The following is a 56623-nucleotide window of genomic DNA, read 5'->3' as shown; positions in this document are numbered from 1 at the left end:
GTCAACGCAACATCCAGTGCCTCGACCACACGGATCGGAGCACCGCCAGCGCGTGTAATCAGGTTGCTGGCCAGCCCCTGATCGTCATCCATCAATGCTTTCAGAATATGTGTGGGCTCCAGCCTCTGGTGCCCCTCGCGCATCGCAATTGTCTGCGCAGCCTGCACGAATCCCCGTGCCCGCTCGGTGAACTTGTTCAAGTCCATGTTGTTCTCCTTTTCCAAGCGCCCTGAATGTGATGCGCCCGCTAGGCGGCACGCTTCGGTCTGGGCCTCGCATTCAATTTGGGAAATATCTTCGCCGCTTCAAGAGGCTAGACCGCAATATCCGGCACTATCCGCGAGGTATCGAATAAACGGTGTAGCCCCCGGTCTCGGCCATTTGTTGCGCTTCGTACATGTCCACCAACGATTGCGCCGCATCGCTGCCGGTGGGACAGGAAACAAGATCGGCAGTGTGGTCCAGAAATTCGACAGTAAATGCAGTTTCGCCTGTCAGCTGGCACCAGTCATCTTCTGATCTGTATCCACCCACGAGGCGCAGATCGTCATTTGTAGGGGCGGGGGCCGCGGCAGGTTGCACAGCCTCACTTTGCGGCACGTCATCACATGCAGCCAAATTCAGGATCACACCAAGCACAATCAGTTTTTTCATTTTCTGTCCCTGATAATTTAAATTTTCATTCTGAATTGGCGGCACCATAACACAGAGTGGAATCCGCTGCGCGAACCATCGCGCATGGACAGAAGCACCTGAACCCGCTAGGACGCAGACGTTTGCCAAAAAGGAGCTTGCCCCATGTCCGATGATCGCCTGATCGTAGCCCTCGATGTCCCCAATGCCCTGCAGGGGCTGGCCATGGCCGAGCGGCTGGGCGACAGCGTCTCCTTCTACAAGATCGGACTCGGCATGCTGACCGGCGGTGGGCTGGCGCTGGCCAATGAGCTTAAGCAGGATCACGGCAAGCGCATTTTTCTGGACATGAAGCTGTTCGACATCGGCAACACGGTCGAGAACGCCGTGCGCGGGCTGGCGCAGTTCGACCTGGATTTCCTGACCGTGCATGGCGACCCGCATGTCGTTCGCGCCGCCAAGGAAGGGGCTTCGGGCAAAGACCTAAAGATTCTTGCCGTGACCATCCTGACCTCGCTGAATCGCGAGGATTTGGATGCCAGCCTGCTGAAAGAGGGCGACGTGCAGGACCTGGTCGTTGAACGCGCGGCCAAGGCGCTGGAAGCCGGAGCAGACGGCGTCATCGCCAGCCCGCAAGAGGCCGCGCTGATCCGTTCCCTGCCTCAGGCCGAGGGGCGCTTGATCGTAACCCCCGGCGTACGCCCCGCTGGCGCCGATCTGGGTGATCAGAAACGTGTTGCGACACCGGCAAATGCTATCGCGGACGGTGTCGACCATATCGTTGTTGGCCGCCCGGTTTATCAGGCAGCGGACCCACGATTGGCCGCTGAAGCAATCCTGGCTGAGATGGCATCGCCCCAGGCATTAGCACCAAATCGAAGTTAAACCCCTAATTCATACGAGGTAGATTTTTCGATGCACGTTTCGAACTGTATCGAATGTAGTGGCAAAAATCGGGTACAGTTCGCCCCTCAACCAGTTAACTTGCCATCACTTTCCGACCCTGCCGCGCCAAATTGCCTCTGTGCCCGAAAATACACATGAAAAAAGCGAGTTTCGCCGCTGGCCTCTTCGACCTATCGCGACGGCGATTTTTGAGAGATTCTAAAAACGAGACACTCCCCGACGGACCATTTCTTCCTGAGGTTCGTCACCTCCCCCCGCCCAATTGCGGGGGGTCTTCTTGAAAACCCTCTAAATCATCTGATCCACTGTCGGGCTTTGAAAGGCCGCCGGAGTGCTGTAAATTCGCCCGGACCCGAAACCGCGCGTGAAAGAATTGGATGCCCGGTCTTTGCCGTGATTGCCTGCATCGCTTTGAAAATCAAAACCGATGCCCGAAATGCAACAGCCCACGGGTCAGGTTGCATCCGGAATTGTTCGATCTGACCATCGCACATATGGATTGCGATGCGTTTTATGCATCTGTTGAAAAGCGCGACAATCCGGAACTGGCCGATAAACCGGTCATCATTGGCGGCGGCAAACGAGGGGTCGTCTCCACGGCTTGTTATGTCGCACGCATTCGTGGCGTGCGGTCTGCCATGCCCATGTTCAAGGCACTGCAGCTATGCCCTGACGCGGTGGTCATCAAACCCCGCATGTCCGTCTATGCTGATGTTTCCAGACAAATACGGACAATGATGGACGAGTTGACACCGTCGGTTGAACCTTTGTCACTGGACGAAGCCTTCATGGATCTGTCGGGCACCGAACGCCTGCACGATGCGCCACCTGCGGTCATGCTGGCGCGGCTGACCAAACGGATGAAAGATGAATTGGGACTGACCGGATCGATCGGCCTGTCCCACAACAAGTTTCTGGCCAAGGTCGCTTCGGATCTGGACAAACCGCGCGGTTTCTCCGTGATCGGCAAGGCTGAAACGGCGGAATTTCTGCATGACAAACCCGTGCGTCTGATCTGGGGCATAGGCCCGGCAGCGCAAGAGTCGCTGGACCGGGTGGGCATCCGGACATTCACGGATCTGCTGCGCTGGGATCAGGAGGCGCTGACCGCGCGCTTTGGCTCGATGGGGTACCGTCTGTGGCATCTGGCCCGCGGGCAGGACAAGCGCCGTGTCTCGGCGGATGAGCCGATGAAATCCATCAGCAACGAAACGACATTCTTCGAAGACACTGCCAGTTCAGACATATTGGACGGCCATTTGTGGCGCATGTCAGAGAAAGTCGCGGACCGGGCCAAGGCCAGAGATCTGGCCGGGAGGGTCGTGACGCTCAAAGTCAAGAAATCCAATCACAAGGTCCTGACACGGCGTGTATCGCTGCGTGATCCAACCCAGATAGCGGATCGGATTTATCGCACGGCAAGTGGATTGTTCGAACAGGTCAGGGATGAAGGGCCCTTCCGATTGCTGGGATGCGGGATATCGGACCTCTGCAGCGCAGATCAGGCGGATATTTCAGGCGACCTGTTGGATCCGGGTGCAGAGCGGCGCTCCAAGGCAGAACGGGCCACGGATGAAATCCGAAAACGCTTTGGCACGGACGCGATCGTAAAAGGCCGGGCACTCAGATAGCCCACCTTTGTTGGTGCCCGAGGTATTTGGATTGATCAGTTCTACTCGGCGGCCAGCCGGGTTTCGTCACGACCGATATCGACGATTTCGGCTATCACGTCCCGAACAAGCTTTTGGAAGGCTCTGAAATTGGCGTTCGGAACAATTTTCTGTTCATCAATGTAAAGCGATCGGTCGATTTCAATCTGCACCGCATGCTGATTGCGCCCCGGACGGCCATAGGTCTGTGTGACATAGGCCCCCGCAAATGGCGCGTTTCGCACAACATTCAAACCCGCAGACGCAAAGGCCGCCTCGATCCGGTCAACGATCTCTCCGGACGCCGCAGCGCCGAATCGATCACCCAGCACGATTTCCGGTCTGCCGGATTGCCCGCGCCCCAACCCCGCGACGGCCTCGTGTGGCATCGAATGGCAATCAATCAGAATCGCCCTGCCAAATAGTTGGCGCGATTCGTCCAACAGGGTCTTCAACCGCGTATGGTAGGGATGCCAGAATGTATCCAGCCTGTAACGCGCCTCGGCCATCGACAATTTGCCACGATAGATCGCACGCCCATTCGCAACAACACGGGGAATCACCCCCAAACCTGACGCGACCCGAGGATTATGCCCCTGGCGGCGCGCGCCTTCGATCAGGGCGGGGTCCAGTTCGTCAGAATTGCGATTCAGATCCAGATAGGCCCGTGGCATCGACGCCTTCAGCAGGGGCGAACCAAATTCTGACGCAACGTCGAACAGCTGATCCACATATGCATCTTCCGAAGACCGAATCGTATGACGGCTCAGAACCGAGCGTTCCAGCAGCTCTGCGGGGTAGGCCCGGCTACTGTGAGGCGACGAAAAAACCACGCAGGACGTGCGATTTGCGGGTATATCCAGATGATACGCTGCGTTCTGCATGATCTCTCCTTGTTCGAAAGAATCATAGACTGGAAATTTGTTCTTCCAAACCCCTTGATCCCCCCAACGACTCCTTTTATAGAGCCCGCTACCGGCGCGGGGTTCCGCGCCCCATTTCATTATGGGGCTGGGCACGCAAAGGTTTCATGGGCGGTTAGCTCAGCGGTAGAGCACTTCGTTGACATCGAAGGGGTCACAAGTTCGATCCTTGTACCGCCCACCATGAATTCACGCCTCTGGACATCCGGGGGACCCGCTTAACCCAGGCGCTGGCCCGCGCCGCAGGAATTGGAGACAGGCCATGAAGGTCAAGAACTCGCTCCGCTCGCTGAAGAACCGGCACCGCGACTGCCGGGTCGTGCGTCGCAAAGGCCGCGTTTATGTGATCAACAAGACGCAGCGCAAGTTCAAAGCTCGCCAGGGCTAAGAACTGCACATACCGATTTGAAAGAACCGCGCCCAGGGCGCGGTTTTTTTGTTTGGGTCGTTGAACGAGTTGAAACAGCGCGGCTAGCGACAGAGAGATCCATTGCGCCGGCGTGCCGTATCAAAATGGAAATGCCCTTTGTGATATCGATCCGCATCGGGGCCAAGAACCGTGCCAAATAGACCGCAGGCACCGCTGTGCAACTCACGCATGAGTTTTCCCGAGCTTTCGGCATTCCACCCTTCGCCAACGGTAATCAATGTGCCATCCTTCAGCACGAAGGTAGAGATATCGATCGCCCGCCCTCTTGCATGCTCGGACAAACGCGCGCGGGGCTGATTGTTCTTTGTCTTGCAAGAATAGTGACCAACCAGACGCATCCCTTTCAAACCGCCGCCCAGATCGGCAAAAGCCGGTTTGGCCGTAGTTTCAATCCAGGTTTTGAGTGTAATCGCAGTCTCGCAATCCATCAGCGCCAGTTGGCTTAGCGCGATATCGGAAATTCTATAGACGCGAACCGGGTTTGCGATCCCGCAACCGCGATATTTACCCGTCATAGGCTTGAGCTTTTCGCCCAATATCGTCCAGTCGTGGCATACCGCACCACGCTTGCGCATTCGCTCGCGCCCTTGGGCGATTTTTCGAAATTTGCAGGGCCGCAATTCCGGTCTGGGTGAAATGACCACTCCGTTTTCGCGTGATGCAACTGCCTCCTGCGGGCCGGTGAGGCCCCCGACGATCGGCTCATAGGCAATAAGTTCGGATGGTTGAGCGCGTGGTCTGTCCGAACAATCCTGCGCGGCGTTCGCCATACTGGCGCATAGCAAAAATATGGCGATCAGTACCCGCATCAGATCAACTTATTACCCTCAAAGTCTGGCACACCTATATCCCGGCTGACCTCGAAACCTGCACCAAGTGTGCTTCGGGTATGAGTTAAATATCAATGCGCAAGAAGGATTTTTCTAAGCGCTGCACATGAAAAACTTTGCTTCAAGCCCAAGAATCGCTGAGCATTTAATGGTGTCTGATAACCGGATAAGGGCAGCACGACCATGAAACCGAATGTCATTCTTATTCTTGCCGATGACATGGGATTCGCCGATCTCGGTTGCACGGGTTCGGAGATTCGCACCCCAAACATTGACGCTTTGGCGCGGGGCGGCGTTCTTATGACGGCGATGTACAATTGCGCGCGTTGTTGTCCGACACGCGCGTCACTGCTCACCGGGCTCTACCCTCACAACGCCGGGATCGGACATATGGGAGCGGACTTGGGAACCCCTGCCTATCAGGGTTTTTTGCGCAACGACGCAGCAACAATCGCCGAACATCTGCGCGCTGAAGGGTATCGCACCTGCATGTCCGGCAAGTGGCACGTAGGCGGGGATTTCATGGCGCGCGAAGTGGACAGCTGGCGGGTCGGCGATGTCGATCATCCGACCCCACGGCAACGCGGTTTTGACCGGTTCTACGGTATCGTCGACGGCGTCACCCACTTCTTCTCACCGCATTTCATGTTGGAGGACGACAGCCGCGTCGAAACTTTCCCGGACGACTTTTACTTTACCGATGCCATCACGGCAAAAGCGATCGACATGATTGAGGAATCGGTCACGTTGGATCAGCCCTTTTTCCTGTACCTCGCCCACACCGCCCCACATTGGCCGCTGCACGCCCATCCCGAGGATATAGCCAGATACGAAGGCATCTATGACAAGGGATGGGACAAAACCCGGGCGGCCCGACATGAAGAAATGAACGCAATGGGGCTGTTTCAGACGAATTGGGAAATCAGCCCGCGTGATCCCGACGTTAAGCCTTGGGAAGATGAGGCAAACCGGGATTGGGAATCCCGCAAGATGGCAACCTATGCCGCGATGGTCGATCGCATGGATCAGTCGATCGGAACCCTGATCTCGGCCCTGAAACGTCTGGATCAGTTCGAAGACACTCTGATTCTGTTTCTTAGCGACAATGGTGGCTGCGCCGAGTTCATGGCCGAGGATGGATGGGCAAAGTTCTTTCCGAATGTCACCAACGATGGCCGTCCGATCACAATGGGAAACCGGTCTGATGTCATGCCCGGCGATGCACTGACCTATCAAAGCTACGACAAACCGTGGGCCAATGTCTCGAACGCACCGTTTCGGTTGTTCAAACATTATGTGCATGAGGGCGGAATATCGACACCCCTGGTTGCGCACTGGCCCAACGGATTTGGTGCGCAGCCCCCGCGGCACACCCCCTGCCATGTGGTCGATATCCTGCCGACCATTCTTGAGGTCACCGGCACCACGTACCTCAACGAATTGGGCGGGCAGGAAATACAACCCTGTCAGGGCGAGAGCTTGCTGGAACTCCTCTGCGGCAAGGACTGGTGTCGCGAACAGCCCATCTATTTCGAACACGAAGGAAATTCTGCCATTCGCCTTGGTCAGTTCAAACTGGTGCGCCTGCATGGGCAAGATTGGGAGCTTTACGACATCGAAGCGGACCGTACCGAGTTGCGGGATTTGATAGGTGGGGATCAGGTTCGCGCCGACAGTCTGATCCGACAGTATCAGGACTGGGCCGACAAAACCGGCGTTCTGGATTGGGACATCGCCCTTCCCCGCCTTTTGGCCGCGTGGGAAATGGACAATGCGGAAGGCTAACCTGCGACCGCATGACCTAGTATTTCAGTCGGAATCTCTTGCATCCAGCGCTGAAACATATAATTGAGAAAATCAGTAGGGTAATTGCCGGCCCTGAATCCAAAAGCTGGGACATGCTATGCTGAAATCCACCACCTGCATCGCCGCTGCGCTGACCGCAGTCATCGCCACCTCTGCGCTCGCCGAAGGCGAACTGAATCTGTATTCGTCGCGCCACTACGACACAGACGAGCGTCTGTATGCCGACTTCGAAGAAGCTACCGGGATCAAGATCAATCGCATCGAAGGCAAGGCCGACGAACTGATCGCCCGGATGGAAGCGGAAGGGGCCAACTCACCTGCGGACATTCTGCTAACGGTTGACACATCACGTTTGGCCCGCGCCAAAAACGCCGATATCCTGCAGCCGGTTGATAGCCCGGTACTCGAAGAGCGTATCCCCTCAAACCTGCAGGATAGCGACAACAACTGGTTCGGTTTCTCGCAGCGCGGCCGCATCATCTTCTTCGACAAGGAAAACGTCCCGAACCCGCCAGCGACCTATCTGGATCTGGCCAAACCCGAATATAAGGGTCTGATCTGTATCCGGTCGTCGACTAACACCTACAACCAGACCCTGCTTGCGTCGATTGTCACGCATGAAGGCGCAGAGGCGGCCAAAACCTGGGCTGAAGGCGTGGTTGCAAACATGGCGCGTGACCCACAAGGCGGTGATACGGACCAGTTGCGCGGTATCGTTTCAGGCGAATGTGATATCGCCGTTTCGAATACGTACTACTTCGCCCGTTCGATCCGGAAGGACGTCAAAGGCCTGTCGGCTGATCGAGAAATGATCGGATGGGTCTTTCCCAACCAGGACGGCACAGGTGCACATATGAACCTGTCTGGCGCCGGTGTAGCGGCGCACGCGCCCAACAAAGACAACGCTGTGAAGTTCCTTGAATATCTGGCAAGCGATCAGGCGCAGGTGTACTTCTCGGCCGGTAATGACGAATACCCGGCTGTCGATGGTGTCGCACTGGCAGAGTCTGTTGCCACGCTGGGTGAGTTCAAGTCTGACGAAGTGAACCTCTCTGAAGTCGCGAAAAACATTCCCGAAGCTCAGAAGATCTTTAACGAGGTCGGCTGGAAATAAACCGCACAAAAATTGGGCAGTCGGGGTGCAAGGGTCTCTCTTGCGCCCCTTTTTTCTTTTCAAATCTCATTTATTTCATCATACATTCCCGTATCAGAGAAATTGTTCCGGAAATGATCGATGCTGGATGAGCTATCACTTCGCCTTGCAGACCGCCTGAAAGAGCTGCGACAGTCACGCGGCTGGTCTCTGGACCAGCTGGCCGCGCAAAGCGGCCTCAGCCGCGCCACGCTCTCGCGTCTGGAAAAGGCCGAGGTCAGCCCAAGCGCCGAAAGCCTTGGGCGGTTATGTGCGGCTCACGACCTTCCGGTATCGCGCCTTCTGATGATGGTCGAAGAATCCTTCACGCCAAAAATCCCCTTTGAGCGTCAGCCGGAATGGCAGGACCCCGAATCCGGCTACACCCGGCGATCCGTGTCTCCGCCTGCCCCTGGCCTCAGCGGCGAGGTACTTGAATGCCATTTGCCGCCAGGAGCCGTCATTTCCTACGACATGCCCCCAAAACAGGGGCAGGAGCATCATCTGGTTCTGCTGGACGGGGCGTTGACGCTGACAGTAGATGAGACACCGCATCACCTCAACGCGGGGGACTGCCTGCGTTATCATCTGTCCGGACCTACCCGTTTTGAAACGGGACAGGCGCGAGGCGCGCGTTACATTTTGGTGCTGATTTGATTACCCGGCTGTCAGCGTCCCAATTCCCTGATGCGGCAGGCGATTTGACCGACATACTGCACGCCTGCGTCCACGACGGGGCCAGCATCGGCTTTGTGTTGCCGTTCTCGGGGATGCAAGCCTGCGCATACTGGCAGGAACGCGTCTTTCCTGTGCTGCAATCCGGCGGGCTTGAGGTGTTCATCGCGCGGCAGGACGGCCAGATTCTTGGCACCGTACAACTGGTCAGCGCACAGATGCCGAACCAGCAACATCGCGCGGATGTTGCCAAGCTGTTGGTGCACCCAAAGGCCCGGCGTCGCGGGCTGGGTGTTGCGCTGATGCGGGCATTGGAGGCACGTGCCCGGTCGCTCGGCAAGACACTGCTGGTTCTGGATACACGCAGCTCCGACCCGTCGCGAATGCTCTATCAGAACATCGGCTTTGAAACTGCGGGTGAAATCCCGGACTATTGCCGTAGCCCTGCTGAAGAACGGTTTGAACCCACAACTTACATGTTCAAGGCGCTGACATGACGGCCGCGCTTGTCCTCGCGGTAGTTGTGGGCGGGGCGCTCATCGCCGCGCAAGGGCCGATCTATGCCCGGATGGCAACGCAGCTTGGTGGCCCGGTTCAGGCGGCCGCGCTTGCATTCACCGTGGGGGCGCTGGCGCTGTTCGGGCTTCTTTGGACGATGGGTGGTACCCTGCCCCGCAGATCGGATGTGATCGCCCTTCCCATCTGGATGTGGTCAGCGGCGTTGATCGGGGTTTTTGTCGTTCTGACTTCAGTCCTTGCGGTGCCCCGGTTGGGGGTCGCGTCCTACATGGTCTGCGTGATCGTCGGGCAATTGGCGGCCAGCTATGCCTACGACCGTTTCGGTGCTTTTGGCCTGACCCAGCGCGAGTTTTCGGCAGGAAACCTGATCGGACTTAGCCTTGTCGCGGTGGGCGCTGTTCTGACCGTTTGGCGTTAACGGGTTTTCCCGACCTGGCGGCAGATCAGAATGACAGGCAGCAAACCAACGGCAAGGATGACCAAAGATGGCACAGCCGCACCTTCCAACCTCTCGTCCGATGCCAGTCGATAGGCCTGAACTGCAAGTGTGTCAAAGTTGAAAGGCCGCATGATCAGGGTCGCGGGCAGCTCTTTCATGACATCGACAAAAACGATCAGCAGCGCCGTCAGCAGCGAAGGTGTCAGGATCGGCAGATGCACGCGCCGCAATGTACCCAGCGGTGACTGCCCCAGTGATCGGGCCGCTGCGTCCATGTTCGCGTGAACCGTGCTCTGACCGCCCTCATATGCGCTGAGCGCGGCGGCCAGAAAGCGCACCATATAAGCGGCGACCAGCAACCAGATCGAGCCCGTGACCAGCAGCCCTGTCGAGACATCGAACGTTTCGCGCATCCACGCGTCCAAGGCATTGTCAAAGCTGGCAAATGGCACGATCAAACCAACCGCTATCACGCCACCGGGCACGGCATAACCCAACCGGGCGATATAGGCCGCTGTAGCCGAACCCCTGCCCGGCTTGAGACGTTGAAAAAACCCAACGCAGATTGCCGCGCATACGGTGACGACAGCAGCGGTTCCCGCCAGCATCAACGAGTTCCTGACAAAGCCGACATACCGGCTGGACAACAGGTTCTGTTCCGAGTCGAGACCCATCTGAACAAGGATCACCACAGGCAGAATGAACCCGAAAAACACAGGGATGATACATAAGGTAAAGGCCGCGACCGCCCGCCAGCCGCTGAGCTGTTCGGCGGGTAATGTCGTATGGCGTTTGCCCGACTGATAGTACTTTGCCTTGCCCCTTTGAATCCGCTCCATCACCGCCATGACAAGCGCGAAACCCAACAGGCAAAGGGCCAACTGCGCCGCCGCCGCCCGGTCTGCCATCGAAAACCAGCTGGTATAGATGCCGGTCGCAAAGGTCTGGACGCCGAAATAGGCGACGGTCCCGAAATCGGCGATGGTCTCCATGACTGCCAGCAGGACACCTCCGGCGATTGCCGGGCGCGCCATGGGCAGCGAAACACGCCAGAACGCCGCCCAGGGGTTGCTGCCCAGCGCGCGCGCCGCCAGAAATGCGGTTGCGCTTTGCTGCAAAAACGCGGCGCGGGCTAGCAGATAGACATAGGGATAAAGAACGAGGATCAGCATCACAGCCGCCCCCTCGGTCGATCGGATCTCGGGGAACCAATAGTCGCGCGGTCCCCAGCCCGTCACCTGCCGCAATGTAGTCTGGACGATACCCGGATGATCCAGAATGAACGTGTAGGCATAGGCAAGGACATAGGCCGGAAAGGCCAGCGGCAACACCAATGCAACCTCCAGCAACCGCACGCCGGGAAAGCGCGTCATGGTTACCAGCCACGCGGCGCCTACGCCAATTGCAAACGTTCCTGACGACACCAGCACAACAAGAATGGCCGTCGTCACCGCATAGCCGGGCAGGACGGTTTCCATGAGGTGCGATATCGTTTCCGTACCACCCGTCACCGCAGCCAATACGACGGCAACCATCGGCAACAGACAGGCACAGGCCACAAGAGTGGCCACTGCGCCCAGCACCCGGGTTCCCAACGCGCTGTGTCGGCGCGAGCCGTGTTGTGCGTATTCGATCTGAGCCATTGTTCCGGTCAAGGGCAGGTTACGGTTTCACAACCTTTAATCGACCAAATGACTCGGAAACGCCAGAGCACAATTGTAAGATTTGTACAGGCCTACCAGTGCCAATCTTCCGGTTTGCACGTCACTGTTCAGTCGTAGACCCGCTGATCCTCGATCACCAGACCGTCCTTGGGCAGCGATCCCGGGGCAACGACTTCGATCGCACCTTTCAGTTTCAACACCTCGGCCACCGATTTCGCATAGGCTGCATCATCACCGCCGGAGCTTTCGATCTGAACAGTCATGGTGTCCATTTCACCCTGCCGGGCCGCGATGACCCGGGCCTTTACGATCTCGACATGTTTGTCCACCAGCGCCGCGACCTGTTCGGGACGCACGAACATACCCTTGATCTTGGTGGTCTGGTCGGCTCGTCCCATCCAGCCCTTGATCCGCAAATTGGTGCGGCCGCAAGGGGACTGGCCGGGCATGACAGCAGACAGATCACCGGTGGCAAAGCGGATAAGCGGGTAATCGGGATTAAGGGAGGTCACCACGACTTCGCCCACCTCGCCCGGCGCCACCGGTGTGCCGGTGCCGGGGGTGACGATTTCGACGATCACATGCTCGTCGACGATCATCCCCTCCATGGCAGAACTTTCATAGGCAATATTGCCCAGATCGGCAGTGGCATAAGATTGCAGACAGCTGATGCCGCGATCCGCATATTCCTGACGCAGACTGGGGAACAGCGCCCCACCGCCAACCGCAGCTTTGGAGAATTTCAGGGCCACGCCCATTTCGTCAGCCTTGTCGAGGATCACCTTCAGATAATCCGGCGTTCCGGCATAGGCGGTGCAGCCAACGTCATGCGCGGCGCTGACCTGCAATTCCGTCTGGCCTGTCCCTGCTGGCAGAACCGCCGCACCGACGGCCCGCGCACCGTTTTCAAAAATCATGCCCGCAGGCGTCAGGTGATAGCCAAAACAGTTCTGCACGATATCGCCCTGACCGATCCCGGCTGCATGCAGAAACCGGCCCATGCGCCACCAGTCATGATCCACTCCGCCGGGTTCGTAGATCGGCCCAGGCGACTGAAAGATATGAGCAAACCCATGTGCAGGTTTGACCGTGAAACCGCCAAACGGCGGATGTTCGGCCTGTGCCCGGCTGAGTTCCGATTTGCGCAACACCGGCAACGCGGCCAGATCCTGTGCAGAGGTGACCGACCCGGCATCCACGTCGGCCAGCAGCTTTTCAAAGGCCGGTGCGGTTTTGGCTCGCGCAATCTGTTCCGGCAGAGCCCGCGCCTGATCAGCGGCACGTTCATCCCCTGAGCGCGTTTCCAGAGTGTCAAAATAGGTCATACTCAGATCCTCCATCCGCTTACAGCCACCTCTTGCGGCGACGGTAGGAACGCACGTCGCGGAAGCTCTTGCGACCTTCATCGGACATTCCGAGATAGAATTCCTTTACATCCGGGTTCTCGCGCAGTTCCGCAGCAGGGCCGTCCATCACCACGCGGCCCGATTCCAGAATGTAGCCATAATGGGCAAAGCGCAGCGCGACGTTGGTGTTCTGCTCGGCCAGCAGGAAGGATACGCCTTCCTTTTCGTTCAGGTCCTTTACGATCCCGAAGATCTCTTCCACCAGCTGCGGTGCAAGGCCCATCGAGGGTTCGTCCAGCAGGATGGTTTCCGGGCGCGACATCAATGCGCGGCCCATCGCGACCATTTGCTGTTCCCCACCCGAGGTATAGCCAGCCTGACTGCGGCGGCGTTCCTTGAGGCGGGGGAAATAACTGTAAACAAGATCGAGATCCTGCTGGATATTCGACTTGCCGTCCTTACGGGTATAGGCCCCGGTCAGCAGGTTTTCCTCAACCGTCAGGTGCTCGAAGCAGTGGCGGCCTTCCATCACCTGGATGACGCCCTTTTGCACCAGATCGGCGGGGTCGCTTTCGTGAACGCCCTGGCCGCGGTACTTGATCGAGCCCTTGGTAACCTCGCCCCGTTCCGAATGCAGCAGGTTCGACACCGCCTTGAGCGTCGTCGTCTTGCCCGCGCCGTTGCCACCCAACAGAGCGGTGATGCCGCCCTTGGGCACGGTGAGGCTGACGCCCTTGAGAACGAGGATCACGTGATTGTAGATCACCTCGATATTGTTGACCTCAAGCAGGGTTTCGGCCTGCACTTCGGTATTTGTCGCCGCATCCAGCATCAGCGCGTGTCCTCATGCCTGTCCCGTTTTTCGGGACTTGTCCGGTTCGGAACGGCGGCAGGCCGCCGCTCCGGGTTTGATCAGTGCCCCGGTGGTAAACCGGGGCGGCTGCGTTTTAGCTGCAACCCTGATCGATGTTGTTTTCAGACGCGTAGGCGCCCGAATCTTCGTCGATCAGCGCGCCGATCACTTCGCCATCGGTCGGCTTGAACTCGGAAATCAGCGACCAGGTCTTGTTCGCCGCATCCCACTGGGTCACGCCAACCAGAGCGTCACCGCCGTGGTTTTCGCAGCTGACCGAGAAGGTCGGGCCGAAATTGGGAAGACCCAGTTCCGTCATTTTCGCTTCGGTCATTTCCAGTGCTTCCATACCGTCGCGCATCATCGCAGGCGTGATGTCAGCAGTACCGTGGATTTCCTGTGCTTTCTTGGCGGCTTCCGCTGCCAGCATCGCTGCATAGAGGCCACGGTTGTACAGCACCGTGCCGACCTGATCGCCCGCGCCTGCCGCCTTGCCGGCGTCTAGAACGTGTGTTTTCAGATCGTCAAAGACGGGAAAGTCCGTGCCCACGTTGTGGAAGGTCAGAGCCTTATAGCCATTGGCCGCTTCGCCCGCTGGCAGCACGTCGTTTTCAGAACCGGACCACCAGATGCCGATGAAATTTTCCATCGGGAAGCGGATGTTGGCAGCTTCCTGAACCGCTACCTGGTTCATGACGCCCCATCCCCACATCAGGACATAATCCGGACGGTCGCGGCGGATCTGCAGCCATTGCGACTTCTGCTCCTGACCCGGGTGATCGACCGGCAGCGCAACCAGCTCGAAACCGTGCTTTTTGGACAGCTCCTCAAGCGTGCGGATCGGTTCCTTGCCATAGGCCGAGTTGTGATAGACCAGAGCGATCTTCTTGCCGTTCAGGTCACCGCCGTTTTCGTCCAGCAGATAGTTGATCGCGCCCGAGGCACCATCCCAGTAGTTGGCGGGATAGTTGAACGTGTGGCTGAAGATCTTGCCGTTCTTGGCCGATGTCCGGCCATATCCCATCGTGTGCATCGGGATGTTGTCGGCGGTGGTCTTTGGGATCAGCTGATAGGTGATACCGGTCGACAGCGGCTGATAGACCAGCGCGCCTTCGCCCTTGGTCGATTCATAGCATTCCACACCTTTTTCGGTGTTATAGCCGGTTTCACATTCGATGACCTTGGCCGGAACGCCGCCGATGCCGCCATCCCGCTCGTTCAGCAGGGTGAAATAGTCGGCGTATCCATCCGCGAATGGAATACCACCGGCAGCATAAGGTCCGGTCCGGTAGCTGAGCGATGGGAACACGAGGTCGGCCATTGCCGGGCCTGCGGCCATCAGGGCGCTCAGCGCCACGGTTGCCAGTTTAATTTTCATCGGGTTTCTCCTCCCTTGATTAGTCCGATGCAGTGGTGGGCTTTTCGCCCGTCTTGATTTCAGTCCGCCCCCGATCAGTGGGGGAAGGGCCACAGACGCAGTTTCTCCTTGGCCAGACGCCACAGCTGCGCCAGCCCGTGCGGTTCTAGGATCAGGAACATGATGATCAGCGCGCCCACGATTACCAGCTGGAGATGCGCCACGATATCGGTGGGCCATCCCAGCATGTCGGCGCCCACGACCTTCAGCACCACCGGCAGCAGCACCAGGAATGCTGCCCCCGCGAACGACCCGAAGATCGACCCCAGACCGCCGATGATCACCATGAACAGCACTAGGAACGATTTCTGGATACCAAAGACCTCTCCGACTTCGACCGCACCCAGATAGATGGCAAAGAACAGAGCGCCCGAGATGCCAACAAAGAAGGAACTGACGGCAAAGGCGGTAAGCTTGGCCTTGAGCGGGTTCACCCCGATGATCTCGGCCGCGATGTCCATGTCGCGGATTGCCATCCATGTCCGGCCCGTCGTGCCGCGCGTCAGGTTGCGCGCGATGATAGCGCTGATGGTCAGGAATATCAGGCAGAACAGATAGGTCGCCCAAGCCGGAGCATTCGGGCCGGTGATGATGATACCGAACACGTCGCGTTCCGGCGCGTTGATCTGACCCGAGGCGGAATAGTTGTAGAACCACGGCACCCGGTTGAACAGCCAAACAAGGAAGAACTGCGCGGCCAGCGTTGCCACCGCTAGATAGAACCCCTTGATCCGAAGGGACGGCAACCCGAACAGCACCCCGACAAGGGCGGTAATGCCACCTGCCAGAATGACGTGAATGAACATGCTGACGTCAGGAAAGGCGGTCATCAGCTTGTAGCAGGCATAGGCGCCCACGGCCATGAACCCGCCGGTGCCCAGCGATACCTGCCCGCAATAGCCCACAAGGATGTTCAGACCGATTGCCGCGATGGCATAGATCAGAAATGGCAACAGCAGCGCATTTGCCCAGTAGTCGTTGATGATGAAGGGGATGATGCCGAACGCCACCGCCAGCACGACATAATACCGATACCGGTCGAACTTGATCGGAAAGGTCTGGCTGTCATCCCTGTAGGAGACTTTGAAGTCCCCGGCTTCACGATAGAACATGACTTACTTTCCCCATTCTTCCTGCGCCCGGTTCCGGGCTGCGGCGTCCAGTTGTCTGGACGATTTTGCATAACCGCTGTCTTCGGTTGCGCGTACCAGTTTCATGTAGGCCACGATGCCGGTCACAAGCCCGGCAAAAGCCAGTATTGCGGCAACCACCAGCTGACGGTCGGTCAGCCCCTCGGCGGTCACGGCGATGTAGCCGAAGGCCCAGAACCCTGCCCATGCAATCACGTTTATGATGGCAATCAGCTTGGGCACGCCCTACACCCTCTCGATGATTTTTTCGCCGAACAGACCCTGTGGCCGGAACACCAGAAAGATCAGCGCCAGCACATAGGCGAACCAGTTCTCGGTCGCGCCGCCCACCAGCGGGCCGATGGCGAATTCAAACAGCTTCTCACCTACACCGATGATCAGACCGCCGACGATAGCACCCGGGATCGAGGTGAACCCGCCCAGCATCAGCACCGGCAACGCCTTGAGCGCGATCAGGGACAGCGAAAACTGCACGCCCGACTTGGTGCCCCACATGATGCCCGCAACCAGCGCCACGAAACCTGCGACCGACCAGACCATGATCCAGATGAAGTTCAGCGAAATACCCACCGACAGTGCCGCCTGATGGTCATCGGCAACCGCGCGCATGGCCCGGCCCTGCTTGGTGTACTGGCTGAATGCGACCAATGCCGCCACCAACAGTGCCGCAATGACGGTTGCCACTAGATCCAGATTATCGATGAAGAAGCCGTAGCCGAAGATATTGAAGGTCGCCTCGTCAATCCACAGGTTGATACCCTGCGGCAGACCCACATCCAGCGTCTTGATTTCAGACCCCCACATCAGGTCGGCCACGCCCTCAAGGAAATAGGCCAGACCAATGGTGGCCATGAACAGGATGATCGGCTCTTGCCCGACAAGGTGGCGCATGACAAAGCGCTGCACCGCCCAGGCCAGCAAAACCATCACGCCCATCGTCAGAAGGATCGCCACCAGCGCCGGGATATGCCAGCCGAAGTGGGTGACGTGCCCGCCAAAGATCGCGTTGATCAGATGAGAAAACGGCACCTGACCGTTCATGATCCCCACCAGCGTCATCGCCGCGAACAGGGCCATGACCCCCTGGGCATAGTTGAAAATACCGGACGCCTTGTAGATCAGCACAAAGCCAAGGGCCACCAGCGCATAGAGCACCCCGGCCATCAGGCCGTTCAGGATGACCTCCATCCCAAAAATCAACTGATCAGGCATGTTTGCCTCTCCTCATGTCTGTCAGGTGGTCAGTCATGCGACACACCCAGATAGGCGTCGATGACTTCCTGATTGTTGCGCACCTCGTCCGGGGTGCCGTCGCCGATCTTGCGCCCGTAATCCATCACGACCACGCGGTCGGACAGGTCCATCACCACGCCCATGTCGTGTTCGATCAGCGCGATGGTCGTGCCGAATTCGTCGTTCACATCGAGGACAAAGCGGGACATGTCCTCTTTCTCTTCCACGTTCATGCCGGCCATCGGCTCGTCCAGCAGCAGCAGTTTGGGTTCCGCCGCCAGCGCCCGCGCCAGCTCAACGCGCTTTTTCAAACCGTAAGGCAAGCGCGACACCGGCGTCTTGCGGATGTGCTGGATTTCCAGAAAGTCGATGATCTTTTCGACGGCTTCGCGGTTTTCGGTCTCTTCCGCCTCGGCCTTGCCCATCCACAACGCCTGTTGCAGGACGTTGGTCTTCATATAGTTCAGGCGGCCGGTCATCACGTTGTCCAGCACGCTCATGCCTTCGAACAGGGCGATGTTCTGGAACGTCCGGGCGATGCCCTGCCGCGCCACCTCGTAGGGGCGCATCGGCGGGCGTTTGGCGCCGTGGAACCAGACCTCGCCCTCCTGCGGGACATAGAACCCCGAGATCACATTCAGCATCGAGGACTTGCCCGCGCCGTTCGGGCCGATGATGGCGCGAATTTCGCCTTCGCGAATGTCGAACGAGATATCCTTGATCGCCACCACGCCACCAAAGCGCAGGGTGATGTTTTTCATTTCCATCACCACGCCGCCGATCTTGCGGCCGTCTTCGGTGACATATCCTTCGGATGCATCCAGCATCGGTTACTCCCTAAACTGCGCGAAACGGGACGGCGGGCGGGGCGACGACCAAGGGTCGAGCGCCGTATCGCCGCCCCTCATTCCGCTGCCACCTTGTGCTGTTCAACAGGCACCACCGGCGCATCGACGATATCCAGCGTGGCGCTGATCGAGCCTTTGCGGCCATCCTCATAAGTGACCTCGGTCGTGGTCGAGATGGTGTCCGATCCGTCGTAAAGCGCCGCAATGATGTCCGCGTATTTGTCCTCGACAAAACCCCGGCGCACCTTGCGGGTGCGGGTGATTTCGCCGTCGTCGGCATCCAGTTCCTTGTGGAGCACCACGAAACGATGGACCTGACAGCCAGACAGCATCGTGTCTGCCGCAACCGAGCGGTTCACCTCTTCGACATGGCTTTTGATGGTTTCGAGCACACGCGGATGCCCGGCCAGTTCCTGATACGAGGCATAGGCGATGTTGTTGCGCTCGGCCCAGTTGCCGACCGCCGTCAGGTCGATGTTGATGAAGGCGACGCAACGATCCTTGCCATTGCCGAACAGCACAACTTCGAGGACGTCGGGATAGAACTTCAGCTTGTTCTCGACATATTTCGGCGCGAACATCGACCCGTCGGCCATTTTGCCCACGTCCTTGGCGCGGTCGATAATCCGCAGATGTCCGCTGCTTTCCTCGATAAAGCCCGCATCACCGGTCGCGACCCAACCTTCGGGGTCTTTGGTCGATGCTGTCGAGTCAGGGTTGTTATAATATTCGACGAACACGCCGGGCGAGCGATAGTGGATTTCGCCCTTGTCATCGATCTTGATTTCCACATCCGGCGACGGAACGCCCACCGTGTCGGCGCGTACCTCGCCATCGGGCTGAGCGGTGATAAAGACCGTCGCTTCGGTCTGGCCGTAGAGTTGCTTTAGGTTGATCCCCAGCGACCGGTAGAAATCGAAAATCTCCGGCCCGATCGCCTCACCTGCGGTGTAGCCCACGCGAAATCGGCTGTAGCCCAGAGTGTCCTTCAGCGGTCCATAGACCAGCAGGTTGCCCAGCGCGTATTTCAGGCGGTCGCCAAAGCCCACATTCTTGCCGTCCAGAATCTGGCCGCCGACCTTCTTGGCATGGGCCATGAAGTGATGGAACATGTTGCGCTTCAGCTTGCCCGCATCTTCCATGCGGATCATCACGTTTGTCAGCTGCGTTTCGAATACGCGCGGCGGGGCGAAGAAATAGGTCGGCCCGATCTCGCGCAGGTCGGTCATCATCGTGTCGGCGCTTTCGGGGCAGTTCACGCAGAACCCGCACCAATAGGCCTGACCGATGGAAAAGATGAAATCGCCCACCCATGCCATCGGCAGGTAGGACAGGATATCCTCGTTCCGGGTCAGATGATCGAATTTGGCCGAATTCTTTGCGCTTTCGATGACGTTGCGGTTCGACAGAACCACGCCCTTGGGCTTGCCCGTGGTTCCCGAGGTGTAGAGCATCACGCAGGTGTCGTCATAGGTGATTTCGGCGATGCGCTTGTCCAGCTCCGCATCGAACCGCTGGTGACCGGCGTTGCCTTCGGCCATGATGTCGTCAAGCGCGTTCATCTGGCTGTGGTCGTATTTCCGCATCCCCCGCTTGTCGGTATAGAGGATGTGCTTGACCTGATGCGCGTTCTCCTGAATCTCGATGACCTTGTCGACCTGTTCCTGATCGCCGCAGACGACGTATTTCGCCCCGCAGTGTTCCAGCACATAGGCCATCTCTTCGGCGACCGAGTCCTGATAGAGCGGCACGGGAACCGCGCCCACCATTTGCGCCGCGACCATCGACCAGTAATGCGCCGGGCGGTTGCGCCCGATAACTGCTACATGGTCGCCCTTTTCAACGCCCAGTTCCAGAAACCCCAGTGCAAGCGCGCGGACTTCGCTGGCGGTTTCAGCCCAGCTCCAGCATTGCCAGATGCCGAATTCCTTTTCCCGATAGGCCGGGGCATCCCCGAACTGAGCCGCGTTGCGATGAAGCAGCGCCGGAAGGGACTGCATCCCTTCGGCGCCCGACTGCGTCTGAGCCAATGTCTTTCTCCTCCCCATCCCGGCCGGTTACTGGCCGGAAACGATCGCGAATGCGATTCCGTCCCGATTAGGGACAGGCCAAACGTTGAGCGTCAACTTTTTCCTGATGTTTTCCCAAATGTTACGAATTGTAACAGCATCGATGAATCAACGGATTTAATGGTGAAAGCCACACGAACCGGACCCAACCGTCATAGTTGGGATAGGATCAACGTAAACGTTCGGCATCAGACGGTGTCCCAAGCCGAACATTCCTTCTGCGATGAAAATTGAACCCGAGCTGACGACGGTACGACGACATTGACCGCTTTCAAAACGCCCCAAAGCGGTCACTCGACCGGGTCAACATATACTTCACTTGCAGCCCCCATCGCTGACACTCGCTGCTCTTCCATTATCCTGTCGCCTCGAACTCACACATTGCGCAACAAAGCCGCAGTAGCCCAGAACAGAGGGAACGTCTGTATTGCACTGCGTGCAATCGTGAGGCTATGGGCTCCTTTGACTAAGAACAAAACTCAGCGTGGATCACTACGCAGCGCTTAATCGCCCTCGGCAACGCCCTCCGCCCGGGCCTTCGCGCGCCTTGCGCGATAGCTTGGCAGCACGACCAGAATTGCAGCGATCACCAGAAGCGCCAGCGTCATCGGCCGTTCCCAAATGAACGCAACGCCATCATAGAGCTGCATGGAACGCGCGAAGTTGTCCTCCATCATGCCGCCCAGGATGAAGCCGATCAACAGCGGTGCAAGGGGGTAGTCTGCGAACTTCAACGCAGTGGCACAGATTCCGAAGCCGACCAACAACAACAGTTCGGTCGCGTTGTTCTGCCCGATATACGCCCCCATCAGCGTGAAAAACAGAATGAACGGGATCAGGTAATTGCGCGGTACCGCAAGAACCTTGGCGATGTAGGGGATCAACGGAAGATTAAGGATCAGAAGTATGAGGTTGCCAATAAACATCGACATGATCACAGCCCAGAAAATCTGCGGCTCGTCGATCATCAAGCGCGGCCCCGGCGTAACGTTCAGGGCGATGAGCGCACCCAGCAGGATGGCCGTGGTACCCGAACCGGGAATGCCGAGAGTCAAAAGCGGGACGAAGGATCCGGTACAGGCAGCGTTGTTGGCGGTTTCGGGTGCCGCAAGACCCTTGATCGAGCCTTTGCCGAATTCATCTTGTTCGTGTTTCGGCGCGATATTGCGTTCCACAGCATAGCCAAGGAAGCTGGCGATCGTAGCGCCGGCACCCGGCAGTACCCCAATAAAGAACCCCTGCAGAGATTGCCGTCCAATCACAGGCGCGATGGCCTTCGCTTCCGGGCCTGTAATGCGGAGGTCTTTGATCTCACCATCGTCACCTTGAAGGTCTTTCGGTTTCAGAACAAGGAAGAGGGCCTCCGGTAAAGCAAACATTGCCATGGCGAGCGTGATAAAACCAAATCCGGACTGCAAATCCATGATGCCCATGGTGAATCGGGGAAGGTTGAACAGCGCACCTTCACCGACGGTCGCCATGATCAGTCCAAGGATGGTCATGATCATCGCCTTGGCGACCTGACCGGTTCCCGCAAAGGCTGCAATGGCGGAAAGTCCCACCACCATCAGGGCAAAGTACTCGGCTGAGTGAAACAGAAGCGCAACAGAAGAAAGCGCGGGTGCGAATATCATGAGGAGCAATGCGCCAATCGTGCCACCTGCAAAGCTTGCTATGGCGGCGATCGTCAGCGCCTTACCTGCCTTGCCTTGTCGCGCCATCGGGTAGCCGTCAAAACTGGAGGCGACGGTGCCAGCGACGCCCGGCGCGTTCAGCAGGATCGACGACGTCGATCCACCAAAAATCGCGCCATAGTAGACACCTGCCAACAGAATGAGAGCCGCTGAGGGATCGCCCATAGAAATGGCGACGGGGATCATGATGGCGATGATCGACATTGGCCCCAAGCCCGGAAGCATTCCGATAAAGGTGCCGATGAGGCAGCCTGCGATGACCATCAGCAGATTTTGCAGGGACATGGCCGTTGTGAGGCCGATCCACAATCCTTCAAGCATGTCAGCCTCCGAAAAAGCCCGGCAGGGGGCGCATGTAGATTCCAAGGACTTCCTGAACCAGGTACCAAACACAAAGCGCAGCGATCAGGGCGACAGGCAGCATGATATGCCATTTACGCTCGCCCAGAATGAATGAGCCAAGGATCAGAAACGCCGACGTCGCGGTGAGGAACCCCAATGGGCGCAGGCACAGCGCATAGACAACCATCAAACCCAGAAGCAAAAGTGCCTGCCCGAGATGGTATTCCGTCAGGCGGCGATAATCGATGTCCGCCTCTTTCGGTTCGCCTTTCTCAAATCCCAGAAGGATAACAAGGGTGGCGAGTATTCCGAGAACCGACAGCACTTTTGGAAATGTGCTGGGCCAGATGGGATTGCGTTTCATGAAAGGGGCAAGGCTACCATCCATCGTGAACCAAGCCGTATAGCCATAGGTGAGGCAAACGCCGAGCAATACCAAAGCAATCCAACGGTCCAAAGCCATTTTGTTCCCCTTCCGGAAGTGGATGGGTCAGAACGGAAGCCCGCTCTGACCGGAGCGTTTATCAGAGGAAGCCGAGCTTCTTCATCAAGTCGCCGATGGCCTTTTCCTGGGCTTCGAGGAAGATCAGGAAATCATCACCTGAATTGTGAATGTTAACCCAGCCGTTGCGGGCACGTACCGCTTCCCACTCGGGCGTGTCATACATCTTGGCGATGGCATCCTGGTACATGACCAGCTTGTCATCCGGCAGTCCGGGAGCCGCAAAGAACCCGCGCCAATTGACAAATGTGGTGTCGATACCCTGCTCTTTCATCGTCATCGCGTCAGGAGCGGCATCGACGCGCGCGTCAGAGGTTACGCCGATGATTTTCACTTCACCCGCTTCGGCCAGATCGACAGCTTCCGAGAAACCGGTCGACAGGGCAGCGATTTCACCCGACAGCAAGGCGGCCATTGCCTTGCCGCCCGCGTCATAGGGGATGTACTTCAATGCCAGTGCATCCTTGCCAGCCGCTTCCATAACCATGGCTGCAACCAGATGGTCCATGCCTCCCGGTACCGAGCCGCCGCCGATGGCGGTCGTGCGCGGGTCCGCGTCATATGCAGCGATCAGGTCAGCCATCGAGTTAATCGGGCTGTCCTTGCCTACGACTATTGCCGCGTAGTCGCCAATTGTGCCCGAGACCAACGTCAGGTCGCGGAAGTTATGCGGGAATACACCCGTCAGTGATCGGATCACGATGGGGGTCGAATTGACCATCAACGTGCCATGGTTGCTATCAGCATTTTCGATTAGGTAACCGATGGCCTTGCCGCCGCCGCCACCTGACATGTTCTCGTAAGACGCCGTTCCGACGAGCCCGGATTCGGTCAGAGCTTCGCCCGTGCCCCGAGCGGTACCGTCCCAGCCACCACCCGCGCCACCGGGGATCAAGAAATGGATGCTGTCAAGAACTTGGCTGTCATCAGCCACAACGGGCCCTGAAATACCAAAGGCGGCAGCAGCCGCAATAAAAGCCCGACGGCCCAGTTTGAATTTCAACATTTCTTCCTCCCATTTGACAATTGTCCGCGTGGCGGTTCAGTTGATGAGGAAGAAATCACAACAACCTGACACTAACCTGTCACACAGAGAAATTCGTCCGGAGAGGCGATGAAGTTCCTTCTGATTGAAGACAACCAGGATCTCGCCAATGCTATCGCGTCGCGGATGCGACTGGATGGTCATGTCATTGATCACGCAGATAAATTAGAAGACGCTTCGGCTTTCGTTGCGACTGGCGAATACGATCTTATCCTGTTGGATATCATGCTTCCGGATGGCGACGGTCGTACGTTTTTGCAAAAGCATCGTGCCAGTGATTTCGACACGCCAGTGATTGTTCTGACCGCCCGCAGTCAGATTTCAGATCGAATCGGTTCGCTCGATCTTGGCGCAGATGACTATGTCACCAAGCCCTTCGATCACGCCGAACTGGAGGCCCGCTGCCGGGCCGTATTGCGCCGGAGATCCGGCAATGCGAAGACAACAATAGAGGTCGGTGGCATTGTGTTCGATCCGGTTGCAGGCCACCTGACTGTCGGGGGTGAGGCCGTCACCTTACGCAACCGCGAACTACGACTTCTGGAATTGTTCCTTAATGCTCCGGGGCGAATCTTTTCGAAGCACAAACTGGCCGACCGATTGTTTTCCTTTGACGAAGACGTTTCGGAGAACGCGATTGAGGTTTACATCGGGCGACTGCGCAAACATCTGAAACCCTCGGATCTGAGGATCACCACATTGCGCGGGCTGGGCTATCGGTTGGATCAAGATGAATAGCCCTGTTGTTTCCGGATCGCTCAGAAACCGGTTGATGCTGACGCTGATCGGGGGGGCGGCAGTTCTTGCGTTGCTTTTGTTCTTCGCCGTTCGAAACTTTGCCGTACAGGTCGCCCAACAGGGACAGGACAACATCCTCGACGCATCGCTTACATCGATGCTTGATGCAGCCGCCATCCGCGATGGCGTGGTTGAACTTGATCTACCTTATTCCGCGTTTTCGATGCTGAGCACGCCAGCAGATGACCGCGTTTTCTATGCCATCCTGCAGGACGGCAAATTCCTGTCGGGCTACGAGGATTTGACGTTTTCCGATAGCTCCTCGGATAAACGTCCGACCTTCCAGTCCAGCCAGATACGCGGAGCGGCTGTGCGAAAAATCAGCGCAAGTCGCACCTTGATCGGTGCGGACAAGCGGACGGAAATCCAGATCATTCTCGCTCAAACGCAGGACGCCCTGTCTGATACACTTAACCAGATATCGCGCAACGCTGCTCTGTTGGGCGTGGTTTTTTTTGCGCTCGCCGCAGCGCTTTCGTACTGGGCCACCTCGGCGACTATTGGTCAATTGGGCAGGCTTACAACCTCAGTCACACGTCGAGGGCCACAGGACCTGAGCCCCTTTGGGCAACCGGTTCCCCAGGAAATGGCGCCATTGGTAACGTCTCTAAACTCCCTGATGGGGCGGCTTGATCATTCCTTGAGGCAATCGGAAGACTTCATTGCAGAGGCTGCGCATCGCGTTCGCACACCGCTTGCGACCGTTCGGTCTTACGCCGAAGCGACGTTGCAACGCGTCGACAAGGAGGAAAACCGCGAAGCCATGCGGTCCATGGTAAAAGCCATCGACGAAAGCTCTCGCGCGGCGGGTCAGCTTCTGGATCATGCGATGATCACGTTCCGGGCAGACCATCTGGTGCGGGAAAATATCGACCTGCTTGAGTTGGTACGCGATCTGGTTGTGCGAATGATGCCGATCGCAGAAATGAAAGATCTTTCGATCTCGCTGCAGGGAGACCCGGGCGTTCCTTATTCAGGAGATCCCATCCTGATCCAGAATGCCGTACGGAACCTGATCGACAACGCGATGAAATACGGACCCGCTGAAAGTTCCATCGAGATCACGGTTTCCGCAAAACCAAGGCCTCAGATAGCTGTCTGCGACAACGGTCCCGGATTTCCATCGCACGAGATCAAAACCCTGACCACGCGGTTCCAACGTGGGGAAAATTCGAGGGACACAATTGGATCCGGCCTGGGATTGACCATCGCGCAGGATGTTGCCACGGCCCATGGTGGCAGGCTTGATCTTTCGAACCGACCGGAGGGTGGCGCATGCGTAACCTTGTTGCTTTAGTTCTGATTTTTTTGTGCCATGGAGGTTGGGCGCAGGAGTGGGAAGATCTGCAAGTTTTCAACGAAGCTGGGGCAACGACCTCGCTGCGCATTATCTCGAGTACGGACACAGAACTGTTTGCACCGCTGATCGAGACATTTGTTGCCGCAAATCAGGATGTCGCCATCGAGTATCTGGTGACCGGAACAGCGGATATCGACAGACGCATCAGAAAGGCACCCGAGGCGTTCGACATCGCGATCTCCAGCGCCATGGATTTGCAGTTGAAACTCGCAAATGACGGATTTTCCCTGGCATTGGAAGGCGTCTCCCATCCGTCATGGGCGGAATGGCGACAAAGCCTGTTCGCCTTCACCTCCGAGCCGGCCGGAATTGTCATCAACCGAGCCGCTTTCGTCGGGATGCCGATCCCGCAGTCTCGGCAAGAGCTGATCGAGGCGCTGCGCGCCCGGCCGGAGGTGTTTCGAAACCGGGTCGGTACCTACGACGTGCGAGAATCGGGGCTAGGCTATCTTTTTGCGACACAGGACGCGCGGGCTTCTGAGACCTTCTGGAGACTCATGGAAGTGATGGGCAGTCTTAATGTGCGCCTTTATTGCTGCTCGGGCGAGATGATCGACGATCTCACCGATGGGACAATTGCCGTCGCTTACAATGTTCTGGGCAGTTATGCCGAAGCCCGCGCCGAACATCAGAATACGCTTGAGATCGTGTTACCTTCCGATTTTCCAACGACAATGATGCGGACAGCATTTGTCGTAAGGACCACCCGGGAACCGGAAGCAGCCGAAAGTTTCATCCGACATCTGGTCGCGTATCAATCTAATCCAAGTGATAGCAGACCATCGTTGCCGCCGCTCCAGGGAAGGGGCCAAGGTAGTGAGCGTGCAACTATTGCATTGGAACCTGCCCTGATGACGTTTCTTGATACGCTGAAGCGAAACAAATTTCTTACCGAATGGGAAAACGCGCTAATCCAGAACTAGGGCAGCATTGCGCGTTGGAAATTTCGATTCCAGTCATTGGGTGATCCTGCAGCGTCACACAAGATCGGCTCTGAGCGGAAATCGGATGCCTTGCGGCATCATAGGCAACTGGGTCTGAAGAAACTCAGAGCGACCCAAAGCTGCCGACGATAGGCGAGTCTACGTCTGTTTAGTGCAGTGTTTGTTAAACCAATTTTTATTGTTCACATTTTTGCTGTGACCGCGGCGGCGATAGTGCTCATCTTCTCTTTTGCCGCCCGCCTTTCTTCGTCACCCGAAAAGCTCTGTTCAACGACGGTTTCTATCTGATTCATTGCTTCGTCTCGGTTGAGCCCTCCAATTTGCAAACCGCAGCGCATCCATAGCCCGTCAATCAACAGGCTAACCGTATGTGCGCTGACTTGAGCCTTTGACACGTCGGCTCCTGTCTCCTTTAGCGCCGAAAAGAGGTTGCTGTGCAGGCGGTGATAAATCGCGTTTTGCAGGCGTTGGAATTGAGGGTTGTGCGGAACCTCAGCGCACATGGCGATCCATCCATGGGCAACTTCAGGTCTGAACGTGGTCGGAGAGAAGTTCGCCTCGACAATGGCATAGAAGCGTTCCCAGGGCGTTGAGGCCAGCGACAGGAAGGCAACCGCCTCTTTGCGCAGCGTGGCATTGGCACGGCGCATGGCGGTTTCGATCAGGGCCTGTTTGTTTGAAAAATAGTGCAGCACGCTGGCCTTGGAGGCGCCGGTATGCTCGGCGACACGCTGCAAGGTCGTCCCTTGCATACCGTGTAAGGACAGCACCTCGAACGCGGCGGCGGCAAATTCTTCGCGGCGAATTTCTGCAATGCTTTTTCGTCCCATCAGGCCCTCTTTTTGACCGCAGGATAGATTTTGTTGACTCGGCGGTCAATTTAAACGTATGGTCTGTTTATTGACCCTAGGGTCAGTATTTAGACCATTGGGAGGATTTACGAATGAAAACGGCTCTCCGCAGCGCAACCATGGCCTCCGTACTGGCCGTTTGCGCCCATCAAGCCGCCGCCAATTGTGACACGGTGCGTATGGCCGAGCCGGGCTGGACCGATCTGGCCCTGACAACCGGTGTCGCGAGTACTGTTCTGGAGGGGTTGGGATATACCCCGGAAAGCGATGTTCTGGGCATTCCGGTCATCTATGAATCCATGGTCGGCAACGATCTGGATATATTCCTGGGCTACTGGGACCCGGCGATGGAAACCTATTATCAGGCCTATCGCGATACCGGCGACATCGAGACGGTGCACCAGAATCTGGAAGGCGCGAAATTCACCTTTGCGGTGCCGAAATATGTCTACGAAGCGGGCGTGACCGATTTTTCGCATCTGGTGGAAAACGCCGACAAGTTCGACAGCCAAATGTATGGGATCGAGCCAGGGTCGAACGATATCATGCTGGACATCATCGCCAAGGATGCCTTTGGTCTTGGTGGCTGGAAAGTCGTGGAAAGTTCCGAACAGGGAATGCTGTCGCAGGTTAAGAAGAACCAGCGCAAAGAAGACTGGATCGTCTTCCTGGCCTGGGCACCGCACCCGATGAATACTCAATTCGATCTCGAGTACCTGACCGGCGGTGACGATTTCTATGGCCCCAACTTTGGTGGCGCGACGGTGCACACACAAGTGCGCAAGGGCTATTTGGACGAATGCCCGAATATCGGCAACCTGATTACCCAGATGACCTTTGACATTCCGATGGAAAGCGAAGGCATGGGCTACATCCTCGAAGAAGGTCTGGACCCCAATGAGGCAGGGGCCAAGCTGCTAAAAGCTCATCCGGAGTATCTGGACACTTGGCTTGATGGCGTAACCACCAAGGACGGTGGGAACGGTCTGGACGCCGTGCGTGCGCATCTGGGTCTGTGATGACGATGGGGCGAAAGATGCCGGTGACAAAAACCATCGCCGGAACGTGCCCCATCCATATTGAGATGCACGGCCACATGTTCGCGCCGTGCATCGTCATGATCCTGGGGCTTGGAATGCGTGTCGCGGAATGGCCCCGGGAGCTTCTGGACCGGCTGTCGCGTGATTTCCATCTCATCTGTATCGAGAACCGCGACATGGGCCAATCGGGCCGATGTGGACCGGATGTCGATGAAGCAGCTGTCGAGGCATTGTTTGATCCGGACACAAAAACTGTTCCTTACACGCTCTTCGATATGCGCGATGATGTTCTGCGCTGTATCGACGATTTGGGAATCGACCGGTTTGCCGTGGTTGGCTTTTCCATGGGCGGTATGATCGCTCAATTGGTTGCTGCAAAAACTGGCGACCGGGTAAGTGGACTAGTGCAGATTTGCTGCAGCGCGGGTGAGGCAAGAATTCCGACCCAAGGCACATCCTGGGATCGGTTTCTGCGTACCGTGAAACCCTTTGACACTGAACAGGAACTGGCTGACTGGCTGACCGAGGACCTGATCTGGTGGTCAGCTCCGACACCCTTGTCTCAATCCGATGCCCGTATGACGGCGTTGGGTATGGTCACCGGCGGGTTCTCTTCTGGCGGTTACGCCCGGCAACTTCTGGCGTTGAATGGCTCTGGCAACCGGCAAGAAGAACTGAGCAAAATCAAAGCCCCGGCGCTGGTGATCGGAGCCGCGCAGGATCGTTGTATCGATCCGGGCAGCTCGCGGCGTGCACATGCATTGATCACCGGGGCCGAGCTTTTCTTGTGCGAAGGGATGGGCCACGCGCTGGATCCAAAGGCGTTGCAGAAGCTGGAAGGTTGGTTGAGGGCAACGCTCCTCCCGCAACTTGAGGTCACCGTGAAACATGCAGGGGGGAGGACCTGATATGGAATGGCTTGAATCCTACAAAATTCCGATCGGCCAGTGGGCAAAGGTGTTTGTCGACTGGCTGACCGACAACTTTTTTTGGCTCTTTGATGGTCTTTCGGCAGTGCTGGAGGCTATCATTCTGGCCCTTCTGTGGCTGCTTCAGGCGCCGAATGCCTTTGTCGTCATTGCGGTCATCACAGTGCTGTCGTGGGTTGTGCGTAAATCGGTTGGTTTTACAGTATTCACTGCGCTTGGCCTGCTGTTGATCGTCAATCAGGGCTATTGGGTAGAAACCACCGAGACGCTGGCACTGGTCCTTGCCGCAGCCGTTGTCTGCATGGGCGTTGGTGTGCCGCTAGGCATAGCCGCTGCACGCAAGCCGTGGCTGTATCGGGTGATGGAGCCCATTCTGGATTTGATGCAGACAATCCCGACGTTCGTCTATTTGATCCCTGCTCTCATTCTGTTCGGCCTCGGTATGGTGCCTGGCTTGATCGCCACGGTGATATTCGCAATCCCGGCCCCAATCAGGTTGACCCATCTCGGCATCACCTCAACCCCCACCGCGCTGATTGAGGCGGGCAAAGCCTTTGGCTCGACCCCGCTGCAACTGATGTGGAAGATTGAACTGCCCTATGCACTGCCGCAGATTATGGCCGGTTTGACCCAGACCATCATGCTGTCGCTGTCTATGGTCGTGATCGCGGCCCTTGTCGGCGCGGACGGCTTAGGTGTTCCGACGCTTCGGGCGCTGAACTCGGTGAACATTGCCAAAGGCTTTGAAGTCGGCATCGCCATCGTTCTGGTCGCTATCATCTTCGACCGGATGTTCAAAAGAAGGAGCGCGTAACTGATGACAGACACTATGGTACGTTTTGACAATGTGAACATCGTCTTTGGCAACGATCCCAAGACAGCACTACCGATGATGGACCGAGGGATGTCCCGCGCCGAGATTCAGGAAAGGACTGGGCAGGTTCTGGGCGTTCATGACTGTTCGATTGACATCAAGAATGGCGAGATTTTGGTGCTGATGGGCTTGTCCGGGTCCGGCAAGTCCACCCTGCTGCGCGCCGTAAACGGGCTGAACCCAGTTGTGCGCGGCAAAGTCGAGGTAAATACCGGCAATGGACTGGTTGACGTGGTTCAGGCCAATGCGCGTGACCTGCGCGCCATCCGCCGAGATCGTATCGCCATGGTGTTCCAACAATTCGGCCTTTTGCCCTGGCGCACCGTAATCGACAATGTGGCCTATGGGCTGGAGGTGGCCGGAGTCGACAAGGAAGAACGCTATCGGCGTGCCCGCGAGCAGCTGGACCTGGTGCATCTTGAGGACTGGGCCGCCCGCAAGGTTCAGGAACTCTCTGGTGGCATGCAACAAAGGGTTGGTTTGGCCCGCGCCTTCGCGACCGAGGCCCCGATCCTGCTGATGGATGAGCCGTTCTCGGCTCTGGATCCATTGATCCGCAACAAGCTGCAGGACGAGCTGCTGGAGTTCCAGCAAAAGCTGGGGCGGACCATCGTCTTCGTTAGCCACGATCTGGATGAAGCGCTCAAGATCGGATCGCGCATCGCCATCATGGAAGGCGGTCGGATCGTGCAATGCGCCGAACCGCAAGATATCGTGCTGAACCCGGCGACGCCCTACGTGGCCGAATTTGTGGCGCATATGAACCCGCTCAACGTACTACGCGCTATGGAAATCATGGCTGAGTACACTGGTTCCATCCCCGCCGACGCTCGCACGATCACGGACAAGACACCGCTCAAAGATATCATCTCGATGCTGATCGAAGAACAGAGCGATATTGTTGTAACAGATGCAGATGGTGTGGTCGGCAAAATCGATATCAAGGCGGCGCTGACTTGTCTGCTGCGCACTCAACAAGTCGATGTGGCCGCTTAACTGGATTGCGACTGATATCTGGATGGCGTGTTTTTCTCTGGTCCTGAGATTCCGACAATGATCGCTCTTGCCCACTGCGGCCAGTTATCAATGGCATTTTCGCTCCGGAAGGCCGCAGCCTGCCCAAAACTGGACATTCAAAACTGGGCTTTGCAGCTTCCAAGTATCGCAAAAAACAGCCAGTAAACAACGAGAGCGTATGTCGGCTTTTAGAAGCCCCGGCTATTTCCAGAACCCACTTTGCACCTCGGCCGCCCGGTCACCGATTGGAGTTCGCACGTCAAGTTTCGTACCAGCGTCCCAGTGACCAGTATCGACCATGCCAATGGCAACATTGGTTTCAAAATCCGGCGACCAGGCAGCGGAAGTGACTTGGCCTACCTGCTTTCCACCATTGAACAGAGGCCAAGCCGAACGAGCCGGGGGAACGGGATCTCCTGGAATGGAAATTGCGCGAATCTGACGGGTTGGGCCAGTTTCTACTTCGCGAGCAAGTGCTTGCTTGCCTATGTGGTCACTGTCCTCGCCCGGTTTGCAGAATTTGCTCAAACCACACTCCAGTGGTGAGTTTTCCATTGTCATGTCGTTGCCATAGCTCAACAGCCCGCCTTCGATCCTTTCGATCAGGTTTGGACATCCCGGGCGAACATTCAGGTCAGCTCCGGCTTCGAAAAGGGCGTTCCACAGTGGCATACCGTAGGCACCATTCTCGACATAGATCTCATAGCCGCCCTGCTTCGAGTAGCCAGAGCGTGCCACCACAAAGGACGTGTCCTGAAACGCCAACCGCTTGTAACGGAAGAAGCGGATATCCAGAACCTCTTTGCCAAAGACCCGTGCCATCAGGTCATCCGACTTTGGTCCCTGAACGGCCAGAGGCGAGACGTCTGGTTCGAACACCCGCACATCCATGCCTGCACCGACGGCCAAACCTTTAATCCACAACAGCAGATCGCTATCGGCGATTGAGATCCACCAGCGATCTTCACTATGTTTAATCGCCACCGGATCGTTCAGCATGCCGCCGTTTTCATCGACGATTGGTACGTAATAGCACTGGTCGTCCTGCATTTTATCCAGATTGCGGGGGGTCAAACGTCGCATCAGGCGACCAGCATCCGGGCCATTCAGTTCGATCTGCCGTTCACAAGACACATCCCAGACCTGAACATGAGATTTGAGATGCCGGTAGTCGGCCTCGACACTCTCGAAAACCGTCGGCAGCAGCATCCGGTTGTAGACGGTGTAGGCGGTAACGCCCTTGTCTTCGACACCCTCGGAAAAAGGTGTCTGGCGCAGGCGGCGGGATTGAGACAGCAGGCGCATTTCAAAGGTCCATTGCTTTGGCGCGATCCCGAAGCTGGAACTTCTGAATCTTACCGGTGGAGGTTTTGGGAAGAGTTTCGAAGACAACAGCTTTGGGGGCCTTGAACCCGGCCAGATGGTCGCGGCAGAAGGCTATGATCTCGTCAGATGTTGTTTCGGCACCGTCGCGCAATTCGACAAAGGCGCAGGGGACTTCGCCCCATTTTTCGTGCGGCATCGCAACCACGGCAGCGGCCTGTACTGCGTCGTGGCGGTAAAGTACTGCCTCGACCTCGACCGAAGAGATGTTTTCTCCGCCGGAAATGATTACGTCTTTCAGACGGTCACGTATCTGGATATAGCCGTTTTTATGTAAGACAGCGCCGTCGCCGGACCAGAACCAACCGTCCTCAAAAGCTTTCGACGTGGCCTCGGCGTCCTTGTAATACCCCGCCATCATCGTGTTGCCCCGAATGGCGATTTCGCCCTGTGTAACACCATCGCGTGTTACGGGTGTGTCGCTGCTACGGTCGATCACCGTGACCTCTTCGACCATCGGAAAGGCAATGCCTTGCTGTGCTTGCAATTCGGCTTGCTCCGCTGGGCTAAGTTGGTCCCAGTCATCCTGCCAAAGACACTGGGAGATATGGCCGTAGGTTTCTGTCAGGCCGTAGACCTGCATGACGTCGAGCCCCATCGAGCGGGTTTTTTCCAGTACCGATGGCGGCGGCGGGGCACCTGCCGTCAAAACGCGGATCGCGGGATCGAAGGGGGCCGCGTCGCTCTCGGCTTCGGCCAGCATTTGCAACACGATGGGCGCCGCGCCGAAATGAGTTACGCCATGAGCGCGGATCGCGCCTAGAATACGGTCTGCGGCTGGATTACGGGTAAAGACGACCGTTGCGCCAAGCATGGCCATCAACCACGGGTGCCCCCAGCCGTTGCAGTGGAACATCGGCACCACTGACAGATAGACAGGGTAAGGCGGCATCTGCCAAGCTGTCCCTGTGCCGAGCGCCATCAGATAGGCCCCGCGATGGTGATAGACAACGCCTTTCGGGCGACCGGACGTACCGGACGTATAGTTTAACGCAATGGCATCCCATTCATCATCGGGCAGTTCTATTGGTAGCGGTGTGGCTTCGGTCAACGCATCGTAGGTTTGACCACCAAGGCTCTCACCCGCAACGGCAGGATCGACGATCTCGACCACTGGCAAGGATCGACCGAGAAGATCAAAAGCTTTGGACAGCAGCGGTACAAGCTCCTGATCCACGATCACCAATTTCGTGTCCGCGTGATCCAGAATGTAGGCGATAGTTTCCGGTTCCAGCCGTGTGTTCAGCGTGTTTAGAACCCCGCCCGACAGGGGTAGGGCAAAGTGCAACTCAAAGAGTTCCGGGACATTCGGGCTCAGCACCGAAACAGTATCGCCCTTCTGCACGCCAAGTTCGACCAGACCACCGGCCACAGCGCGAATGCGGGTTGCAGTTTCGGCCCATGTTCTTTGAATGTCCCCATAGATCACCGCCGTTCGTGCGCCGTGCAGATTTTCGGCGCGGCGCAGGAAGGATATCGGCGACAAGGGCACATGGTTTGCCCGCGTCTTTTGAAGAACTTCGAATTGCTGACGCATCCCGGTTCCGCCTGAGTTAGCTGTTAGGCCGCACGCGGGCGGCGGTTTTGTTTGCAAAGGCTTCCAGGCGCGCACGGGCCGCAGGTTGGGTATTGACCACTCCGCCCACCACAGCCTCGGCATAGGCTGCATCCATGCCGGACATGTTGTTCAAGTGGCTGATCGCTGAGCAGATGGCAAAGTTGGTCAGCGGCAGGTTCTGTGCAATTTGTTCTGCAAGCTCCATCGCCTTGGCCATGCTGCCGCCATCTTCGGTGATGTATTGCGCCAATCCCAGATCAACGGCCTCTTGCCCCTGATAGACACGGCCCGTCAGGATCATGTCGATCATGCGGTACTTGCCGATCATGTCTGAAACACGGATTGTCGCTCCACCACCGGTGAAAATCCCACGCTGGCCTTCGGGCAGGGCAAAATAGGTGCCCGGGTCGATGACCCGGATATGAGCCGCGCTGGCCAGTTCCAGACCCCCGCCAACAACCGCACCGTTGAGTGCAGCGATGATTGGCACCCCGCCGTACTCCATCTTGTTGAACGCCTCATGCCAGCGCAGGCAGACATGCATGAAGTCATCAGGGCTGCGGTCGGCTTTCCAATGCTCGACCAGATCAAGACCAGCGCAGAAATGGTTGCCTTCACCGGCCAGAACCACAGCTTTGACACCGGCCATACGGGCACCGCTGAAAAAGCGGATCAGTTCCTCGATTGTGGCCACATCCAGCGCGTTGCGCTTTGAAGGGCGGTTCAAAGTGACGACGTACAGGCCGTTCTCACGCTCAGAAATCGCGAGGCTTTCGTAAGTGTCAGGGTTCACGACATCATTCATGGGTCAGGTCCTTTCGAGGAATTATTCGGCAAAAGCCGCATCAAGCAGGCTGCGCGAGCCGTACAGAATGCGAGTGTGTTCGGTCGTGCACTCAGGCAAAATGTGCTGCGCAAAGAAAAGGGCGGTGGCAATTTTTTGGGACATGAATTGCGTATTCCGTCCAGCATCCAGCGCAGCTTGCGCAGCTAACGCACCCTTCGCCAGCTTCCATCCCGCCGCCAGCGTACCCGCCAACATCAGGAACGGGACCGAGCCCGCAAAGGCTGCATCGATGTCCTTTCGGCTGTTTTCCAACAGCCAATCCAATGCGGTTTCGAACGCACCGCGCGCCTGCGCAAGACTTGTGCTGATAGCTTGCGCGGTTGCGTCACCCTCAGCCAGTTCCGCTTCGGTTGCCTTTATCCGAGCTGCAAAGCGGCGGGCAGTTTCGCCGCCGTCGCGCATTACTTTGCGCCCCAAAAGGTCGTTGGCCTGAATGGCGGTAGTGCCTTCGTAAATCGGCAAAATGCGTGCGTCGCGGTAATGCTGCGCGGCTCCGGTTTCCTCGATAAAGCCCATGCCGCCATGGATTTGTACGCCCAGCGAGGCGACCTCAACTGCACGTTCCGAGCAGAAACCTTTGACCAGCGGAACCATGAATTCGGCCAGAGCGGCCATCTCCGGATTGTCTTGATGATGTGCGATGTCCAGCAACCCGGCGGTCGCTGCTGCCATGGCCCTACCGCCTTCCGTCAGGCTGCGCATCCGCATGAGCATACGGCGGACATCCGGGTGTTCGATGATGGCGACCGCGTCTTTGGCCTGACCATTCACCGGACGGCTTTGCACCCGCTCGCGTGCATAGGCCAGAGCACGTTGGTAGGCCCGCTCAGAGGTCGCAATACCTTGCACTCCAACGGAGAACCGCGCTGCGTTCATCATGATGAACATGTATTCCAACCCGCGATTTTCATCGCCGATCAAGAACCCCGTGGCATCTTTGTATTCCAGAACCGCCGTCGGGCTGGCGCGAACACCCAGCTTGTGTTCGATGCTCACGCAGTTGACCGTGTTTTCGGATCCTACCGTCCCATCCGCTTCCACAAACTTCTGCGGCACGATGAACAGACTCAGCCCCTTGGGCCCGGCAGGTGCGTCGGGTGTACGGGCCAATACCAAATGGATGATGTTCTCGGTCAGATCATGAGCGCCATATGTGATGAAAATCTTCGTTCCTGAGATGCCATAACTGCCATCTGCACGTTGCACCGCCTTGGACGCCACGCGTCCCAGATCACTGCCCGCTTGTGGTTCCGTCAGGTTCATCGTGCCGGACCAGCGCCCAGCAATCAGCGGTTCGAGGTACATGGCTTTCTGATCGTCCGAACCCGTCAGCAGTAGTGCCTCAATGGCCCCATCGGTCAGAAGTGGGCAGAGGCCAAAGCTCATGTCGGCGGCATTCAGCATCTCAACTGCCGCAGCCCCGGCAGTTCGCGGCAATCCCATGCCACCGTATTCCACCGGGTGGGTCAGGGCCTGCCAACCCATCTCGACGAACTGTTCATAGGCGTGCGCGTCACCCTCGGGCATCGTCACGCGCCCGTTGTCAAACCGGGCCCCCAACGTGTCTCCAATATGGGACAAAGGCGCGATCTGCTCACCGCAGAACCTGGCATAGCCTTCCAGCACGGCGCCAATATCCGCCAGGTCGTAGTCTGAATACACTGGCAACGATGAGACCTGCTCCCAATGAGACAGGTGTTCGACACAAAACATCAAATCTTGAACGGGCGGCTGATAGGACATCCTGGGCTCCCTCGCGGAAACTATGGTTTTGCGTCATCTATCTGCCGATTGGATTGCCGTTAAGCTCATCTTTTGCCAAAATACTATCCGATTACGCCAAACAGAGACCTAAATGACCAGCCATGACCCTGTCTCTCTGACGACCGTATCAGCCGCATTCATTCAGGATTGGCTGGGTGCTCTGAGGTCTCGCTGCACCCCGGAAGAGATGGCTTCGCTGCTGGCACGCTCTGGTCTTCAAACCAGTCCGATGGCACCAACCCAACGTGTCACACTCAATGAAATTACACGGCTTTATCAGCTTGCCGCGCCTGAGACCGGGGACGAAATGATGGGGCTCTGGAGCCGCCCGATCCGACCCCGCGCCTTGCAGCATCTGGTGACGGTGCAGCGCGGGGCAAGCAGCCTGACCTCGGCTCTCTATCGGTTCTCGACGTTCTGGAACCTGCTTCTGGATGACTTCTATTTTGACTTGCGGAACGATCCGGACGAGGTGGAGCTGGCTTTGGTGCCTTATTCTGGTGACACCCAACCACAGCGTTTCGGTCACATGCTGATCCTGAAACTAGCGCACGGGCTACTATCCTGGCTCAGTGGTTCAGAGACACCGGTGCAAACGGTTTGCTTTTCCTTTTCCCGTCCGGAATTTGCTGCGGACTATTCGGTCGTCTTCCCGTGCCCCGTCGAGTTCGGCGCCCGACAAACCAGTATTCGCTTTGCCCCACGCCAATTCACCCGCCCAATCACCCGCAGCCCCGCCGAGGCATCCGTATTCCTTGAACGCGCACCGCTCGATTGGATATTTACCGGCTCGCGCGCCCATACAAACAGTCTTCGCGTTCGAGCCTTTCTTTATGGAGCGACGTGGCAGACTTGCCAGCTTCCAGATGCTGCCCGGGCGCTAAAAATGACGCCTCGGACCCTGAACAGGCGCTTGAAAGACGAAGGAACATCCTTTCAGGACATTAAAGATGCCCTACGCCGCGACATTGCGATCCGGTCACTTCAGCAAAGCACGGACAGTATAGATCAAATCGCGTTTGACACAGGCTTCTCGGCACCGGCGAACTTTCACAGAGCCTTTCGAAAATGGACAAACCGGACGCCGGGATCATACCGGATGTGAGCTCGAGTTACGGACACACAGTGTACGTTAAAAGGCTACCTACGAAAGACGCCACAAACTGATGCTTTGCATTCTGCGTCGCAGTGTCTGCAGCCAGCGCTTTTCATCACCACGCCCCGGTAAGGCCAAATGCGCAAGTTCTGGGTCGAATTCAGGTTTTTCAGATGCGAGCATGCTCTTGCCACTGAAAGTTGAGAGTATGGAAACGAACATCAGACAAAAACTGGCTGAGAACAAGTGGAAGGGCGAAATCGGCTTTACCATCGAAAGCCGCGAGCCGGAACGCGTGGTTGCCAGAATGCCGGTAACCGAAGCCGCAAAGAATCCGTTTGGGACGATGCACGCTGGCGCCCTGATCTGGTTTGCCGATATCGCAGCAACCTTGTGTGCCATCGGCGACCTGTACAGCATTGGTGAAGACGGGTCGGGTTTCCCGCTCGCCGTTGATCTTCATACGGTCTTGTCGGGTAACGAAAAGGCGGGCGATCTGATTGCAACCTCCACAACGGTCAAACGCGGTGGCACGCTCATTGTCATTCGCACCGATGTTCGCGGCGACACGGGGCGGCTGTTGATCGACATGACAACTACGCATCTGCGCGCCGGTTGACCAATTGGATAGGCGCCCGCGGTACTTGCGGCGGGCCCGCATTTCCTTGCCTCAAAGTGTCGTCAGGAAAGCCGTCAACTGATCAATGGTCGCTTCATCCGTGCGTCCATTGGTAACGCAGGCCCGCAAAACCGGTTTTCCCTCGAACATCGCCTTGGAAATCCAGAACCGGCCATCTTCATGAACTGCATCGACATAACGTTGTACAGCGTTGTCCCCTTCCGGCGGAACCATGCAACTCACCCCCATGAGAGACCGGTTTGCCTCCGTCCAACCTGCCTTTCTAAGGTTTTCCGTGAACCGGTTGGTCAGGCGAATTGAGCGTTCAACATGGTCTCCGTAGCCGTCCCATCCGGCAGCACCAAGGGCGAGGAACAGGCGCAACCCCACGAAGCGGCGCGACCACTGGTTGGAATTCACATAGAAATCCTTGGCCGCCTCGCTTTCCGGCATGTAGCTGGCCGAAATCCGGAAAACTTGGGCCGGTATGTCGGGGCGTGAGGTCAGGAACATGCCAGCCCCCATCGTGGTGGCGAACCATTTATGGGCGTCAATCGTGATTGAATCCGCCTGTTCAATGCCATTCAACACCGACCGTCCTGCCGTGCTGGCAATCATCGCGCCACCCCAGGCCGCATCGACGTGAAACCACATGTCATGCTCTTGCGCCAGAGTGCTGCAATCCTTGAGTGGGTCGATCATCCCGGCATTCGTAGTGCCAGCCGTGGCCACGATCAGGACCGGGACGCATCCGCTTTTCAGATCCTCATCAATGGCGGCCGCCAGACAACCCGCGTCCATCTGCCCTTGACCGTCGGTCGCGATCAATCGAACGCCGTTGCGTCCAATGCCCGCTGAATGCGCCATCTTCAACCATGCAAGGTGGCTTTCCTTCGAGACGTAAATCGTCGGCTGACCACCGAACGCATAGATGCCCTTGTCGCTGTACTCCGGGCATTTGGCCTGCAAGGCACATAAAACAGCCGTTGAATTGGCCTCGGCCCCACCACTGGTGAAATGCCCCCCGGCCCCCTTGGTAAGCCCGGCGCGCCGGGCCAGTTCATTGATGACATGTTGTTCGATTTCGACAGCAGCAGGCGCATGAGAATACACACAGATTTGCGGATTGAAGGCTGATGCAATCCGATCCGCACATTCTGCGGCAAACGTAGGTGCCGGATTGAACAGGCCGAGATACCCCGGATGCGTCATCTGCACGCTGCCAGTGTCGAGCGCATCAATCACCCAGTCCATCAGCGGTTCAAGGTCTTCTGCTTGGTCAAACCGTTTGGACTGCAGCTCTTCCAACCAGTCAGGCGTCAACTCAGCCGAGGTGGCCTTGCGACTGGCATAGTTGCGGCGTGCCTGGCTCAAACGTTCAGTCAACGCGTTTTCCGCATCCGTTAACTGATCAAAATCCGGGAAGAGTGCGTCGCGTCCGTGCATCGGGAAATCCTGTGATTGTTCAGTGTGAAACTACCCACACTGAATTGGCACTTCGACCCGAAACATGCGGTATTCACGGGGCTATCATCCCAAGGTTTCTATCCAGATGTGAAGCAAAGACGGCTTTCGGCTCATTGCTGCCATTTGGGCAACGCGGCGAAGCGGGAGGCACAGCCGGGGCGATTCACACTCTTATACCTGTCACTGAGTTCCGCTTCGAAAAACTCTCCCCAAAATTTCGTGGACCGCTCCAAGTCGGTTGCCCATAGAGCAACGTGGTTCAATTTCATCCCGATCTTGCTGGCATCTATTCAGTATTGACGGACGTCGCATAACCGCCTATGCGGCTTTTTGCAATATTCTGAAGGTTTCTGCATGAACTTGAATGTCCCAGACACACGACAACTCGAACTGGCTCGGCGCTTGCAGGAAGGTCAGCAAGTCGTTGCGGTCAAAGCTGCTCAAGAATTTGACGTGTCAGTTGATACGATCCGACGGGATATTCTCGCCCTCGAAGCAGAGGGAAAGGCCCAACGCGTTCGCGGTGGTGCAGTGCCTTTGTCCACTCCGGCACCGCCATTGCATAAAAGACTGTCGGGAGATGTCGCGCCTGACGCGAAGCTGGTATCGGCCGCTATCCGAGAGATCGGGAGTGCGGCGACCCTCCTGATCGATGGAGGCACGACAACACTTGCCATAGTCGAAAACCTGCCCCACGAAGAGGGGCGCCTTGTGATCACACCGTCGCCCTGGATTGCGATTGCCTGCCAGCAAAAGAACGTTCCGGTTTTTGTTTTGGGCGGTAGCCTAAGGCCGCAAGGCGGCATTGCGACAGGAGACACCGCAATCGAACGGGTCGCGGATGTCGCGGTAGATGTTGCCATTCTGGGAGCGTGCGGACTGGAAGCGGAGTTTGGTCTCAGCTCGGACGACGCGGAAGAAGCCATGATGAAGAAGGCAATGCACCGCGCCGCAAGCCGAACCATTGTTGTGACCAGTCACGCGAAGATCGGCCTTAGAGCCCGTCATCGAACAGTAGCACTTTCAGAGATCGATGCTGTTGTCACAGATTCACAGAACGCGACAACAGATTTGATCGCGTCACATACGCGTGTGGTGACTGAATGAGCGATAGTTCCCGTGTAAGTGAACTGCCCCCGAGAATTGGCCAGCCGACTGATCATTCGGTTACAAATTCGGCACGCTTGGCCACACGTTTGGCCTTTTTTACGGCGGGTTTTTCCCTGGCCTGTTGTGCGCCTCTATTCCCCTTTTTCAAAGAATCCGTTGGCGTTGATAAAACGCAATTTGGGTTTCTCCTTCTTTGTCTTGGTTTTGGATCCATCGTCGCCATGCCGGTTACCGGCGTTTTGGCAGCGCGTCGTGGCACTCGTCCGCTTATTTTGCTTGGAGGCTATGGTTTGATCGCGATGCTTCCCCTTTTGGCGCTGTCGCAAACGCCAATAGTTTTGGGTGCAGCTTTATTCGTTTTCGGAGCATCACTTGGAACCATCGACGTCGCAGTGAATGTTCATGGCGCGGAAATCGAAGCCATCGAAAAACGCCCCCTTATGTCGAACTTTCACGCCCAATTCAGTATTGGTGGTTTTTTCGGAGCTGGTTTGGTTACACTGTTGCTGTCGCTGTCTATCCCAGTGCTGGCTTGTGCCATCGTGGGGGCTACTGTGGCGTTGGCTTCAATGCTGCTGGCCCGAACTCGGTTTTTGGAGGTCAGTGGTAAGGATCCGGAACCCATTGTCGTTCCGCGTGGGATTGTTCTGGTTTTAGCCATTTTGGCCGCAATCACGTTTTTAGTCGAAGGTGCCCTACTGGATTGGGGCGCACTTCTGATCATTGATCTTGAGCTCGCTGAACCCGAAAGCGCTGGCATCGGTTATATCCTGTTCTCAATCGCGATGGTTCTGGCCCGCCTGACTGGTGACCATATTGTTGAGCGATGTGGCGAATATCTCGTACTGATGGTTGGCGGATCACTCGCAATCATTGGGATCGCAAGCATTCTGCTGTCGACCAATTCGGTTGTAGCCCTGCTTGGGTTTGTCTTGATTGGGCTCGGAGCCGCGAATTTGGTGCCGATCCTATTCAGCGCTGCTGGACGACAAAACTTGATGCCACCTGGGATTGCTATCGCCTCGGTTACTACAACGGGATACGCAGGCATCCTTATGGGGCCAGCGTTGATTGGTTTCATATCTGGGGCATCGACACTGGCGACGGCATTCTGGATTCTTGCGCTGCTAATGGTGTTAGTTCCGATTTTCGCAAGACCGGTGGCGAAAGTCTGAACCCAGCATAGGCAATAGCCGCGATGCGTTTCGTCAGTATCTACTCAGTGTTTCCAGTATCACATTCCGCGTATTGCGGTCATTGTGAAAAATCCTATTGGCGAGGAACTCGGACGGAAACTCGGGCCATGTCTTTTTCATTTCAGTAACAAGACGTTGTGATTCTTCTGAATTTCCCAACTGATCATGAGCTACGGCTTGGAATAATAGCGAAGGAGCACTGACAGGTGCCCCGGCAGCTGGTGCGCCCTGAAAGGCTTCAACAACATTTTCGTAGTTCCCGAGCATAAGTTGCGAAACACCCCAGATGTTTCTTGCACCAAACCTACCAGATCCTGCTCTGGATCTTTCCGGATCGCTAACCTCGGCTGCAAGTTCCGGGGCGTTAGCCATGATGGCAGTGATACCTGCAAGGTCGAGAATATGGCCATCCTTCGGTGCCAGTTCGACGGACATTCTTGCGTATTTCAATGCCTCGTTTGGCTGGTTTTTGACAGCCAGAACCCAACCATTTGCGCCGTTTGTCCATGCATCAGCAGGGGACAATTCAAGCGCTTTTCCAGACATTTCTGAGGCTCGACTAAAGAGATCTTCCCTTTGCGCTTCGTCCGGGGACAGCAAGGCCAGAGTCGCCAAAACCTGCGCTGTTCCGGCAAAGCCGTCAGACATAGCCGGGTCGAGTTCCACGGCGTGCTGGAACATTCCCAGTGCTATTTGCTGACGTTTGACATCAAAAACTGGAAAAAACATGCCTCGGGCTTGATCCGCTAAGTTGGCCGCCTGAAGTCTTGTCAAAGATTGCTCACCAAGTGCTGCACGCTCAGCCTGTTCGATGGATTGGGTCGTTGGCAAAACCTTCCTGTTTTCCTGGCTCAACCAGATGCCAAGCACCGCGATTACTGAAAGAACACCCAATCCAGCTGGCAGCAGTTGCAGCGACCGCCGACGCCCACGAGGCTCATCGCTGTTCCATGCACTTGATGTGTGGTCTTCAATCGTAGGCTCGTACGAAAATCGCGGCTTGTATCCGCCGGGATCAACAAAAATGCGAACCCCTTCGCCGTCCCATTGATCTTCGTAAAACTCGCGTAGCAGTCGACGCAGCCGCCTGGCTTCGACGCGAACGAGATTTTGACCGCCAGAGCCATCAATGCGCCGCCCGTAGACCTCCACAGCGATGGCTTTGCCTCGAATCTGGGGACCTCGACCCGCGATAGCTTCCTCGACTACGTATGTAAGAAACTGCTGGAGACGGGGCGAAGCTTGAAACTCACCGCTCGATACAACGCGCTCGAGCGCTTCCCGGACAAGATCCGGCGACGGCTGCCCAACATGTTGATCTATCGGCAAATCATTGGCTTTGTTCAAGGCAAACTCACCCCCAACTCACGGTGACTCACTTGGCTGGCGCGGTCAACCACACTCATCTCGATGTGAGAATAGATAGTGGGAGCCGGGATTTATCCAGTGGCGGTGGACCTGATTGAAGAGATTCCAGAACTTTCCGATGCGCTGTCAGGGCGTATCGAAACGGATGCGTTACTCAAAGAGGTTATCGAAGACCTGAAGAAAGTTTCCGAGCTGTTGGATGACGTATCGATCACAGCCTCAGAACGCGCGGAATGGGCCCACATCAGATCTGAACTCGTGAACGAGCTTCGCCGGATGGTGAAGCGCATCCTTTGAGACACTTTTAACTGAGGACCAATCCATGACCAAGGAAGATAATGGGAAAGAACTGGAGAACAAACAGGTTCAGGAGACAGAAAAAATTGAAGACCCGTCGCGGCGGAGTGTTCTTAAGGGTTTAGCAACTGGAGCGGCTGCTACTGGGGCGGCTGGGTTTGCGGCAGGAAGTGCCGAGGCCCACGAAGGAGACGGCCCCCTGGGAGAAACACTCAAGAACCCATACGGTGGTCGACCCGCAGGCGGCATCTCGTTGCCGGAGTATTTCCGTCCGACGAAGTACATGACCGGTTCAAATGCGAACTATTTTCCACTTAGCGAGGAGTTGGGGCCAGATGAGATGCGCGTCTCATTCTGTGGCTCAACACCATATCCGCCGCGCGAAGATCAGGCGGGTACTTGCATCATGGTGGAGCTGGGAAATGGAAAACGTTTCTTCTTCGATTTTGGATCTGGTTGTGTCCGCAACATCATTGCCATGCAAGTGCCGGGGCAGCTGATCAACGACATCTTTATCTCTCATCTGCATGTCGACCACTATGCCGACATTCCTTACATCTACCCGTTCCGGGCTTGGTCAGGAGGATACACACCGCTGCGCATTCACGGCCCATCTGGTCGAACACCCGAGCTTGGCACAGCCGGAATGGTCAAAGGTATGCAGCAGATGCTCAAATGGCATCTCGAAGCTTTCGACGTGTTCCCAATTGGTGACGGGTACGAGATCGAAGTTAACGAATTCGATTTCCGTCAGGAAGGCGGCATTGTTTATGACGAAGATGGCGTTACTGTTCGGTCCTGGCCGCGCAGCCATGCCAAGGACGGTGCCGTCGGGTATCGGCTGGATTGGAATGGTCTGAGCTTTGTATGGACAGGCGATGGTCGCCCGGATGAACTTTCACGGAAATACGGCGAAGGTGTTGATGTCTTTGTAACCGAAATGTCGGGACAGGATGTTGGTCAGCTGATGACCTACAAATACGGTATCCCACAGGATCTGTTTAATTACACAATCGATACGCATCACACCTCTCACTATGCAGTGGGTAAGCTCTTTGCTGACGCAAGGCCGCGTTTGGGAATGGTGACTCACTATACGCAAGACGAAGACATCGACGCTGAAATGCTGGCGGGAATTCGTGCCCACTACGATGGTCTGTTCCAATGGGGTCTCGATGTAGCCGTTGTTAACGTGACCAAAGATGCGATCTGGTACAGGAAAGCTGCATTGCCCGGAAAATCCGGCACTGTACCACCATTTCGTGAACTGGCTGCGGCAGCCGAGGCCGGGCGTATTGAGCTTCCTGATGAAATCACATTACCGAATCCGAGGCTCACTCGAGCAGATCAGCAAGATCAGAAGTACAGAGATATGGAGATCGATCCACGCGAGTACTACCCAACTGACGTTTTCCGCGCGCCCGGTGGTGACTGGCCGCAAGACTTCACCATAAAAGTTTCGGATGTAATCGGCTCGCGCGATGAAGACTGAGAGGAGATCGAACAATGATTGAATTCGGCTCGACATCCGCAATCCCTGTGACGATCCTTACCGGTTTTCTCGGAGCCGGTAAGACAACACTTCTGAACCGCATCCTGACAGGCAATCATGGGCTGCGGGTTGCGGTTCTTGTGAATGACTTTGGATCCATCAACGTCGATGCCGATCTCATAGTGGGCGTCGAAGATGATGTGATGAGTTTGGCGAATGGCTGCGTTTGCTGCTCGATCCGAGATGACCTGATCGAAACGGTAGAAGCTGTTCTCGCTCGGCCTGAGAAACCGGAATACATCGTCCTTGAAGCAAGTGGCGTGTCGGACCCGTCGTCAATCGCAATGACATTTACCGATCAGAAGTTTCGGGACATGATCCGTTTGGACAGCCTTATGTGTCTGGTCGATGCGGAACAGCTTTTTGCTGCGCCGGAACAAATGGAACTGAAGCTCCGTCAAATCGCGTTCTCTGATATGGTTATCTTGAACAAGGTCGATCTTGTCGACAGGGCCGCTGTTCAGAGAGTGCACGATTGGCTCGGGTCTCGCTTCCGTCGGTATCGTTTGGTCGAAGCTGTCAATGCAGACGTCCCTCTGGACATACTTCTTTCCGTTGGTCGCTTTGCCGCCGAACAGCTCGAAACAGAAATACCCGATCATCATGAACATGGGCCCGGCTGTGGTTGCCATCACGCTGATCATTCGGACAGCTTTTCAACGACTATGATAAAAGCTGAACGCCCGATAAGCCTATCTTCTCTTAAGAGTGCAATTCGGCAGCTTCCTGGCGATGTCTATCGCCTAAAGGGCTTTGTCTTCAGCGAGGAGGATCCGGATCATCGCATTCTTGTACAGGTCGTCGGAAAACGCATGGACATCGCGCGGGATGAAGCCTGGGGTGAACGCAAACCAGAGACAAGGATAGTCGCAATTGGTGCGCCGGGAGCCCTTTCAGAACATGGACTTGCCGAAGCTTTGATGGAGACAGCATAGCGGCCATTGGGTCAGAATTGCTTGATGTTTGGTCCAACAATGCGTGACCAGGCATTCTGATTGCTTCAGTAAATTTCGTATTCTGAGTCAGAAATTCGCAACGATTCACACATCCTGTCACATTGCGACCATTCGGTTCTGCAAGGCCCCTACCCTATGGTCACATAGGGTGTTAGGCATATGTCCGGCGGAGGATCGAATTGGATTTATCAGAGCAACGTATCAAGGCGATGACCACGGCGGGCCTGAATCTGATCGGGCAGGCCCTGTCGATCTATGACAGCGAACTGCGGCTGATTCTCAGCAATCGCCGGTTTCAGGAGATGTTCAACCTGCCGGATCATCTGGTGCAACCAAACGCGGCCTTTGCCGACACCATCCGGTTTCTGGCCGAGAGTGGCGAATACGCGCCCGAAGAAGATATTGACGAGATCGTTGCCCACCGGGTCGAGCAGGCGCTTGCATTCGAGCCGCATTATATCGAGCGCATTCGCCCCAACGGTCAGGTCATTTCGGTCGAGGGGGCGCCCTTGCCGCAAGGCGGATGGGTTGCGGTCTATACCGACATAACCCGCACCAAGCGCGTCGAGGAACTTCTGCGGTCTCATTCCGAGGAGTTGTCCGATCAGCTTCTGACCCATGCCGAAGAACTGTCGGCCACCAACCGCGAACTGGCCGCGACGAACTCGGCCCTGGCGGAGGCCAAAAGGCAACTTACGGAAATCGAAGCGCGCACGCGCATGACGACAGAAATGATGCCCGCCCATATCGCGCATGTGGATGCCGAGGGGCATTATACCTATTCCAACCGCCGGTTAAGCTCGGTCATGCCCGGGCGTCCCTCGGACATTCTGGGGCTGCATATCTCGGACGCGCTGGGAACAACGGCTTTTGCCAAGGTCGCCCCTCATCTTCAGAAGGCCTATGGCGGGCGAACCTCGATCTTCGAGTTTACCGAAGATCACGATCAGCGGCGGATCAGGGCGTCGTTCACACCGGATAATCTGGGCGGCGTCTATATCCTGTCGATGGATGTGACCGAGGAAACGCAGGCGCGCGTCGCACTGCAGCAGACGCGCCGCAGGGCGATGGCCGCACAGATGACAAGCGGTCTGGCACATGACTTTTCAAACCTTCTGACGATCATTCTTGGGATGCAGGGCAAGCTGAAGAAGATGCCGCTGCCGGAAGAAGCGCGCGAGCTGGTCACCGCCACCCAGCAAACCGCCCGGCGCGGCGGGCAGTTGCTGAACCGGATTTCGGATATGACCGGCAACAGGACGCTTCACCCGCGGGCAGCTGATCTGCGCGGCCTGCTGGAAGACATGAAGATTCTGGCCTCGCCTTCCCTGCCCCGGGGAATGGGACTGTCGGTGGTCAACAATCTGCCGGACAAGCCGATGATGCTGGACCCCGGCATGTTGCAGGATGCCCTGCTTAATCTGGTGCTGAATGCCCGGGACGCCTGCGGAGCCACGGGGCAGATCACCATCAGCGCGCATACGATCGGTTCGATCTGGATCGAAATCACCGTCACCGATACCGGCCCCGGATTTTCCGCCGAAGCGCTGGACAAGGCGTTGAACCCGTTTTTCACCACTAAAGGTAACGAAGGATCGGGGCTGGGCCTGCCCATGGTTTACGACATGGTAAAGCTTGCGGGCGGCGATCTGCAGCTGCGCAATACCGCGTCCGGTGCCGCCGTCATCCTGCGCCTGCCCTATCGCCCGGCACCGGATTCGCGGGGCGGGCTGGCCCTGCTTGTCGAAGACAATGACGAGCTTCGCAGCCAGTTCAGGGACCTTCTGATGGATCTGGGCCTGTCGGTAATCGAAGCAACATCGGTTGACGAGGCCTGCGCCCTGACCGCCGATGTCGAGGATATCAGTTTCGTGCTGTCGGACATCAAACTGGAAGGGTCCGGCACCGGCATCGACCTGATCGGCAGACTGAGGCCCGGCTTGCCCTGCATCCTCATGACTTCGCTGCCGGTTTCGGACCCGCTGCATCGAAAGGCCCTTGAACTGGGGCCGGTTCTGCGCAAACCGTTCTCTCGCCAGCAGCTTGCCGCACTCATTCAGACCAAGGCCGCGTGATGACCAAACCTCTGGTAACCATTCTCGACGATGAACCGGAAATCCGCCAGATTCTAACGGATGTGCTGGAGGATGCGGGCTTTCAGACCCAGAGCTTTTCGCGCGCCCGCGAATTCGAAGCCTCGTTGAAAAGGGTCACGCCAGATGTCTGCCTTGTGGACCTGTCATTGCCGGATACGGACGGGCTGGCGCTGGTGCACCGTCTGGCGCTGGAGCAGGGTGCGGCGGTTATCATCATTTCCGGCCGCGCGCAGGTGCAGGACCGGGTGACGGGGCTGGAACTGGGGGCTGACGACTATATCACCAAACCTTTCGATCCAGCTGAGGTGGTGGCCCGCATCCGGGCACGGCTGAGAACGCAGCGCACGTCGGCACCGGCAGGCAACACGGCGCATTTCAGCGGCTGGACGGCGCATTTCGACCGCTACATTCTGGAAGATGAAAACGGGCAGGAGACCACCTTCAGCCATGCCGAAGGCGAAGTGCTGCGCCTGTTTCTGGAAAGCCCCAAACGCCTGATCAGCCGCGCCCAGATGCAGGAGACACTGGGCGGGGCTGCGGGGGCAAGTTTCGACCGTGCGATGGATGTGCGGATATCGCGCCTACGCACCAAACTTGGTGAAGATCCCAAGAATCCGCGCTTAATCAAGACGATCTACGGCGCAGGCTATATTTTCGTGGGCGACGTGAACTGGCATTGAGAGGGTTGGCCTGTCCCCTGCCATTGGGGTCAGGTGACCCTGATACCGGATGATCAGGCGCTTTGTGATCGGTGCGTAAATCGCCACGTCAAAGTTGAACCGCCCCTCGGCCTCAAATTCGCGTGCCACGGATTTCGGCAGCAACCACCCCGGCAACTTGACCGGCCCCATCCGTCCGGCAACCACGGGATAGATCAGCGCACCGTCCTGTACCTCAAGCCCCAACAGGAAGGTGAACGGGCCGAACCGTTCGGTCATGCCCCGATCCGTTGCGGCGAGATACGATCGGAACCTGCGCCCACCGATCAGACGATCCCATGTCTCGCCTGCCGGCGTTGCGGTTTTGGTAACTTCCACCATCACATCCTTGCCCGCCGCAGGAAAGCCGAACAACGCACAAAGAAGACTGGACCATACGCCCCTTCCACGCTGGACCTCGCATCTTCCCTGCCAGTGGCTTTTGTCGACGGTCAGGTGCGTTTTTTGAACCGAGTCCGGCAGCCTGTCGAAACTGCCTTTGAGGACGCGCGGGAATATCTGTCTGAGCGGTTCAGAGCGACGATCTGTGACGACATTCAGGTCCGACATTGCGGCCTCTGCCTCGGCCAATGTGATGACCTCGAGCGCGGGGCCGGCACCAATCGGAAGGTCCGGACGGCGCAGCAGGGCGCGGACTGGTACCGCCGGAATAAAGGGGCCATCGCCGTCCTCTGCCAACAGCCGCCATGTCTGTCGCCCGGCCTGCGTGATGACGGTTACCGACATACCGCCCCGCCCGGTGCCGAATGGTGCCAACATATCGGCCATCATTTTGAACGACCGCACAACCGGTCGTGTCACCGGCAACGGCAGCACCCGGCGCAGAGCCGCAAAACCTGCCAGACCATAGCGCATAACCGCCAATTCCAGACCGGCCCGGAAACGAACCGTCCCGGCACCGAAATGCGCGGGAAACAACTGCAGGTCCGGAACCTCGATCTGCCAGCCCTGCCGGATCACGCCATCTGGCAGGTCATAGTTTGCCGGGTCGGACCAGCCAAATCCACGCTCCCACCGGTTGCCACGCCAGACGGGTATCGGCCGCCCCGCCTGTGCCAGAATCGAATGCATGACCGACAACCCGCGCGGCGCCCGGTTTCCGGGCAGAATCGCGGTGTCGATCACAAGGGGCCTGTCTTTTCCTGCAAGGGCGCGGACCGCGGCGGAAGACAGGGCCGGAACCGAGGAAAGGCCGGACAGCACGCATAGGCCCGCTTTGGTTGCCTGGGCATCCAGCGCCGATATTCCGGCACAGAATGCTGCATTGTCGGACAGATCCAGGTAATGCACACCTGCCGCCATCGCAGCCTTTGCCAGCCGGTACGGATCGTTTCCGTAGTCGTGAAATGGACCGGCGGCGTCGATTACCACATCAAAATCGCGCAACCCGCCGAGGCTGCCATTGCGATCCATCATCAGGGACCGGCAGCCCAGTTCATCAGCCAAGGCTTGCGCCGACGCCGTGTTGCGCCCGGCGATGCAGACATCGTGACCGTCCCGGACCAGAAGCCTGGCAAGCCGTTCGCCAAAGACGCCGTATCCGCCAAGCAGAAGGATTTTCATCGCATCAGACGTCTCTGGAACGATGCGTCAGGTAGTGCGCACATGTCGGATCGGCCGAAAAGCGCATAGCGGTTGCGCGCAACGCGGCGATAACACCAGTTCCGTACGGGTTTGGGCAGGATCAGCAACACGGCGGTCAGCCGACCCCATCCGCCAAACCGCCGACCGGCATGTACGACCGCGTCGAAATCAATATGGGCAACACCATCATCTATGAACAACCAGGTCGAAGGATCGTTCGGCTGAACCCCGTAGTGACGCATCAGCGCTGCGCCCAGCGGAGTCTGTACGGGGCAGATGCGCACGGTCCCCGATCGGTCCATACGATGGATCATCCGCGCGCCCCAACTGCACAGCGCGCAGTTCGCATCCATGACCGCCAAAGGGTCACTGTCGTCAAACGCGGGCACTTCGGGATCATGGCGGAAAGAATAAGGTTCAGGCATGTCGCAGGCACTATCCGCCAATCACCGGGCCTGTTCAAGCTGCAGCGCCCAACGTCACAGGGCGGGGCGTTCGACAATGTGCAAAACGAAATCTGCGCCATGGATTCCTCGCCGGATCGGGCGCTGGTCGGTAGGGGCCACTCGATAAATCAGGAATAGGGATCGATCTTTTCGGCTACCAGCATGTAGCCCACTTCGGCAAGTTGCGTGCTGGCTGCGGCTGTTCCGAATGTCCCGACCACCCAAACCGGTTCAAACAGGGACTGATACTCGTATGGGGTTTCCGTGGTGATGTATATCAACTGGTTCGGCGGTGGAGGCGGCACGTGAATACATGCCCCGACATATGGCACCAACAGCGCGGATGTGACGTAGTGATCCTGAAATTCCAATGGAACAAGGTAGCCGGGGATGCGGACAAGCTTGCCGTTGTATTCCGTGGTCACTTCGGCGGCCGTGTCCTGATCGAAGGGGGTGCTCAGTTCACCATGCTGAATGATGCCCTGTTTTCGGAGCCTTTCCATGGTGGTTCCATCAGCAGTTGGTACAAGGTCATCCCATCCCAATTCGATCGGCGCGGTGTCCGCTCGCAGCGGCGCGGACAAGGCCGTCAGAACCCCTGCGGCTGCGGTCGACCTGCTCAGGAAATGCCTTCGTGTCTGCATCAGTCAAAACCTCGGCTCTGGAAATTGCCGCTTTCGGCTGGGCGTGACGGGTCCGCGAGACCATCTGCCATAGCTACATATTGGCTTACCGCGAGAACATCCAGCGGTGACGCCAGCGCACCATCCCGGACAAGGTCCGAAAGGGCATCACGTTGCGACCAGACCCGACGGGCGCCGAACTGACGCGCAACAGCGGGCGCAAGCGCAGCAGAGCCGCGCAATGCCTGCGTTACGGCCTCGGCAACAGAGTTCTGCATCCGCTGATCGCCATACTGGCCATGCAGGGCCAACGCTTCGACCAGCGCCTCTCTGGATGCCTCGGGCAATTCCGGGTCGGTCAGATATGTCTGGGCCAGAGTGTTTGCGGCGGCCGGGCCATCCAATTCGATCAGCGCGGTTGCGTAAGCGCCTGTCAGGTTGCTTTCGAATTGTGCGGCACGGTCCAGCCCGAGCGCCAGCTGTCCGCGAACTTCGTCTCTGCCACCCAGACCCAACAGAAGGATACGGATGGCACGAAGGTCCCGCTGTGCGGGGTTGTTGTATCCGGCCAGTACCCGGGCCATGTCGATCCGAAGGTCATGGGACACCAGAAACCCGTAATCCGCCCGGTCCAGCTCTCGCAACGCGAGCAGCCGGATATCTTCGTCCGGATGGTCGAGGTAGGCGGCAAAGGTTCGGAACCGGCTCAGGTTCTCGCCCAGTCGCCAATCGGGCAACTGCGACATGACGGTGTTGAGAACGGGGCGCATGTCGTCATCGACAAAAGCGACCCGCTGCCACGGGCCATAGGCGCTCTGGCGAGCAAAAAGGATCTGCGCGGCTGGATCGGTTCCCAGCCTTTTTCGGGTTACGCTGTCCACCAGATGCGGTAACTCAACATCTTCGGCGCCACCTTCCAAGGCCGAAGTGACCTGATATCGAAACGGGTTGTCCGGATTCTGGCGCGCAAGCACGACATGCTCGCTGTCGATCAGCCGGTCAACCAATGTGGGCTGCGGGGTATAGTTGTGAAATCCGCAGGCGCCCGCATTCGAGGCGGCCCCGGCCACTATCGCCACGATCATTCCGGCCAAGCGAGACATGCACCCAATCTAACTGTTTTGAGTTCCGAACAAAATCACATTTTGATAGTCATGCCATCCGCCAGAGACATCTGATACGCGCGTATTGCCGGCAGCAGGCTTACCAGAGCAGAGGCCACGACAACCGCGCACAGGATCAGCAACTCGCGAGGGGACAGAAAGGTGATCGGTACGAAAAGGCCAAACGCGCTGTCCAGCCAGGGCTGCAAGGCAAAAAGCCCAAGATAAAGTAGCAGCACACCCAGCAAGGTTCCCAGGACGGTCATTAGTACGGCCTCGATCATCAGCAGACCCATCACTGTCGCAGGGCCCGCACCCATTGCCCGCAGGATTGCCATTTCCCGGCGGCGGGCATTCAGCCCCGACAGGATCATGGCCGACAGTCCCAGCAACGCGGTAACGACAACCATCGCCGACACGCCGACCAACGCGCGTTCGGCTATTCCGACGATGCCCCAAAGCTCCTGAAGGGCCACTCCGGGCAGGATGGCAAGCAGGGGTTCTTCGGGGTACTCGTTGATGGCACGCTGAATGGTGAAAATCTGAAGTTTCGAGTTCACCCCCAGCATCGCCGCCGTGATGGCCTTTGGCTGCAGGTCCATTGCCCGAATTTCTTCGACCGGAGTGGGATCTCCGGGCTTTTGCCCGCCCCCCTGCCAGTCGACATGGATGGCTTCGATAGCTTCCAGGCTTACGATCACGGTACGATCTACCGGGGTGCCGGTCTTTGCCAGAACACCCGATATCCGAAACGGCGTATCGTCGTGTTCGCTGAATGACGCGAGGCCGTGGGCCACGACGATCGGATCCCCGACCTCATAGTTCAGCTGCGCTGCCACATCCGCACCAACTACCGCGTCGAACAGATCGTGCATCTGTTCGCCCTGCTCAAATGTCAGAGCACGATCACCGCGATACCTGTAGCGCTGGAAATACTCGGGCGTCGTTCCCATGACGCGAAACTGCCGGTGACTGTCACCCAGAGAGATCGGCACTGCCCAAGCGATTTCAGGCCGCGAAGCAATATCCTGATAGCTTTCCCACGTAACATTGTTGGTCGCGTTGCCAATGCGAAAAACCGAATAGAGAAGCAATTGAACGCCACCCGAACGCGCGCCCATGATCAGGTCGGTACCCGAAATTGTATCCGCAAAACTGGACCGCGCGCCGGTACGCAGCTTTTCCACCCCTAAAAACAGCACGACGGATAGGGCGATGGCAAAGCTCGTTAACCCCACGGTCAGGGCCCGGCTTTTCAGAGACAGAAAGGCCAACCTGATCAATGTCATGAAACAACAAGTCCAGCAGTCGTCGCCACATCTTCCAGCCGCACCACCCGATCAAACCGCTTGGCCAGCTGCTCGTCGTGACTGACCATGATAAGGGTACTGCCGGACTCCGACACCTGATCGAACAGCAAATTCATGAACTCGTCCTGCGACCCCGCGTCCAATGCCGAGGTCGGTTCGTCCGCAACGATGATCTCGGGATGACCGATCATCGCCCGCGCCACAGCGACGCGCTGCTGCTGGCCCACAGACAATGTGGATGCCGGCCCATGAGTCACCAGTGCATCCGGAAGCCCCAGAGAGGCGCACAAGCCCAGAGCATCCTCGCGTGGATGCAAACAGCGTTTCCGCCGCTCGGGAGAGAACCGGAGTGGGACCAGGATGTTGTCCACGGCGCTTGCATAGGGCAGCAAATTGAACATCTGAAAGATGACGCCCATCTTGTCCGCCCGTACGCGGTCGCGTTGCGACGAGGTCATCGACGTCAATTCATGACCAGAAATCCGAATGAGCCCCCTTTGCGGGAGCGCTACCCCGCAGATCAGGTTGAGTAAAGTGGATTTCCCCGCCCCGCTTTTCCCAAGCAGCAGGACCTTTTCAGCCGTCCCGACGCGAAATTCCCCAACCACCATGGAAAAATCTGTCTGCGGCCAGTTGAACTCCACATCCTTCAGGTAAACGGCAAAGTTGTCAGGCTGTTCGGCAACACTGCCATTGTCCGGGATCAAAACAGGCCTTTCAGCTCGAGAACGGGGGCATCCCGTTCAACTTCATGGCCGGTTGCGCCGCTGTCGGTGACGATCTGAACATCCATTTCGCGGGCGTTCGGAAACCGTTCAAAATAGGCAAATTCGATACGGTCAATATTTTGCGGATTCTCGCATTGCAGAATGTACTCCGCCCTGAACTCGGTGTGTTCCGTGCCATGCTCGTCGGTCTTTTCCTCGGCATGGTCGTCGTCATGCGTGTGTTCATCGTCATGCGCATGGTCGTCTTCGTCGGCATGCTCGTCGTCGTGCGCATGCTCCGGATCGTCACCTTCCAGAAAAACCTTGGCCCCTTTCACCAAGCAGCCAGCACTCTCAGGCAGGACGAACAAATCCATGGGACGCGCCAAATCCGAAACAGCGGTTTCCACCGCCGCACGATCTTCGGCGCTGGTGGCGCTGTGCTCAAATCCGACGATATCCATCCCCGGCGCTTCCAGCGACATGGCAACCTCGGATGCCGATATCGCGATTCCCAAAGTACCGGCACCGTGTTCATGGGCATCCAGAGAGCGCGGCTGTTCAGCGGCTGCGGATAGAGGCAAGCAAACTGTTACAAGTGCAAGGTATTTCATCGACTGAACTCCAGCATGTAAACGTTTTGGAAGCAACGGTTCCAGACAAGCCGCCTGTCTGCTGGGAGTCAATGACAAAGGGCCATGCTTGCTATCGCGCGGGCATCTGAGCGGATCGCCATCGCCCCGCAACAATTTTACCGCCAGAAAGAGCCCAAATAAAAAAAGGGCGCCCTGTGGGGCGCCCTTTCTGTCTGATCACTCGCTTGCGCGAATTATTCGACGATTTTCGACACAACGCCGGCGCCGACGGTGCGGCCGCCTTCGCGGATCGCGAAGCGCAGACCGT

Annotated in this window: 56 protein-coding genes and 1 tRNA gene (1 of these 57 cut by a window edge); 25 read left to right on the top strand and 32 right to left on the bottom strand. The window is 57.3% G+C overall.

Going from position 1 to position 56623, the window contains the following annotated elements:
* Positions 1-206 carry the 5' end (the start) of an ATP-dependent chaperone ClpB gene (gene clpB, locus ACR0NA_RS20860; RefSeq protein ID WP_480732379.1) on the bottom strand. It extends 2413 nt beyond the left edge of the window, so the window shows 206 of its 2619 coding nt (coding positions 1-206); the start codon lies at positions 204-206; its stop codon lies beyond the left edge, outside the window.
* A gap of 127 nt (positions 207-333) precedes the next feature.
* Entirely contained in the window at positions 334-654 is a 321-nt protein-coding gene (locus ACR0NA_RS20855) for a hypothetical protein (RefSeq protein WP_480732377.1), read from the bottom strand.
* Between the two features lie 144 nt (positions 655-798).
* Here ACR0NA_RS20855 and pyrF point away from each other — a divergent pair, with 144 nt between their 5' ends.
* Together pyrF and ACR0NA_RS20845 are read left to right on the top strand one after the other, a co-directional pair.
* A complete protein-coding gene (gene pyrF / locus ACR0NA_RS20850) occupies positions 799-1518 on the top strand; it encodes an orotidine-5'-phosphate decarboxylase (RefSeq protein WP_480732375.1) in 720 nt (239 codons plus the stop codon).
* 398 nt (positions 1519-1916) lie between these two features.
* Complete coding sequence (locus ACR0NA_RS20845; RefSeq protein WP_480732373.1) at positions 1917-3170, top strand: DNA polymerase IV; 1254 nt, start codon at positions 1917-1919, stop codon at positions 3168-3170.
* A gap of 41 nt (positions 3171-3211) precedes the next feature.
* Here the strand turns inward: ACR0NA_RS20845 and ACR0NA_RS20840 are convergent, their stop codons facing one another.
* Positions 3212-4072, bottom strand: coding sequence for an N-formylglutamate amidohydrolase (locus ACR0NA_RS20840; protein ID WP_480732371.1), 861 nt, complete (start codon positions 4070-4072; stop codon positions 3212-3214).
* Positions 4073-4220: 148 nt separating this feature from the next.
* On the opposite strand from ACR0NA_RS20840, the gene ACR0NA_RS20835 reads away from it, so the two are divergent.
* Both ACR0NA_RS20835 and ykgO read left to right on the top strand, forming a co-directional pair.
* Positions 4221-4295, top strand: a tRNA-Val gene (locus ACR0NA_RS20835).
* Positions 4296-4373: 78 nt separating this feature from the next.
* Positions 4374-4499, top strand: coding sequence for a type B 50S ribosomal protein L36 (gene ykgO / locus ACR0NA_RS20830; protein WP_005648635.1), 126 nt, complete (start codon positions 4374-4376; stop codon positions 4497-4499).
* 83 nt (positions 4500-4582) lie between these two features.
* Here the strand turns inward: ykgO and ACR0NA_RS20825 are convergent, their stop codons facing one another.
* On the bottom strand, positions 4583-5311 hold the full coding sequence (locus ACR0NA_RS20825) for an extensin-like domain-containing protein (RefSeq protein WP_480732369.1): 729 nt from the start codon (positions 5309-5311) through the stop codon (positions 4583-4585).
* A 243-nt stretch (positions 5312-5554) separates the two neighbouring features.
* On the opposite strand from ACR0NA_RS20825, the gene ACR0NA_RS20820 reads away from it, so the two are divergent.
* The 5 genes from ACR0NA_RS20820 to ACR0NA_RS20800 all read left to right on the top strand — a co-directional run bounded on the left by ACR0NA_RS20820 (position 5555) and on the right by ACR0NA_RS20800 (position 9921).
* On the top strand, positions 5555-7156 hold the full coding sequence (locus ACR0NA_RS20820) for an arylsulfatase (RefSeq protein WP_480732367.1): 1602 nt from the start codon (positions 5555-5557) through the stop codon (positions 7154-7156).
* A gap of 118 nt (positions 7157-7274) precedes the next feature.
* Complete coding sequence (locus tag ACR0NA_RS20815; protein ID WP_480732364.1) at positions 7275-8291, top strand: Fe(3+) ABC transporter substrate-binding protein; 1017 nt, start codon at positions 7275-7277, stop codon at positions 8289-8291.
* Between the two features lie 120 nt (positions 8292-8411).
* Positions 8412-8966 (top strand): helix-turn-helix domain-containing protein, encoded by a 555-nt coding sequence (locus ACR0NA_RS20810; protein WP_480732363.1) that lies wholly within the window; start codon positions 8412-8414, stop codon positions 8964-8966.
* Between the two features lie 44 nt (positions 8967-9010).
* A complete protein-coding gene (locus ACR0NA_RS20805; RefSeq protein ID WP_480732361.1) occupies positions 9011-9481 on the top strand; it encodes an N-acetyltransferase family protein in 471 nt (156 codons plus the stop codon).
* Positions 9478-9921, top strand: coding sequence for a DMT family transporter (locus ACR0NA_RS20800; RefSeq protein WP_480732359.1), 444 nt, complete (start codon positions 9478-9480; stop codon positions 9919-9921). The genes ACR0NA_RS20805 and ACR0NA_RS20800 overlap by 4 nt, the downstream gene beginning before the upstream one ends.
* On the opposite strand, the gene ACR0NA_RS20795 is transcribed toward ACR0NA_RS20800, so the two are convergent.
* The 12 genes from ACR0NA_RS20795 to ACR0NA_RS20740 all read right to left on the bottom strand — a co-directional run bounded on the left by ACR0NA_RS20795 (position 9918) and on the right by ACR0NA_RS20740 (position 24067).
* A complete protein-coding gene (locus ACR0NA_RS20795) occupies positions 9918-11585 on the bottom strand; it encodes an ABC transporter permease (RefSeq protein ID WP_480732357.1) in 1668 nt (555 codons plus the stop codon). The two genes, ACR0NA_RS20800 and ACR0NA_RS20795, sit on opposite strands and share 4 nt — an antisense overlap.
* Before the next feature lie 128 nt (positions 11586-11713).
* Complete coding sequence (locus tag ACR0NA_RS20790) at positions 11714-12931, bottom strand: phenylacetate--CoA ligase family protein (protein ID WP_480453006.1); 1218 nt, start codon at positions 12929-12931, stop codon at positions 11714-11716.
* A 19-nt stretch (positions 12932-12950) separates the two neighbouring features.
* Positions 12951-13784 carry an ABC transporter ATP-binding protein gene (locus tag ACR0NA_RS20785; protein WP_480732354.1) on the bottom strand — a complete coding sequence of 278 codons (834 nt, stop codon included), beginning with the start codon at positions 13782-13784 and terminating at the stop codon, positions 12951-12953.
* 115 nt (positions 13785-13899) lie between these two features.
* On the bottom strand, positions 13900-15183 hold the full coding sequence (locus tag ACR0NA_RS20780) for an ABC transporter substrate-binding protein (protein WP_480732352.1): 1284 nt from the start codon (positions 15181-15183) through the stop codon (positions 13900-13902).
* A gap of 74 nt (positions 15184-15257) precedes the next feature.
* Positions 15258-16334, bottom strand: a complete 1077-nt coding sequence (locus ACR0NA_RS20775) for a branched-chain amino acid ABC transporter permease (protein ID WP_480732350.1) — start codon at positions 16332-16334, stop codon at positions 15258-15260.
* Positions 16335-16337: 3 nt separating this feature from the next.
* Positions 16338-16595 carry a hypothetical protein gene (locus tag ACR0NA_RS20770; protein ID WP_480732348.1) on the bottom strand — a complete coding sequence of 86 codons (258 nt, stop codon included), beginning with the start codon at positions 16593-16595 and terminating at the stop codon, positions 16338-16340.
* 3 nt (positions 16596-16598) lie between these two features.
* Positions 16599-17585 (bottom strand): branched-chain amino acid ABC transporter permease, encoded by a 987-nt coding sequence (locus ACR0NA_RS20765; protein WP_170657029.1) that lies wholly within the window; start codon positions 17583-17585, stop codon positions 16599-16601.
* Between the two features lie 29 nt (positions 17586-17614).
* Entirely contained in the window at positions 17615-18433 is an 819-nt protein-coding gene (locus tag ACR0NA_RS20760; protein WP_480732345.1) for an ABC transporter ATP-binding protein, read from the bottom strand.
* 77 nt (positions 18434-18510) lie between these two features.
* Positions 18511-20454, bottom strand: coding sequence for an AMP-binding protein (locus ACR0NA_RS20755; protein WP_480732391.1), 1944 nt, complete (start codon positions 20452-20454; stop codon positions 18511-18513).
* Between the two features lie 572 nt (positions 20455-21026).
* The gene (locus ACR0NA_RS20750; RefSeq protein ID WP_170657023.1) at positions 21027-22538 is read right to left on the bottom strand and encodes a tripartite tricarboxylate transporter permease; all 1512 of its coding nucleotides are present in this window, start codon (positions 22536-22538) and stop codon (positions 21027-21029) included.
* 1 nt (position 22539) lies between these two features.
* On the bottom strand, positions 22540-23022 hold the full coding sequence (locus ACR0NA_RS20745; protein WP_170657020.1) for a tripartite tricarboxylate transporter TctB family protein: 483 nt from the start codon (positions 23020-23022) through the stop codon (positions 22540-22542).
* Between the two features lie 61 nt (positions 23023-23083).
* Entirely contained in the window at positions 23084-24067 is a 984-nt protein-coding gene (locus ACR0NA_RS20740; protein ID WP_480732343.1) for a Bug family tripartite tricarboxylate transporter substrate binding protein, read from the bottom strand.
* A 108-nt stretch (positions 24068-24175) separates the two neighbouring features.
* Between ACR0NA_RS20740 and ACR0NA_RS20735 the strand changes: the two genes are divergently transcribed.
* From ACR0NA_RS20735 to ACR0NA_RS20725, 3 genes are read left to right on the top strand one after another with little or no spacing between them, the layout of a single operon-like run.
* Complete coding sequence (locus tag ACR0NA_RS20735) at positions 24176-24844, top strand: response regulator transcription factor (RefSeq protein ID WP_170657015.1); 669 nt, start codon at positions 24176-24178, stop codon at positions 24842-24844.
* A complete protein-coding gene (locus ACR0NA_RS20730; RefSeq protein ID WP_480732340.1) occupies positions 24837-26201 on the top strand; it encodes a sensor histidine kinase in 1365 nt (454 codons plus the stop codon). Before ACR0NA_RS20735 ends, ACR0NA_RS20730 begins: the two co-directional genes overlap by 8 nt.
* On the top strand, positions 26180-27187 hold the full coding sequence (locus ACR0NA_RS20725; RefSeq protein WP_480732338.1) for an ABC transporter substrate-binding protein: 1008 nt from the start codon (positions 26180-26182) through the stop codon (positions 27185-27187). Before ACR0NA_RS20730 ends, ACR0NA_RS20725 begins: the two co-directional genes overlap by 22 nt.
* Before the next feature lie 203 nt (positions 27188-27390).
* Here ACR0NA_RS20725 and betI read toward each other — a convergent pair whose 3' ends face one another.
* Complete coding sequence (betI, locus tag ACR0NA_RS20720) at positions 27391-28038, bottom strand: transcriptional regulator BetI (RefSeq protein WP_480732336.1); 648 nt, start codon at positions 28036-28038, stop codon at positions 27391-27393.
* Between the two features lie 113 nt (positions 28039-28151).
* Between betI and choX the strand changes: the two genes are divergently transcribed.
* From choX to choV, 4 genes are read left to right on the top strand one after another with little or no spacing between them, the layout of a single operon-like run.
* Entirely contained in the window at positions 28152-29078 is a 927-nt protein-coding gene (choX, locus tag ACR0NA_RS20715) for a choline ABC transporter substrate-binding protein (RefSeq protein WP_480732334.1), read from the top strand.
* A 17-nt stretch (positions 29079-29095) separates the two neighbouring features.
* Entirely contained in the window at positions 29096-30007 is a 912-nt protein-coding gene (locus tag ACR0NA_RS20710; protein WP_480732332.1) for an alpha/beta fold hydrolase, read from the top strand.
* Between the two features lies 1 nt (position 30008).
* Complete coding sequence (gene choW / locus ACR0NA_RS20705) at positions 30009-30842, top strand: choline ABC transporter permease subunit (protein WP_480732330.1); 834 nt, start codon at positions 30009-30011, stop codon at positions 30840-30842.
* A 3-nt stretch (positions 30843-30845) separates the two neighbouring features.
* On the top strand, positions 30846-31898 hold the full coding sequence (gene choV, locus ACR0NA_RS20700) for a choline ABC transporter ATP-binding protein (protein WP_480732328.1): 1053 nt from the start codon (positions 30846-30848) through the stop codon (positions 31896-31898).
* Positions 31899-32120: 222 nt separating this feature from the next.
* Here choV and ACR0NA_RS20695 read toward each other — a convergent pair whose 3' ends face one another.
* From ACR0NA_RS20695 to ACR0NA_RS20680, 4 genes are read right to left on the bottom strand one after another with little or no spacing between them, the layout of a single operon-like run.
* A complete protein-coding gene (locus ACR0NA_RS20695; protein WP_480732326.1) occupies positions 32121-33224 on the bottom strand; it encodes a dimethylsulfoniopropionate demethylase in 1104 nt (367 codons plus the stop codon).
* A gap of 1 nt (position 33225) precedes the next feature.
* Complete coding sequence (locus tag ACR0NA_RS20690; protein ID WP_480732323.1) at positions 33226-34839, bottom strand: AMP-binding protein; 1614 nt, start codon at positions 34837-34839, stop codon at positions 33226-33228.
* A 16-nt stretch (positions 34840-34855) separates the two neighbouring features.
* Entirely contained in the window at positions 34856-35665 is an 810-nt protein-coding gene (dmdD, locus tag ACR0NA_RS20685) for a methylthioacryloyl-CoA hydratase (RefSeq protein WP_480732321.1), read from the bottom strand.
* Positions 35666-35686: 21 nt separating this feature from the next.
* Entirely contained in the window at positions 35687-37450 is a 1764-nt protein-coding gene (locus tag ACR0NA_RS20680) for an acyl-CoA dehydrogenase family protein (protein WP_480732318.1), read from the bottom strand.
* A gap of 112 nt (positions 37451-37562) precedes the next feature.
* Between ACR0NA_RS20680 and ACR0NA_RS20675 the strand changes: the two genes are divergently transcribed.
* Together ACR0NA_RS20675 and ACR0NA_RS20670 are read left to right on the top strand one after the other, a co-directional pair.
* A complete protein-coding gene (locus ACR0NA_RS20675) occupies positions 37563-38576 on the top strand; it encodes an AraC family transcriptional regulator (protein ID WP_480732316.1) in 1014 nt (337 codons plus the stop codon).
* A gap of 199 nt (positions 38577-38775) precedes the next feature.
* Positions 38776-39186, top strand: coding sequence for a PaaI family thioesterase (locus tag ACR0NA_RS20670; RefSeq protein WP_480732314.1), 411 nt, complete (start codon positions 38776-38778; stop codon positions 39184-39186).
* Positions 39187-39237: 51 nt separating this feature from the next.
* Here ACR0NA_RS20670 and ACR0NA_RS20665 read toward each other — a convergent pair whose 3' ends face one another.
* Positions 39238-40632: a pyridoxal phosphate-dependent decarboxylase family protein gene (locus tag ACR0NA_RS20665; protein WP_480732311.1), complete on the bottom strand. Its 1395-nt coding sequence runs from the start codon at positions 40630-40632 to the stop codon at positions 39238-39240.
* Positions 40633-40763: 131 nt separating this feature from the next.
* Positions 40764-40922, bottom strand: coding sequence for a VOC family protein (locus tag ACR0NA_RS20660; RefSeq protein WP_480732309.1), 159 nt, complete (start codon positions 40920-40922; stop codon positions 40764-40766).
* Between the two features lie 85 nt (positions 40923-41007).
* On the opposite strand from ACR0NA_RS20660, the gene ACR0NA_RS20655 reads away from it, so the two are divergent.
* Entirely contained in the window at positions 41008-41760 is a 753-nt protein-coding gene (locus tag ACR0NA_RS20655) for a DeoR/GlpR family DNA-binding transcription regulator (RefSeq protein WP_480732307.1), read from the top strand.
* A gap of 77 nt (positions 41761-41837) precedes the next feature.
* Positions 41838-42938 carry an MFS transporter gene (locus ACR0NA_RS20650; protein WP_480732304.1) on the top strand — a complete coding sequence of 367 codons (1101 nt, stop codon included), beginning with the start codon at positions 41838-41840 and terminating at the stop codon, positions 42936-42938.
* A gap of 33 nt (positions 42939-42971) precedes the next feature.
* Here ACR0NA_RS20650 and ACR0NA_RS20645 read toward each other — a convergent pair whose 3' ends face one another.
* Positions 42972-44306, bottom strand: a complete 1335-nt coding sequence (locus ACR0NA_RS20645) for a hypothetical protein (protein WP_480732302.1) — start codon at positions 44304-44306, stop codon at positions 42972-42974.
* Positions 44307-44384: 78 nt separating this feature from the next.
* On the opposite strand from ACR0NA_RS20645, the gene ACR0NA_RS20640 reads away from it, so the two are divergent.
* From ACR0NA_RS20640 to ACR0NA_RS20620, 5 genes are all read left to right on the top strand, one after another.
* Positions 44385-44624 carry a hypothetical protein gene (locus ACR0NA_RS20640; RefSeq protein ID WP_480732300.1) on the top strand — a complete coding sequence of 80 codons (240 nt, stop codon included), beginning with the start codon at positions 44385-44387 and terminating at the stop codon, positions 44622-44624.
* 25 nt (positions 44625-44649) lie between these two features.
* Complete coding sequence (gene gntH, locus ACR0NA_RS20635; RefSeq protein WP_480732298.1) at positions 44650-46116, top strand: guanitoxin biosynthesis MBL fold metallo-hydrolase GntH; 1467 nt, start codon at positions 44650-44652, stop codon at positions 46114-46116.
* Between the two features lie 14 nt (positions 46117-46130).
* Positions 46131-47111: a CobW family GTP-binding protein gene (locus tag ACR0NA_RS20630; protein ID WP_480732296.1), complete on the top strand. Its 981-nt coding sequence runs from the start codon at positions 46131-46133 to the stop codon at positions 47109-47111.
* 230 nt (positions 47112-47341) lie between these two features.
* The gene (locus tag ACR0NA_RS20625) at positions 47342-49207 is read left to right on the top strand and encodes a PAS-domain containing protein (RefSeq protein ID WP_480732388.1); all 1866 of its coding nucleotides are present in this window, start codon (positions 47342-47344) and stop codon (positions 49205-49207) included.
* Entirely contained in the window at positions 49207-49908 is a 702-nt protein-coding gene (locus tag ACR0NA_RS20620) for a response regulator transcription factor (RefSeq protein WP_170656953.1), read from the top strand. Before ACR0NA_RS20625 ends, ACR0NA_RS20620 begins: the two co-directional genes overlap by 1 nt.
* Here the strand turns inward: ACR0NA_RS20620 and ACR0NA_RS20615 are convergent.
* From ACR0NA_RS20615 to ACR0NA_RS20580, 8 genes are all read right to left on the bottom strand, one after another.
* The gene (locus ACR0NA_RS20615) at positions 49849-51510 is read right to left on the bottom strand and encodes a saccharopine dehydrogenase family protein (protein ID WP_480732294.1); all 1662 of its coding nucleotides are present in this window, start codon (positions 51508-51510) and stop codon (positions 49849-49851) included. The genes ACR0NA_RS20620 and ACR0NA_RS20615 overlap by 60 nt on opposite strands.
* Positions 51507-51956, bottom strand: coding sequence for a thiol-disulfide oxidoreductase DCC family protein (locus ACR0NA_RS20610; protein WP_480732292.1), 450 nt, complete (start codon positions 51954-51956; stop codon positions 51507-51509). Before ACR0NA_RS20610 ends, ACR0NA_RS20615 begins: the two co-directional genes overlap by 4 nt.
* Positions 51957-52105: 149 nt before the next feature.
* Positions 52106-52621, bottom strand: a complete 516-nt coding sequence (locus ACR0NA_RS20605; protein ID WP_480732290.1) for a DUF3299 domain-containing protein — start codon at positions 52619-52621, stop codon at positions 52106-52108.
* Positions 52621-53703, bottom strand: coding sequence for a hypothetical protein (locus ACR0NA_RS20600; RefSeq protein ID WP_480732288.1), 1083 nt, complete (start codon positions 53701-53703; stop codon positions 52621-52623). Before ACR0NA_RS20600 ends, ACR0NA_RS20605 begins: the two co-directional genes overlap by 1 nt.
* Before the next feature lie 35 nt (positions 53704-53738).
* Complete coding sequence (locus tag ACR0NA_RS20595; RefSeq protein ID WP_480732286.1) at positions 53739-54992, bottom strand: ABC transporter permease; 1254 nt, start codon at positions 54990-54992, stop codon at positions 53739-53741.
* Positions 54989-55720 carry an ABC transporter ATP-binding protein gene (locus ACR0NA_RS20590; protein WP_480732283.1) on the bottom strand — a complete coding sequence of 244 codons (732 nt, stop codon included), beginning with the start codon at positions 55718-55720 and terminating at the stop codon, positions 54989-54991. The genes ACR0NA_RS20595 and ACR0NA_RS20590 overlap by 4 nt, the downstream gene beginning before the upstream one ends.
* Positions 55717-56334: a zinc uptake protein ZrgA gene (zrgA, locus tag ACR0NA_RS20585; protein WP_480732280.1), complete on the bottom strand. Its 618-nt coding sequence runs from the start codon at positions 56332-56334 to the stop codon at positions 55717-55719. The genes ACR0NA_RS20590 and zrgA overlap by 4 nt, the downstream gene beginning before the upstream one ends.
* A 215-nt stretch (positions 56335-56549) precedes the next feature.
* On the bottom strand, positions 56550-56623 hold a 74-nt coding region (locus tag ACR0NA_RS20580; protein ID WP_296514147.1), incomplete at its 5' end, for an EF-Tu C-terminal domain-related protein.

Source organism: Ruegeria sp. C11, assembly GCF_056537725.1.
The sequence above is the reverse complement of the archived record's forward strand: the minus strand, read 5'-3'. Positions and strand labels throughout refer to the sequence as shown.

Excerpts from the sequence above, each read along its gene's own strand:
- ACR0NA_RS20695 (WP_480732326.1), bottom strand. The coding sequence starts at position 33,224 with ATGCGCCTGCTGTCTCAATCCCGCCGCCTGCGCCAGACACCTTTTTCC.
- ACR0NA_RS20760 (WP_480732345.1), bottom strand. The coding sequence starts at position 18,433 with ATGCTGGATGCATCCGAAGGATATGTCACCGAAGACGGCCGCAAGATC.
- ACR0NA_RS20775 (WP_480732350.1), bottom strand. The coding sequence starts at position 16,334 with ATGTTCTATCGTGAAGCCGGGGACTTCAAAGTCTCCTACAGGGATGAC.
- ACR0NA_RS20730 (WP_480732340.1), top strand. The coding sequence starts at position 24,837 with ATGAATAGCCCTGTTGTTTCCGGATCGCTCAGAAACCGGTTGATGCTG.
- ACR0NA_RS20605 (WP_480732290.1), bottom strand. The coding sequence starts at position 52,621 with ATGCAGACACGAAGGCATTTCCTGAGCAGGTCGACCGCAGCCGCAGGG.
- pyrF (WP_480732375.1), top strand. The coding sequence starts at position 799 with ATGTCCGATGATCGCCTGATCGTAGCCCTCGATGTCCCCAATGCCCTG.
- ACR0NA_RS20740 (WP_480732343.1), bottom strand. The coding sequence starts at position 24,067 with ATGTTGAAATTCAAACTGGGCCGTCGGGCTTTTATTGCGGCTGCTGCC.
- ACR0NA_RS20665 (WP_480732311.1), bottom strand. The coding sequence starts at position 40,632 with ATGCACGGACGCGACGCACTCTTCCCGGATTTTGATCAGTTAACGGAT.
- ACR0NA_RS20795 (WP_480732357.1), bottom strand. The coding sequence starts at position 11,585 with ATGGCTCAGATCGAATACGCACAACACGGCTCGCGCCGACACAGCGCG.
- ykgO (WP_005648635.1), top strand. The coding sequence starts at position 4,374 with ATGAAGGTCAAGAACTCGCTCCGCTCGCTGAAGAACCGGCACCGCGAC.
- ACR0NA_RS20615 (WP_480732294.1), bottom strand. The coding sequence starts at position 51,510 with ATGAAAATCCTTCTGCTTGGCGGATACGGCGTCTTTGGCGAACGGCTT.
- ACR0NA_RS20765 (WP_170657029.1), bottom strand. The coding sequence starts at position 17,585 with ATGCCTGATCAGTTGATTTTTGGGATGGAGGTCATCCTGAACGGCCTG.
- ACR0NA_RS20680 (WP_480732318.1), bottom strand. The coding sequence starts at position 37,450 with ATGTCCTATCAGCCGCCCGTTCAAGATTTGATGTTTTGTGTCGAACAC.
- betI (WP_480732336.1), bottom strand. The coding sequence starts at position 28,038 with ATGGGACGAAAAAGCATTGCAGAAATTCGCCGCGAAGAATTTGCCGCC.
- dmdD (WP_480732321.1), bottom strand. The coding sequence starts at position 35,665 with ATGAATGATGTCGTGAACCCTGACACTTACGAAAGCCTCGCGATTTCT.
- choV (WP_480732328.1), top strand. The coding sequence starts at position 30,846 with ATGACAGACACTATGGTACGTTTTGACAATGTGAACATCGTCTTTGGC.
- ACR0NA_RS20620 (WP_170656953.1), top strand. The coding sequence starts at position 49,207 with ATGACCAAACCTCTGGTAACCATTCTCGACGATGAACCGGAAATCCGC.
- ACR0NA_RS20785 (WP_480732354.1), bottom strand. The coding sequence starts at position 13,784 with ATGCTGGATGCGGCGACAAATACCGAAGTGCAGGCCGAAACCCTGCTT.
- ACR0NA_RS20790 (WP_480453006.1), bottom strand. The coding sequence starts at position 12,931 with ATGACCTATTTTGACACTCTGGAAACGCGCTCAGGGGATGAACGTGCC.
- ACR0NA_RS20595 (WP_480732286.1), bottom strand. The coding sequence starts at position 54,992 with ATGACATTGATCAGGTTGGCCTTTCTGTCTCTGAAAAGCCGGGCCCTG.
- ACR0NA_RS20815 (WP_480732364.1), top strand. The coding sequence starts at position 7,275 with ATGCTGAAATCCACCACCTGCATCGCCGCTGCGCTGACCGCAGTCATC.
- ACR0NA_RS20725 (WP_480732338.1), top strand. The coding sequence starts at position 26,180 with ATGCGTAACCTTGTTGCTTTAGTTCTGATTTTTTTGTGCCATGGAGGT.
- zrgA (WP_480732280.1), bottom strand. The coding sequence starts at position 56,334 with ATGAAATACCTTGCACTTGTAACAGTTTGCTTGCCTCTATCCGCAGCC.
- ACR0NA_RS20745 (WP_170657020.1), bottom strand. The coding sequence starts at position 23,022 with ATGGCTTTGGACCGTTGGATTGCTTTGGTATTGCTCGGCGTTTGCCTC.
- ACR0NA_RS20625 (WP_480732388.1), top strand. The coding sequence starts at position 47,342 with ATGACCACGGCGGGCCTGAATCTGATCGGGCAGGCCCTGTCGATCTAT.
- ACR0NA_RS20660 (WP_480732309.1), bottom strand. The coding sequence starts at position 40,922 with ATGAAATTGAACCACGTTGCTCTATGGGCAACCGACTTGGAGCGGTCC.
- ACR0NA_RS20820 (WP_480732367.1), top strand. The coding sequence starts at position 5,555 with ATGAAACCGAATGTCATTCTTATTCTTGCCGATGACATGGGATTCGCC.
- ACR0NA_RS20600 (WP_480732288.1), bottom strand. The coding sequence starts at position 53,703 with ATGTCTCGCTTGGCCGGAATGATCGTGGCGATAGTGGCCGGGGCCGCC.
- ACR0NA_RS20670 (WP_480732314.1), top strand. The coding sequence starts at position 38,776 with ATGGAAACGAACATCAGACAAAAACTGGCTGAGAACAAGTGGAAGGGC.
- ACR0NA_RS20675 (WP_480732316.1), top strand. The coding sequence starts at position 37,563 with ATGACCAGCCATGACCCTGTCTCTCTGACGACCGTATCAGCCGCATTC.
- ACR0NA_RS20750 (WP_170657023.1), bottom strand. The coding sequence starts at position 22,538 with ATGCTTGAAGGATTGTGGATCGGCCTCACAACGGCCATGTCCCTGCAA.
- choX (WP_480732334.1), top strand. The coding sequence starts at position 28,152 with ATGAAAACGGCTCTCCGCAGCGCAACCATGGCCTCCGTACTGGCCGTT.
- ACR0NA_RS20690 (WP_480732323.1), bottom strand. The coding sequence starts at position 34,839 with ATGCGTCAGCAATTCGAAGTTCTTCAAAAGACGCGGGCAAACCATGTG.
- choW (WP_480732330.1), top strand. The coding sequence starts at position 30,009 with ATGGAATGGCTTGAATCCTACAAAATTCCGATCGGCCAGTGGGCAAAG.
- ACR0NA_RS20780 (WP_480732352.1), bottom strand. The coding sequence starts at position 15,183 with ATGAAAATTAAACTGGCAACCGTGGCGCTGAGCGCCCTGATGGCCGCA.
- ACR0NA_RS20825 (WP_480732369.1), bottom strand. The coding sequence starts at position 5,311 with ATGGCGAACGCCGCGCAGGATTGTTCGGACAGACCACGCGCTCAACCA.
- ACR0NA_RS20755 (WP_480732391.1), bottom strand. The coding sequence starts at position 20,454 with ATGCAGTCCCTTCCGGCGCTGCTTCATCGCAACGCGGCTCAGTTCGGG.
- ACR0NA_RS20855 (WP_480732377.1), bottom strand. The coding sequence starts at position 654 with ATGAAAAAACTGATTGTGCTTGGTGTGATCCTGAATTTGGCTGCATGT.
- ACR0NA_RS20840 (WP_480732371.1), bottom strand. The coding sequence starts at position 4,072 with ATGCAGAACGCAGCGTATCATCTGGATATACCCGCAAATCGCACGTCC.
- gntH (WP_480732298.1), top strand. The coding sequence starts at position 44,650 with ATGACCAAGGAAGATAATGGGAAAGAACTGGAGAACAAACAGGTTCAG.
- ACR0NA_RS20735 (WP_170657015.1), top strand. The coding sequence starts at position 24,176 with ATGAAGTTCCTTCTGATTGAAGACAACCAGGATCTCGCCAATGCTATC.
- ACR0NA_RS20610 (WP_480732292.1), bottom strand. The coding sequence starts at position 51,956 with ATGCCTGAACCTTATTCTTTCCGCCATGATCCCGAAGTGCCCGCGTTT.
- ACR0NA_RS20845 (WP_480732373.1), top strand. The coding sequence starts at position 1,917 with ATGCCCGGTCTTTGCCGTGATTGCCTGCATCGCTTTGAAAATCAAAAC.
- ACR0NA_RS20800 (WP_480732359.1), top strand. The coding sequence starts at position 9,478 with ATGACGGCCGCGCTTGTCCTCGCGGTAGTTGTGGGCGGGGCGCTCATC.
- ACR0NA_RS20655 (WP_480732307.1), top strand. The coding sequence starts at position 41,008 with ATGAACTTGAATGTCCCAGACACACGACAACTCGAACTGGCTCGGCGC.
- ACR0NA_RS20710 (WP_480732332.1), top strand. The coding sequence starts at position 29,096 with ATGCCGGTGACAAAAACCATCGCCGGAACGTGCCCCATCCATATTGAG.
- ACR0NA_RS20630 (WP_480732296.1), top strand. The coding sequence starts at position 46,131 with ATGATTGAATTCGGCTCGACATCCGCAATCCCTGTGACGATCCTTACC.
- ACR0NA_RS20810 (WP_480732363.1), top strand. The coding sequence starts at position 8,412 with ATGCTGGATGAGCTATCACTTCGCCTTGCAGACCGCCTGAAAGAGCTG.